This is a genomic window from Vibrio sp. TRT 17S01 (assembly GCF_050113695.1).
Classification (GTDB): Bacteria; Pseudomonadota; Gammaproteobacteria; order Enterobacterales; family Vibrionaceae; genus Vibrio.
The window spans coordinates 1-57,671 of sequence record NZ_JBNJOG010000020.1; the positions used below are offsets into that span (position 1 = coordinate 1).

The 57,671-nt window shown below is 43.8% G+C and carries 51 protein-coding genes and 6 tRNA genes (1 of these 57 running past the window's edge); 21 read left to right on the forward strand and 36 right to left on the reverse strand.

All coding sequences use genetic code 11. The features are described 5' to 3' along the window. Positions 1 to 2 precede the first annotated feature (2 nt). The 10 genes from ACQEXS_RS20195 to mutY all read right to left on the reverse strand — a co-directional run bounded on the left by ACQEXS_RS20195 (position 3) and on the right by mutY (position 5,507). Positions 3 to 75, reverse strand: a tRNA-Thr gene (locus tag ACQEXS_RS20195). A 52-nt stretch (positions 76 to 127) separates the two neighbouring features. Next, positions 128 to 203: transfer RNA gene (locus ACQEXS_RS20200), tRNA-Phe, on the reverse strand. Between the two features lie 220 nt (positions 204 to 423). Then, complete coding sequence (locus ACQEXS_RS20205; RefSeq protein ID WP_367987395.1) at positions 424 to 2,049, reverse strand: methyl-accepting chemotaxis protein; 1,626 nt, start codon at positions 2,047 to 2,049, stop codon at positions 424 to 426. 368 nt (positions 2,050 to 2,417) lie between these two features. Next, positions 2,418 to 2,493 (reverse strand) — tRNA-Asn (locus tag ACQEXS_RS20210). Positions 2,494 to 2,531: 38 nt separating this feature from the next. Continuing rightward, positions 2,532 to 2,607 (reverse strand) — tRNA-Phe (locus tag ACQEXS_RS20215). Between the two features lie 7 nt (positions 2,608 to 2,614). Then, positions 2,615 to 2,690, reverse strand: a tRNA-Thr gene (locus ACQEXS_RS20220). Between the two features lie 52 nt (positions 2,691 to 2,742). After that, positions 2,743 to 2,818: transfer RNA gene (locus tag ACQEXS_RS20225), tRNA-Phe, on the reverse strand. A 103-nt stretch (positions 2,819 to 2,921) separates the two neighbouring features. Continuing rightward, the gene (mltC, locus tag ACQEXS_RS20230) at positions 2,922 to 4,058 is read right to left on the reverse strand and encodes a membrane-bound lytic murein transglycosylase MltC (protein WP_367987394.1); all 1,137 of its coding nucleotides are present in this window, start codon (positions 4,056 to 4,058) and stop codon (positions 2,922 to 2,924) included. Between the two features lie 90 nt (positions 4,059 to 4,148). Further along, complete coding sequence (locus ACQEXS_RS20235; protein ID WP_427015000.1) at positions 4,149 to 4,421, reverse strand: oxidative damage protection protein; 273 nt, start codon at positions 4,419 to 4,421, stop codon at positions 4,149 to 4,151. A gap of 18 nt (positions 4,422 to 4,439) precedes the next feature. Continuing rightward, on the reverse strand, positions 4,440 to 5,507 hold the full coding sequence (gene mutY, locus ACQEXS_RS20240; RefSeq protein ID WP_427015001.1) for an A/G-specific adenine glycosylase: 1,068 nt from the start codon (positions 5,505 to 5,507) through the stop codon (positions 4,440 to 4,442). Positions 5,508 to 5,690: 183 nt separating this feature from the next. Here mutY and trmB point away from each other — a divergent pair, with 183 nt between their 5' ends. Both trmB and glsB read left to right on the forward strand, forming a co-directional pair. Then, positions 5,691 to 6,410: a tRNA (guanosine(46)-N7)-methyltransferase TrmB gene (gene trmB / locus ACQEXS_RS20245; RefSeq protein ID WP_367987391.1), complete on the forward strand. Its 720-nt coding sequence runs from the start codon at positions 5,691 to 5,693 to the stop codon at positions 6,408 to 6,410. A 117-nt stretch (positions 6,411 to 6,527) separates the two neighbouring features. Continuing rightward, positions 6,528 to 7,448, forward strand: coding sequence for a glutaminase B (glsB, locus tag ACQEXS_RS20250; protein ID WP_367987390.1), 921 nt, complete (start codon positions 6,528 to 6,530; stop codon positions 7,446 to 7,448). A gap of 36 nt (positions 7,449 to 7,484) precedes the next feature. Here glsB and ACQEXS_RS20255 read toward each other — a convergent pair whose 3' ends face one another. The 8 genes from ACQEXS_RS20255 to ACQEXS_RS20290 all read right to left on the reverse strand — a co-directional run bounded on the left by ACQEXS_RS20255 (position 7,485) and on the right by ACQEXS_RS20290 (position 13,026). Beyond that, positions 7,485 to 8,147 carry a hypothetical protein gene (locus ACQEXS_RS20255; RefSeq protein WP_427015002.1) on the reverse strand — a complete coding sequence of 221 codons (663 nt, stop codon included), beginning with the start codon at positions 8,145 to 8,147 and terminating at the stop codon, positions 7,485 to 7,487. Positions 8,148 to 8,301: 154 nt separating this feature from the next. Further along, positions 8,302 to 9,477 (reverse strand): radical SAM family heme chaperone HemW, encoded by a 1,176-nt coding sequence (hemW, locus tag ACQEXS_RS20260; RefSeq protein WP_427015003.1) that lies wholly within the window; start codon positions 9,475 to 9,477, stop codon positions 8,302 to 8,304. Next, positions 9,477 to 10,073: an XTP/dITP diphosphatase gene (locus ACQEXS_RS20265; protein ID WP_427015004.1), complete on the reverse strand. Its 597-nt coding sequence runs from the start codon at positions 10,071 to 10,073 to the stop codon at positions 9,477 to 9,479. The genes hemW and ACQEXS_RS20265 overlap by 1 nt, the downstream gene beginning before the upstream one ends. A gap of 29 nt (positions 10,074 to 10,102) precedes the next feature. Beyond that, on the reverse strand, positions 10,103 to 10,534 hold the full coding sequence (locus tag ACQEXS_RS20270; RefSeq protein ID WP_427015005.1) for a DUF4426 domain-containing protein: 432 nt from the start codon (positions 10,532 to 10,534) through the stop codon (positions 10,103 to 10,105). A 42-nt stretch (positions 10,535 to 10,576) separates the two neighbouring features. After that, positions 10,577 to 10,867 carry a DUF167 family protein YggU gene (yggU, locus tag ACQEXS_RS20275; protein WP_367987385.1) on the reverse strand — a complete coding sequence of 97 codons (291 nt, stop codon included), beginning with the start codon at positions 10,865 to 10,867 and terminating at the stop codon, positions 10,577 to 10,579. Then, a complete protein-coding gene (locus ACQEXS_RS20280) occupies positions 10,867 to 11,424 on the reverse strand; it encodes a YggT family protein (protein WP_427015006.1) in 558 nt (185 codons plus the stop codon). The genes yggU and ACQEXS_RS20280 overlap by 1 nt, the downstream gene beginning before the upstream one ends. Positions 11,425 to 11,468: 44 nt before the next feature. Beyond that, complete coding sequence (proC, locus tag ACQEXS_RS20285) at positions 11,469 to 12,287, reverse strand: pyrroline-5-carboxylate reductase (RefSeq protein WP_427015007.1); 819 nt, start codon at positions 12,285 to 12,287, stop codon at positions 11,469 to 11,471. Positions 12,288 to 12,309: 22 nt separating this feature from the next. Continuing rightward, a complete protein-coding gene (locus tag ACQEXS_RS20290) occupies positions 12,310 to 13,026 on the reverse strand; it encodes a YggS family pyridoxal phosphate-dependent enzyme (protein WP_427015008.1) in 717 nt (238 codons plus the stop codon). A 25-nt stretch (positions 13,027 to 13,051) separates the two neighbouring features. On the opposite strand from ACQEXS_RS20290, the gene ACQEXS_RS20295 reads away from it, so the two are divergent. After that, positions 13,052 to 14,089, forward strand: a complete 1,038-nt coding sequence (locus tag ACQEXS_RS20295; RefSeq protein ID WP_427015009.1) for a type IV pilus twitching motility protein PilT — start codon at positions 13,052 to 13,054, stop codon at positions 14,087 to 14,089. A gap of 12 nt (positions 14,090 to 14,101) precedes the next feature. Next, on the forward strand, positions 14,102 to 15,208 hold the full coding sequence (locus ACQEXS_RS20300) for a PilT/PilU family type 4a pilus ATPase (protein ID WP_427015010.1): 1,107 nt from the start codon (positions 14,102 to 14,104) through the stop codon (positions 15,206 to 15,208). 61 nt (positions 15,209 to 15,269) lie between these two features. Here ACQEXS_RS20300 and ruvX read toward each other — a convergent pair whose 3' ends face one another. From ruvX to metK, 8 genes are all read right to left on the reverse strand, one after another. Next, positions 15,270 to 15,695 carry a Holliday junction resolvase RuvX gene (gene ruvX / locus ACQEXS_RS20305; RefSeq protein WP_427015011.1) on the reverse strand — a complete coding sequence of 142 codons (426 nt, stop codon included), beginning with the start codon at positions 15,693 to 15,695 and terminating at the stop codon, positions 15,270 to 15,272. A gap of 16 nt (positions 15,696 to 15,711) precedes the next feature. Beyond that, positions 15,712 to 16,275, reverse strand: coding sequence for a YqgE/AlgH family protein (locus ACQEXS_RS20310; protein ID WP_367987378.1), 564 nt, complete (start codon positions 16,273 to 16,275; stop codon positions 15,712 to 15,714). A 41-nt stretch (positions 16,276 to 16,316) separates the two neighbouring features. Beyond that, positions 16,317 to 17,264, reverse strand: a complete 948-nt coding sequence (gene gshB / locus ACQEXS_RS20315) for a glutathione synthase (RefSeq protein ID WP_367987377.1) — start codon at positions 17,262 to 17,264, stop codon at positions 16,317 to 16,319. 13 nt (positions 17,265 to 17,277) lie between these two features. After that, positions 17,278 to 18,009, reverse strand: coding sequence for a 16S rRNA (uracil(1498)-N(3))-methyltransferase (gene rsmE, locus ACQEXS_RS20320; protein WP_427015012.1), 732 nt, complete (start codon positions 18,007 to 18,009; stop codon positions 17,278 to 17,280). A gap of 124 nt (positions 18,010 to 18,133) precedes the next feature. Beyond that, positions 18,134 to 18,835, reverse strand: a complete 702-nt coding sequence (gene endA / locus ACQEXS_RS20325) for a deoxyribonuclease I (protein ID WP_427015013.1) — start codon at positions 18,833 to 18,835, stop codon at positions 18,134 to 18,136. Between the two features lie 101 nt (positions 18,836 to 18,936). Then, positions 18,937 to 19,437, reverse strand: coding sequence for a SprT family zinc-dependent metalloprotease (locus ACQEXS_RS20330; protein WP_427015014.1), 501 nt, complete (start codon positions 19,435 to 19,437; stop codon positions 18,937 to 18,939). A gap of 64 nt (positions 19,438 to 19,501) precedes the next feature. After that, complete coding sequence (locus ACQEXS_RS20335; protein ID WP_427015015.1) at positions 19,502 to 20,299, reverse strand: DUF2189 domain-containing protein; 798 nt, start codon at positions 20,297 to 20,299, stop codon at positions 19,502 to 19,504. Positions 20,300 to 20,577: 278 nt separating this feature from the next. Beyond that, positions 20,578 to 21,732, reverse strand: coding sequence for a methionine adenosyltransferase (gene metK, locus ACQEXS_RS20340; protein WP_367987372.1), 1,155 nt, complete (start codon positions 21,730 to 21,732; stop codon positions 20,578 to 20,580). 323 nt (positions 21,733 to 22,055) lie between these two features. Here metK and tkt point away from each other — a divergent pair, with 323 nt between their 5' ends. Continuing rightward, positions 22,056 to 24,065: a transketolase gene (tkt, locus tag ACQEXS_RS20345; protein ID WP_427015016.1), complete on the forward strand. Its 2,010-nt coding sequence runs from the start codon at positions 22,056 to 22,058 to the stop codon at positions 24,063 to 24,065. 133 nt (positions 24,066 to 24,198) lie between these two features. Here tkt and ACQEXS_RS20350 read toward each other — a convergent pair whose 3' ends face one another. Then, the gene (locus tag ACQEXS_RS20350) at positions 24,199 to 24,435 is read right to left on the reverse strand and encodes a hypothetical protein (RefSeq protein ID WP_367987370.1); all 237 of its coding nucleotides are present in this window, start codon (positions 24,433 to 24,435) and stop codon (positions 24,199 to 24,201) included. Positions 24,436 to 24,636: 201 nt separating this feature from the next. Between ACQEXS_RS20350 and epd the strand changes: the two genes are divergently transcribed. From epd to mscS, 4 genes are all read left to right on the forward strand, one after another. Beyond that, positions 24,637 to 25,662, forward strand: coding sequence for an erythrose-4-phosphate dehydrogenase (epd, locus tag ACQEXS_RS20355; protein ID WP_427011853.1), 1,026 nt, complete (start codon positions 24,637 to 24,639; stop codon positions 25,660 to 25,662). 143 nt (positions 25,663 to 25,805) lie between these two features. Further along, entirely contained in the window at positions 25,806 to 26,966 is a 1,161-nt protein-coding gene (locus tag ACQEXS_RS20360; protein ID WP_427011854.1) for a phosphoglycerate kinase, read from the forward strand. A 158-nt stretch (positions 26,967 to 27,124) separates the two neighbouring features. After that, a complete protein-coding gene (gene fbaA, locus ACQEXS_RS20365; protein ID WP_427011855.1) occupies positions 27,125 to 28,201 on the forward strand; it encodes a class II fructose-bisphosphate aldolase in 1,077 nt (358 codons plus the stop codon). Between the two features lie 330 nt (positions 28,202 to 28,531). Further along, positions 28,532 to 29,395, forward strand: a complete 864-nt coding sequence (gene mscS / locus ACQEXS_RS20370; protein ID WP_367987366.1) for a small-conductance mechanosensitive channel MscS — start codon at positions 28,532 to 28,534, stop codon at positions 29,393 to 29,395. Between the two features lie 44 nt (positions 29,396 to 29,439). On the opposite strand, the gene ACQEXS_RS20375 is transcribed toward mscS, so the two are convergent. Together ACQEXS_RS20375 and ACQEXS_RS20380 are read right to left on the reverse strand one after the other, a co-directional pair. Continuing rightward, entirely contained in the window at positions 29,440 to 29,922 is a 483-nt protein-coding gene (locus ACQEXS_RS20375) for a YbaK/EbsC family protein (protein WP_427015017.1), read from the reverse strand. Positions 29,923 to 29,935: 13 nt separating this feature from the next. After that, positions 29,936 to 30,556 (reverse strand): LysE/ArgO family amino acid transporter, encoded by a 621-nt coding sequence (locus tag ACQEXS_RS20380; protein ID WP_427015018.1) that lies wholly within the window; start codon positions 30,554 to 30,556, stop codon positions 29,936 to 29,938. A gap of 114 nt (positions 30,557 to 30,670) precedes the next feature. Here ACQEXS_RS20380 and ACQEXS_RS20385 point away from each other — a divergent pair, with 114 nt between their 5' ends. From ACQEXS_RS20385 to ACQEXS_RS20395, 3 genes are all read left to right on the forward strand, one after another. Continuing rightward, positions 30,671 to 31,567: a LysR family transcriptional regulator ArgP gene (locus tag ACQEXS_RS20385; RefSeq protein WP_427015041.1), complete on the forward strand. Its 897-nt coding sequence runs from the start codon at positions 30,671 to 30,673 to the stop codon at positions 31,565 to 31,567. Positions 31,568 to 31,663: 96 nt separating this feature from the next. Further along, on the forward strand, positions 31,664 to 32,356 hold the full coding sequence (locus tag ACQEXS_RS20390; RefSeq protein WP_367987363.1) for an oxidative stress defense protein: 693 nt from the start codon (positions 31,664 to 31,666) through the stop codon (positions 32,354 to 32,356). 126 nt (positions 32,357 to 32,482) lie between these two features. Further along, positions 32,483 to 34,345: a sensor domain-containing diguanylate cyclase gene (locus ACQEXS_RS20395; protein WP_427015019.1), complete on the forward strand. Its 1,863-nt coding sequence runs from the start codon at positions 32,483 to 32,485 to the stop codon at positions 34,343 to 34,345. 3 nt (positions 34,346 to 34,348) lie between these two features. On the opposite strand, the gene ACQEXS_RS20400 is transcribed toward ACQEXS_RS20395, so the two are convergent. Continuing rightward, the gene (locus tag ACQEXS_RS20400) at positions 34,349 to 35,005 is read right to left on the reverse strand and encodes a GntR family transcriptional regulator (RefSeq protein ID WP_427015020.1); all 657 of its coding nucleotides are present in this window, start codon (positions 35,003 to 35,005) and stop codon (positions 34,349 to 34,351) included. Positions 35,006 to 35,168: 163 nt separating this feature from the next. Further along, positions 35,169 to 36,581: a pyruvate kinase PykF gene (pykF, locus tag ACQEXS_RS20405; protein ID WP_427015021.1), complete on the reverse strand. Its 1,413-nt coding sequence runs from the start codon at positions 36,579 to 36,581 to the stop codon at positions 35,169 to 35,171. Between the two features lie 429 nt (positions 36,582 to 37,010). Between pykF and ACQEXS_RS20410 the strand changes: the two genes are divergently transcribed. Further along, positions 37,011 to 37,772 carry a DeoR/GlpR family DNA-binding transcription regulator gene (locus ACQEXS_RS20410; protein ID WP_427015022.1) on the forward strand — a complete coding sequence of 254 codons (762 nt, stop codon included), beginning with the start codon at positions 37,011 to 37,013 and terminating at the stop codon, positions 37,770 to 37,772. Positions 37,773 to 37,849: 77 nt separating this feature from the next. Further along, on the forward strand, positions 37,850 to 39,682 hold the full coding sequence (gene glmS / locus ACQEXS_RS20415; RefSeq protein WP_427015023.1) for a glutamine--fructose-6-phosphate transaminase (isomerizing): 1,833 nt from the start codon (positions 37,850 to 37,852) through the stop codon (positions 39,680 to 39,682). A 107-nt stretch (positions 39,683 to 39,789) separates the two neighbouring features. On the opposite strand, the gene ACQEXS_RS20420 is transcribed toward glmS, so the two are convergent. From ACQEXS_RS20420 to ACQEXS_RS20430, 3 genes are all read right to left on the reverse strand, one after another. Further along, positions 39,790 to 40,320 carry an MltR family transcriptional regulator gene (locus ACQEXS_RS20420; protein ID WP_427015024.1) on the reverse strand — a complete coding sequence of 177 codons (531 nt, stop codon included), beginning with the start codon at positions 40,318 to 40,320 and terminating at the stop codon, positions 39,790 to 39,792. A 52-nt stretch (positions 40,321 to 40,372) separates the two neighbouring features. After that, positions 40,373 to 41,521 carry a mannitol-1-phosphate 5-dehydrogenase gene (locus ACQEXS_RS20425; protein WP_427015025.1) on the reverse strand — a complete coding sequence of 383 codons (1,149 nt, stop codon included), beginning with the start codon at positions 41,519 to 41,521 and terminating at the stop codon, positions 40,373 to 40,375. Positions 41,522 to 41,623: 102 nt separating this feature from the next. After that, positions 41,624 to 43,576 carry a PTS mannitol transporter subunit IICBA gene (locus ACQEXS_RS20430; RefSeq protein ID WP_427015026.1) on the reverse strand — a complete coding sequence of 651 codons (1,953 nt, stop codon included), beginning with the start codon at positions 43,574 to 43,576 and terminating at the stop codon, positions 41,624 to 41,626. A gap of 919 nt (positions 43,577 to 44,495) precedes the next feature. On the opposite strand from ACQEXS_RS20430, the gene ACQEXS_RS20435 reads away from it, so the two are divergent. Continuing rightward, positions 44,496 to 45,227 (forward strand): siderophore ferric iron reductase, encoded by a 732-nt coding sequence (locus ACQEXS_RS20435; RefSeq protein ID WP_427015027.1) that lies wholly within the window; start codon positions 44,496 to 44,498, stop codon positions 45,225 to 45,227. Here the strand turns inward: ACQEXS_RS20435 and ACQEXS_RS20440 are convergent. Further along, a complete protein-coding gene (locus ACQEXS_RS20440) occupies positions 45,224 to 46,429 on the reverse strand; it encodes an MFS transporter (protein ID WP_427015028.1) in 1,206 nt (401 codons plus the stop codon). The two genes, ACQEXS_RS20435 and ACQEXS_RS20440, sit on opposite strands and share 4 nt — an antisense overlap. A 153-nt stretch (positions 46,430 to 46,582) precedes the next feature. Here ACQEXS_RS20440 and ACQEXS_RS20445 point away from each other — a divergent pair, with 153 nt between their 5' ends. The 6 genes from ACQEXS_RS20445 (at position 46,583) to ACQEXS_RS20470 (ending at position 57,038) form a co-directional block, all read left to right on the forward strand. Next, positions 46,583 to 47,350 (forward strand): ABC transporter ATP-binding protein, encoded by a 768-nt coding sequence (locus ACQEXS_RS20445; protein WP_427015029.1) that lies wholly within the window; start codon positions 46,583 to 46,585, stop codon positions 47,348 to 47,350. Positions 47,351 to 47,366: 16 nt separating this feature from the next. Next, positions 47,367 to 48,260, forward strand: coding sequence for an iron-siderophore ABC transporter substrate-binding protein (locus ACQEXS_RS20450; RefSeq protein WP_427015030.1), 894 nt, complete (start codon positions 47,367 to 47,369; stop codon positions 48,258 to 48,260). After that, positions 48,260 to 50,257, forward strand: a complete 1,998-nt coding sequence (fhuB, locus tag ACQEXS_RS20455; protein ID WP_427015031.1) for a Fe(3+)-hydroxamate ABC transporter permease FhuB — start codon at positions 48,260 to 48,262, stop codon at positions 50,255 to 50,257. The genes ACQEXS_RS20450 and fhuB overlap by 1 nt, the downstream gene beginning before the upstream one ends. 202 nt (positions 50,258 to 50,459) lie before the next feature. After that, on the forward strand, positions 50,460 to 51,416 hold the full coding sequence (locus ACQEXS_RS20460; RefSeq protein ID WP_427015032.1) for an FCD domain-containing protein: 957 nt from the start codon (positions 50,460 to 50,462) through the stop codon (positions 51,414 to 51,416). Positions 51,417 to 51,706: 290 nt separating this feature from the next. Continuing rightward, positions 51,707 to 53,863, forward strand: a complete 2,157-nt coding sequence (locus ACQEXS_RS20465; RefSeq protein ID WP_427015033.1) for a TonB-dependent receptor — start codon at positions 51,707 to 51,709, stop codon at positions 53,861 to 53,863. 367 nt (positions 53,864 to 54,230) lie between these two features. Next, positions 54,231 to 57,038, forward strand: coding sequence for a methyl-accepting chemotaxis protein (locus ACQEXS_RS20470; protein ID WP_427015034.1), 2,808 nt, complete (start codon positions 54,231 to 54,233; stop codon positions 57,036 to 57,038). Between the two features lie 36 nt (positions 57,039 to 57,074). Here the strand turns inward: ACQEXS_RS20470 and ACQEXS_RS20475 are convergent, their stop codons facing one another. Next, on the reverse strand, positions 57,075 to 57,671 hold the 3' portion of the coding sequence (locus tag ACQEXS_RS20475; protein WP_427015035.1) for a TRAP transporter substrate-binding protein. It continues 483 nt past the right edge of the window; only the last 597 of its 1,080 coding nucleotides appear in the window; the start codon falls outside the window, past its right edge; it ends in the stop codon at positions 57,075 to 57,077.

A 57,671-nucleotide genomic window follows, 5' to 3' on the forward strand; every position in this document is an offset into this window, starting at 1 on the left:
GGTGCCGACTACCGGAATCGAACTGGTGACCTACTGATTACAAGTCAGTTGCTCTACCTACTGAGCTAAGTCGGCACACTTTATTCTTTTACATTGTTCGTGCTAAGCACCAACAACTAATAAATTGTGGTGCCCGGAGGCGGAATCGAACCACCGACACGAGGATTTTCAATCCTCTGCTCTACCGACTGAGCTATCCGGGCAACGAGACGTATTAAACGGCTTTTCGCGTTTGAGGTCAACATTAAATTGCAAAAAAAATATCGTTTGTTGCTTTTCTATACTTAATGGGCTGTTTTTGCCCATTTAGGAGAGGAAGTGCGCAAGCTAGCAGGATAAGTTAAGGGGCTGTAGTAGAAAAAAATAGCCTCAGTGAATAAAAAAGCACACAAAGATGCGTGCTTTTCTTCGTTTGATGAACGTTTATTGTTTAACAGTAAACTTGCTGACCCAGTTTTCTAGTTCATTCGCTAAGCCTGTCAGTGTTTGTGTACTGTTGTGACTCTCGGTAACGACTGCACTTAACTGATTACCACTCTCTTCGATCGTGTTAATACGTTGGGAAATATCATCACTCACTTGAGTTTGCTCGGCCGCTGCCGTAGCAATTTGGTGGCTCATTTGGCTGATTGATTCTAAGGCAACCACAATCTGCTGTAGTGCTTCTGAAGCACTTTGAGATTCAGTTACGGTGCTTTGACTGGTTTCAGCACAAATTTCCATGGTTTGAATCGCATTGCGAGAGCCTTCTTGCAGATTATTGATCATCTGTTGGATCTCTTTAGTGCTGTCTTGCGTGCGTCCTGCAAGATTACGAACTTCATCTGCTACCACTGCAAAACCACGGCCTTGTTCACCTGCTCGTGCTGCTTCAATCGCTGCGTTGAGGGCGAGTAGGTTAGTTTGCTCTGCGATATCACCAATCACATCTAGAACTTTTACGATGTTGTTTACATCGCTATCAAGATCTGAGACCGCTTGGCTAGCGGTATTAAGCTGAAGCGCCAAGCCTTGAATATTCTCTACCGTGTTGTGGATCAAATGTTGGGTATGCTGACTCTGTTTGTCGGCTTCATCAGTATTGCTTGCGGTATCACGCGCAGATTCTGCAACGTTATTGGCTGAAGAGGCCATCTCCGTCATTGCGGTTGCAATCATCTCAGTCGATTGCTGCTGTGAATCTGTTAGGTTAGCAATGCTACCGGCACGTTGCTCAACATGAGAAAGCTCATCACGCAGTGCGTGCATCGAACTATCTAAGTTTGTCACAAGCTGCGCTAGCGATTTACTCATGTTCTGTACTGCTTCATAGATACTGCCAGCAGGAGCTTGTTCTTGGAATGAGGCTTGGATTTGGCCTTTCGCAACCGCTTGAACAGCATTGCGTACTTCAACGGGTTCACCACCGAGCAGCGCTAACATTTTGCGAATGGAAATGATCAGTACGCCCAGAATACTACCTGCAATGACAAGACATAAGATCAACTGCCATTGTGCAGTAGACCAAAAACGTGCGTTCACTTCATTAAAGCCGATGCCCGTACCAACGACCCAACCCCAGTGAGGTGTTTTTTCTGCAATAGATAGTTTCTCTTCAATTGAGCCATCAGCTTGCTTTTGTGTCCACGTGTATTCAACCATCTGGCTGGTTTTGTTGCCCAGCACATCTAGAATTAGCTGGCCAACACTGTTGCCGTCACCATCTTTGAAATCATGGAAACTGGTACCATGTAGCTGAGGATCTAACGGCGTTGCGACAAACGTCATTTGATCATCTGCGACATAAACATATTCGTTGTCTTTGTAAATATTGTTGCGTAATAGGCGAGTGGCGAGTTCCTTTGCTTCCTCTTCACCTAATATGCCTTCGACGGACATCTTTTCGACTTCCGTAAGTATGCTGTAGGCACTGCGGAATAGTTCCGTTACGCGTGCTTTGTTGTCTAAGTTACTAGCAACACGCAGTGTCCATAGCCCCGTTGCTGTCAACGCTAATAGCGCAACCAAGATAATGGCTGACAGCAAATATGCTTGTGTTTTTAATTTCATATAGTCCTCTCTGGCTCAGGCAGCTTGGTGACCGGAGTTACGGTACTGCTACTCTAAATAGCTATATCGGCATGTTAATTAATAGCTAAAGGAGAGAATACAAACAAACTTTCAAACTATGACTGAGATTAAATTTTTAGTTCGAAAAAATTAGCAAAGGAGATGGTTACTGAAGTGATTTAATAAGAAAGCCATCAAAATATATAAGTGGGTTGCGCAGACTTCGAATTGGGTTTGAGGTAAGTATTTAGAGAAAGGACTTTAGCTTAAACGAAAAATGAGCTTTTGATCGAGAGTGATAAGTTTGGATTTTTTAGAGGGCTGTAGATACGAAAAAACCTCATCAAATGATGAGGTTTTCTCTAAAGTGGCTCCCCCTGCGGGACTCGAACCTGCGACATACGGATTAACAGTCCGCCGTTCTACCAACTGAACTAAGGGGGAATTATCTGTGTCATCTCATCGAGATAAGCACCAAATAATGGTGCCTCGAGGCGGAATCGAACCACCGACACGAGGATTTTCAATCCTCTGCTCTACCGACTGAGCTATCGAGGCAAAAGAATGGTGCCGACTACCGGAATCGAACTGGTGACCTACTGATTACAAGTCAGTTGCTCTACCTACTGAGCTAAGTCGGCACACTTTATTCTTTTACATTGTTCGTGCTAAGCACCAACAACTAATAAATTGTGGTGCCCGGAGGCGGAATCGAACCACCGACACGAGGATTTTCAATCCTCTGCTCTACCGACTGAGCTATCCGGGCAACGGAGCGCTATTAAACGGATTTTCGCTCTCGGCGTCAACTTGTTTTTAGAAAAAAATTCAAAAAAGTGGTTGAGTGCCGATAATTTAGGCATTTTTGTCGGTTAGGTTTTACCAGAGTTAAAATCCTTTTTGAATTTTGTAACTTTTTCCAGATAACGACGCGCTTCAGCATTTGGGTGCTTCTTGGTTAGTGCCCAATAAACTTGATTTGGCTGTAATGAGTTGAGATCGCGCATTGCCCGTTTTCTATCACCACGGTTAAAGGTGTTCAGTACGCCGCCGGTACCGCCGTTATAGGCAGATATCATGCTGTACTCGAGAGATGTAGGGTGGCGTACCTCTTTCAAATAACGGTTTTTCAGAATATAGAAATAAGCTGTGCCAGTATCAATATTGTTTTCCGGGTTAAATAAGTATTCAGGTGATGGCTGACCGGAGCGCTTTTTCACCAGTTTAAATACGTCTCTTCCAGCTGTTTTAGGAACCACTTGCATTAAGCCGTATGCATTGGCCCAACTTACCGCATAGGGGTTAAAGCTACTTTCGGTTTTGATGATGGCGTAGATCAGATCTTCAGGAATTCCATACTTACGTGATGCCCGCTGAACTATATCAGCATATTGGTAGCTTCGGATCTGGATTTGATCTTCCACCATTGGAATTTCAACATAGTATGCTTTCTTGAAATCAACGTTTTTTACTTTGAGTTGGTGAGCAATAAGGTAGTCAGCAAAGCGATTGGCTCGCCAAGACCATTGAATGGCTTTGTTTTCGTGGTCGACGACTTGTTGATACAAAAACGGACGGCCTTCAAGTTTGATGCTTTTTGAAGAAAACAGGTCAACATTTGCAGGATCATCTGGCGTGAGAAGGGTGGTGACTATCGCTTTTTTCAAGTGAGCTTTAGGATCCGTTGGTGAAACGGTTTCAATCGTGATGGTACCGGCAGAGAAATTGACTTCTGAGCGGCTAAGATAATTGTCGATGTATTTTACGTAGTTGCTTTTACCGGCAACTTTAATTTCTTTTCTACCCCAACGTTTTTCAATGTTGCCAGAAAAACTACTGATCAAAGCATCCAGTGCCGCGGTGTCTTTTTCAAATTGCCCTGGTAATTCGGCAAGATTTTTAGCAAAGCGGTTGGTTGGCTCGTAATTGATGTCATACATGCCTTCAATAAATTCACGGCTACAACCTGTTAATATGAGGGCTGCAAAGAAATAAGCCAGCTTTTTCATCTTGTTATTGGACTCTGAATAAACGTATAACTTGGGATAAAAAATGACATCAAAGCAAGGCTGTGATGTCATTTGTCATTGTGAAAGTGGTTACTCACTTGGCGGTGTATAGCCTTCGATATGAACCTCTTTCCCTTCAAATAAGAAGTTCACCATTTCTGTTTCAAGAAGCTTACGATGCTCAGGATCCATCATGTTGAGTTTCTTCTCGTTGATCAGCATGGTTTGTTTGTGTTGCCACTGCGTCCACGCTTCTTTAGAAATACTGTCAAAGATACGTTTGCCCAATTCTCCTGGGTATAGCTGAAAGTCCAATCCTTCAGCGTCTTTTTGTAGTCGAGCACAAAATACAGTGCGGCTCATAGTGACTCCTTGAAATCATTAGCTGTGAAGTTCGAAAGGTAAGCTTTCCAGTAATTGTTTTACTGGTGCAGCTAAACCTATCTCTTCCGGTTGCGATAAGTTATACCAAAGACCTTTGCTTCCTTCCATTATCACGTCAGGTTGCTTTGACAGATCAACCAGAATTGGTGTGATATCGAGATGATAATGGCTGAAAGTATGGCGGAAAGTAATCAGCGTCTGTTGTTTGTTAATTGCGTCAGCACGGATACCTCGTTGTTCTAACAGATGTTCTATATCATTCTCGATATCAGCATGCTCAGTTTGTGGGAAGCAAAATAATCCCCCCCAGATCCCGGTTTGTGGCCGCTGTTCTAACCAGACTTCATTGTTTTGATGAAGCATCACAAAGCGAGTTTGTTTGATGGGTTTGTCTTTTTTCGGCTTTTTCCCAGGGTAATCCAGTGGGTTTCCTTGTTTCTGAGCTTCACAAAATGATTCAACAGGACACAAGGTGCATTTTGGTTTGCTTCGAGTACAAACCATTGCGCCCATATCCATCATCGCCTGATTGTATTTATCAACATCGGTTTCTGGCGTGTGGGTTTCTGCAAGTTGCCATAACTGGTTTTCGACTTTCTTTTGCCCTGACCAGCCTGTGACAGCAAACGCGCGAGAAAGCGTGCGTTTGACATTGCCATCTAATATCGCATGTGGCTGTTTGTGTACGGAAGAGAGCACTGCTGCGGCGGTAGAGCGTCCAATACCAGGTAGCGCGTTCATCCGTTCAATATCTAACGGGAATTCACCTTGATATTGAGTCGCAACCATTTGCGCTGCTTTGTGAAGATTTCGCGCACGGGCGTAGTAACCGAGACCGGTCCATAGGTGTAGCACTTCATCTTGATCGGCATTCGCGAGATCAATCACAGTTGGAAAGCGCTGCAAAAAGCGTTGATAGTATGGAATTACGGTAGCAACTTGCGTTTGTTGCAGCATGATTTCAGACAGCCAAACACTGTAAGCAGTTTTGTTTTGTTGCCATGGCAGATCTTTTCGCCCGTAGGCGTCATACCATTGCAAAATAGCGGAGGCAAAAGGAGTCACGACTTGCTCTATGTTCTATTATTTGTGAGGTAAAATTGCACCACAGAAAGTGTATAAAGTACAACCGATAAAGAGTAAGGGTATATTCTGGTCGATTTCCGTTAAAAAACTTGCACCAGTGGCAATTCTTTGGATAATCACAATCCCTTTGTGACAAGAGCAATTTTTAGACAGGCAAAATCAATGAGTGAAGTGACCACGAATGAATACAACGAAGACGGCAAACTGATCCGCAAAGTACGTAGTTTTGTACGTCGTGAAGGCCGTTTGACCAAAGGTCAGGAAGCTGCAATGAAAGATTGCTGGCCAACAATGGGAATTGATTACCAAGAGAAGCTACTTGATTGGAAAGAAGTGTTTGGTAACGATAACCCAGTGGTTCTAGAAATTGGTTTTGGTATGGGCGCATCTTTGGTTGAAATGGCAAAGAACGCACCTGAGAAAAACTTTATTGGTATCGAAGTTCATAGCCCGGGTGTTGGCGCATGTCTATCTGATGCTCGTGATGCAGGCATTACTAACCTACGTGTTATGTGTCACGATGCGGTTGAAGTGTTTGCTAATATGATCCCAGATAGCAGCCTTGCAACACTGCAACTGTTCTTCCCTGACCCTTGGCATAAGAAGCGTCACCATAAGCGCCGTATCGTTCAGCTGGAGTTTGCTGAGATGGTACGCCAGAAGCTGACCGTTGGTGAAGGTATCTTCCATATGGCAACTGACTGGGAAAACTATGCAGAGCATATGATTGAAATCATGAATCAAGCGCCTGGCTATGAAAATATCGCCACAGAAGGGGATTTCATTCCTCGCCCAGAAGAGCGTCCTTTGACAAAATTTGAAGCGCGTGGCCACCGTTTAGGTCACGGTGTTTGGGATATTAAGTTTAAGCGCGTAAAATAGTGCGATATCGCTAAACAGCGCAACTTAGCGACAAGATACAAAAAAGCCAACATTGATGATGTTGGCTTTTTTGACCCTACAAGAAAAATAATAAGCCTTTGATTAAATAGGTGATAAATGAAACCTACACCACAAATTTTAGCTGAGATCCTGCACGAGGTCCGCCCCTATATTGGGCAAGGTAAAGTTGCAGACTACATTCCAGCCCTTGCTCGCGTTCCTGCTAACAAATTAGGTATTGCGGTATTTACCAATGAAGGTGAAGTGATCACAGCAGGAGATGCTGAGGAAACCTTTTCGATTCAATCGATCTCTAAGGCTCTGAGCCTAACTCTGGCAATGTGTCTATATAAGCCAGAAGAGATCTGGAAACGGGTGGGGAAAGAGCCTTCAGGTCAGGCATTTAACTCGCTAATCCAGCTGGAAATGGAGCAGGGGATCCCGCGTAACCCGTTTATCAATGCCGGTGCGATTGTTGTGGCTGATTTGCTCAACAGCCGCCTTTCTGCACCGCGTCAGCGCTTATTAGAGTTTGTGCGCCAGTTATCAGGCGATACCCACATCTGCTATGACAAAGTGGTCGCTGCTTCTGAAATGATGCACAGTGATCGCAATGCCGCGATTGCTTATCTGATGCGTTCATTTGGTAACTTTGAAAATGACGTGATCCCTGTACTTAACAATTACTTTCATGCCTGTGCATTAAAAATGAATTGTATCGACTTGGCTAAAACATTTAGTTACTTAGCAAATAAGGGCACGTCAGTTCACACAGGAAAACCTGTTATCACACCCATGCAGACTAAGCAGCTAAATGCGCTGTTAGCGACATGTGGTTTGTATGATGGTGCGGGTGAATTTGCCTATCGTGTTGGTATGCCGGGTAAATCCGGTGTAGGTGGTGGCATCATTGCCATTGTGCCGGGAGAGATGACGATTGCAGTTTGGTCGCCAGAGCTGGATCAATCAGGCAACTCTTTGGCCGGAACTAAAGCTCTGGAGCTGCTCTCTGAGCGAATAGGACGTTCGATTTTTTAATCAAAAAAAGCCGCATCATGCGGCTTTTTATATGGCTTACTTTTCCAGTGCGCCCTGAATTTCAGGGTCGGTTACGATCTCAACTAACTGGTCACGGTAGGCACGTAGTACGTTATTCTGTGGTGATTCATCAGCTTTCTCTTCGATAACATCTCGGCCTTTAAATTGCTTTTCTATTAATTTCCCTTCAGTTAACTCGTAGACTGTAACCAATGAATCAGTATCAAAATTAAATGCCGTTACCCAGTTTAAGTTAATGCTGAAATACCATTCCTTAATATTGATCACTAGAAGTTTGTCGGCTTGTTGAGATTCAAGCAGTGCTTTAGCTTCTTCTGGTGAATTGATTGATGTGACCCCTGCCTCTACAGCGTCCCATCCACTTTCTGTAAAACCTGTAACTAAGCGATGCTCAATAAATTGGGCAAGATTCTTGTCTTTATCACTATCTTGAGTTGCGAGTATTTGGGATACATGCCAATCCATTGGGATACCAAAGGTTCCATGAACGGTGCCAACATAAGTATTGGTTTTTTCATCCTCGATGAGGCGAGTTCGGTTATCAAGTACCGAAATGACGACCTTATCCTCATGAGAAATATTTGGGTTTGGAGTTTGTTCTTCAAGGGAAATAGGAGTTACGCACCCAGACAGGATGACGACAGAGAAGGCGGCAAGCCACAATTTGATGTTTTTCATGATACTTTCTATATGCTACAGCAGTTAAGGTGCTGATATTAATAAAGATTGAAAGATTTATGAAATGAATGAATTTAAAAGAACGAGAAGCATCACGTTTATAGGTTGAGCAGTAGAATCGCGTAGGCCAGACTACTGCTGCTCTCAAATTGTGTTATTCGTCTGCCATAAAGGCTTCTAACAAGTCATTTAGGAATAGTTTACCTTTTTCAGTAATTTGCCAGTGGCTATCACCGTCGTCGAGATAACCCATATCGACAGCCCAGTCGATGGTGTCTTGTATTGCTTCAAAACCAAGGCCAGTAGTGTCGATAAAGTCTTGCTTTGGACAGGCTTCCATCAAACGAAAGCGATTCATAAAGAACTCAAACGGGCGATCTTCTGCTGCCACTTGCGTTTCAGTGTGAAGGTATGGTTTGACCATATTTTGGTATGCAGCCAAATAACCTCTTGGATGCTTTACTTTAGTGGTTCGGATAATCCGACCGTCATGAAAGCTGAGTTTGCCATGTGAGCCGCAGCCAATTCCTAAATAATCGCCAAAGCGCCAGTAATTTAAGTTGTGTTGGCATTGATATCCCGGCTTGCTGTAGCCTGAAATCTCATACTGCACATAACCCGCCTCACTGAGCTTTTGATGTCCCAGTTCGAAAATGTCCCATAAATCGTCGTCATCTGGCAGTGTCGGCGTTTTATAGTAGAACATGGTATTCGGCTCAATCGTCAATTGATACCACGACAAATGCGGAGGTGCGAGCTCTATCGCTTTGTCTAGGTCAACCAATGCTTGCTTAATACTTTGATCGGGTAAGCCATGCATCAAGTCCAAATTGAAGCTGGTGAGGCCGATTTGATGGGCTAATTGCGCTGCGTTAATGGCTTCATCTTGCCCGTGAATCCGTCCAAGCCGTTCGAGCTTCTGTTGCTCAAAACTCTGCACTCCAATGGAAATTCGAGTCACGCCCGCTTGTTGGTAGCCTTTGAAGCGTTCTGCTTCGACGGTTCCGGGGTTAGCTTCCATCGTGATCTCGATGCCCTGTTTAAACGGAATTCGCGCTTCAATACCAGAAAGAAGGCGTGCAATACCTTGCGCTGAAATTAAGCTTGGTGTCCCGCCTCCAATAAAAATGGAATGCAGTGGCCGTGGTGCATCATTCAGATGGTATTTCTCAATGTCACAATCAAGATCTTCCAAGAGAGCATTTATATACTCATCTTCAGGAATGTCGGCTTTAAGTGCGTGAGAGTTAAAGTCGCAATATGGACATTTTTGTACACACCATGGGATGTGTACATAAAGACTCAGTGCCGGGGGAATTAAGCTGGCCATTACTGCTGTTCTGATAACGCAGCAAACAGTTTTTTCAGTGCCTTACCACGATGAGAAAGCTGCTTTTTACGTGTTGGTTCTAATTCCGCTGAAGCGCAATTATCTTCAGGCACAAAAAAGACAGGATCGTAACCAAAGCCATTTTCACCGTGTGCTTCTGTGAGGATGCGACCTTCCCATTGACCGTGGCATACCAGCGGTGTTGGGTCGTTTTCATGGCGCATCAGCACAAGAACACAGTGAAAGCGTGCACTACGTTTCTCTTCGGGAACGTCTTTCATCGCGTCGAGCAGTTTTTCTAGGTTCTGTTGGTCTGTTGCATCTTCACCTGCGTAGCGTGCTGAGTAAATGCCAGGTGCGCCTTTGAGATAATCGACTTCCAAACCTGAGTCGTCAGCGATTGCTGGCAGTCCGGTTTCCTTGGTAGCATGACGGGCTTTAATGATGGCATTTTCAATAAAGGTTGTTCCGGTTTCAGCAACTTCGGAGACGGCGAACTCACTTTGTGCCAATACATCAAAACCAAAGTCGGATAATAGGTCAGCCATTTCACGGACTTTACCTTGGTTTCCGGTCGCTAATACAATTTTGCTCATGATTAAATCTCAAATGGTGGGTGGGAAGATCATTCTTCCACATAGAATTTTTGACTGAATTTCATTTTGCCTGCTCCTTTGAGTCCCGCGTCAATATCGAGGTCAAAAGTCAGGTTTTCTTCGTTGGTAATAGGGAATTCGGCAAGGTAATAAATCGCTTCGCCTTCTTCCACTTTTCTGAAAGAGAGTTCGCGAAGTGTACCAATTAAGTTTTTCGCCGTTCCAGAAATTTGTGCATCAATTGCTGGTTTACCTACTTGGCTGTTATCAAGCACGCTAATGTTGAGAATGGCAGAATAACCACTGCGCTTTAGCTTGTAATTACGTGCTACTTGTGGGGTTAAGAAAGTGGAGTTGAATGCGGAATAGTGCACTTCAACATCTTTCAACGTTTTGTATTGTCCTGCCCAAGTGGGTAGGGCAAATAGGCAAACAAGTGCCAATGTGATCCATTTACTCATAATATACATCCCAGTTTAATTACACCGATAAACAAAAAGCCATCATAAGATGGCTTCAATTTCTGTGGGAATTTGTCCCGGAGAGTGAATTCGGACTTGCTTATGACGCCCCAACTCTCCTTTTTCAATGTCGACCAATCCTTTTGCTACTTTGAACTGCTTGGCGAGATACTTCGTCAAATGGCCATTTGCTTTACCATCGACGGGTGGTGCTGTGATAGCAATTTTTAGCTCTTCACCGTGCAAGCCTACGATTTTATCGCGGCTTGCTTTCGGTTGGATATAGAGCTTAAGCACAATGTCCTCGCCATCCTTCCAAGCGGCCAATGACATTATAGCTGATACCAGATAGGGCCAATAACATCACCCATCAAGAAGTTGGCAAACTGAAGCGCAATAAATAACACTAATACGCTTAAATCGAAGCCACCCATTGCTGGGATAACGCGTCGAATTGGTGCCAACATCGGTTCTGTTAGTTGGTGGAATACATACTCAATTGGGCTGCGACCTTGGCTAACCCAACTTAGGATCGCACGGATAAGCAGAACCCAGAATAGCAAGCCGCCAGCCGCTTTGATCAACGATAAGAAGCCCCAGAATAAGAATTCAGCGCTGAATGACATTGAGCCACCTGATGCAATCAAAAGTAGGGCGACAAATTTGAGTACACATAACACGTAGGCAAAGAGTACGGTTGAAAGATCAAGACTACCTATTGATGGGATCACTCGGCGTAGTGGGCCAATGACAGGTTGGGTCGCCTTGACGATAAATTGGGAGAATGGATTGTAGAAATCGGCGCGGGCTGCTTGGAGCCAAATGCGCAAGATCACCACCATAATGTAGAGATCAAATAGGGTGGAAATGAGAAAGCTCATTGAGTTCATAAATAACCCTTATCGGTAACAGATGGCACAGTGCCATGCTTTAGTTAAAACTGTTTTTCCATTTCTTCAGCACGCGCAACGGCGGCTTGCATTGCTTTAGAGACAATCTCTGTCAGCTGATGTTCATTAAAAGTGCGTAGCGCTTCTGCTGTCGTGCCACCTTTTGATGTCACTTGTTCGCGCAGCGTTGATAATTCGGTGTCTTGGTTGGCTACCACCATTTCGGCAGCGCCGAGTGCGGATTGCTCCACAAGCAGACGCGCGGTCGCTTGGTCAAATCCCTGTGCAATGGCTTCCGCTTGCATGGCTTCCATAAATAGGAAGAAGTAAGCAGGTGCACTCCCGGCTGCGGCAATTACGTTGTTGATCCCAGACTCTTGTTCAACCCAGCAGACTTTACCTACTGCCATCATCAGGTCAGCGGCAAACGATTTATCACTGTCGCTAACGTGCTGTGGTGCAAATAGGCCACTCATGCCCTTGCCAACAAGTGCCGGTGTGTTTGGCATGACTCGGACAATATTGAGCTGGCTGGCAAACATATCATTAAGGCGTGTTGCATTAATACCTGCCGCGATAGAAATCACTAACTTATTGGTATAGTCGATGTCTTGCATGCCTGACGCAACGACTTCCATTAATTGAGGCTTTACTGCTAACACAATAACATCCGCTTCTTTTGCTGCTGCTCGGTTATCGGCATCGGTACAAATACCATACTGCTTGGCAAGAAAATCACGTTGCTCTTGATTTGGGTCGGTCGCAGTAATCAATTTTGCTGGATAGCCACTACTGGTTAATCCTGCAATGATAGAGCGCGCCATATTGCCAGCGCCGATAAATGTGATTTTCTTGTGTTCCATGGTGTTAACTTCCTCAATCTAATTATTTTTTACTGCTGTAGTCTCGTGCGCCAAATATTGCAGTTCCGATGCGTACCATTGTGCTTCCTGCTTCAATGGCGGCTTCCATATCACCACTCATTCCCATGGATAGCGTATCCAACGTGAGCTCAGGGAAGCGTTCAACAAGCGCTTGTTTTACTGCCGCCAGTTGCTTGAAAGCGGCCAGTTGTGATGAGTAATCAGTGACATTGGCCGGAATTGACATCAATCCTCTTAAAGTGAGGTTTGGCAGTGAAGAAATCAACTCTGCTAAGGCAAAGATTTCACTTTCGTTGATGCCAGATTTAGAGTCTTCAGCACTCGTATTTACTTGGATTAACACCTGAATGGGTGGCATGCCATCCGGTCTTTGATCGTTTAGCCGCTGGGCGATCTTACCGCGATCCACGGTATGGACCCAGGCAAAGTTTTCCGCAACGTGGCGAGATTTATTGGATTGAATTGGGCCAATAAAGTGCCATTCAAGCGTGAGTTCCGGGTGATTTTCTTGGAAAAAAGCCACCTTATCAGCGCCTTCTTGCACGTAATTCTCACCAAAGGCAACTTGACCAGCTTGTGCTGCTTCTAGAATGGCAGTGGCAGGCTTTGTTTTGCTGACCGCCAAAAGTTGCACAGAGCCTCGAGCGCGTCCACACTTTTGTTGTGCGCTTTCTATCTGTGAGGTGATATGTTCAATGTTTTGTTGAATACTACTCATAGCGAACTTTACTTAAGGATTTTAAATGGATATCGCGGAATTACTGGATTTTAGTGTAAAGCATAAAGCTTCAGATCTACACCTTTCTGCTGGCGTATCTCCAATGGTACGTATAGATGGTGAAGTAAGAAAGCTTGGTGTGCCCGCTTTTAGCCATGCTGATGTACATAAATTGGTTTTTGAGATCATGAATGACGCTCAGCGTAGTGAATTTGAAGAGAAACTGGAAGTCGATTTTTCGTTTGAGTTACCCAATGTTGGCCGTTTTCGTGTTAATGCGTTCAACCAATCGCGTGGTTGTGCAGCGGTGTTTCGTACCATTCCAACCGATATTCCCACGCTAGAGCAGCTTGAAACCCCGCCTGTATTTGAAAAGATTGCCAATATGGAAAAAGGGTTGGTGTTGGTCACCGGACCGACTGGCTCTGGTAAGTCGACCACGCTTGCCGCCATGGTGGATTACATTAACCGTAATCACAACAAGCACATTCTGACCATCGAAGACCCGATTGAATTTGTGCATACCAATAACAAATGCTTGATTAACCAAAGGGAAGTACATCGAGATACTTACAGCTTTAAAAATGCACTGCGTAGCGCGTTGCGTGAAGATCCAGACGTGATTTTAGTCGGCGAGCTGCGTGACCAAGAAACCATCAGCCTGGCGTTAACGGCAGCAGAAACCGGCCACTTAGTTTTTGGTACCTTGCACACCAGCTCGGCAGCAAAAACCATTGACCGTATTATTGATGTGTTCCCTGGCAGTGATAAAGACATGGTACGTTCAATGTTGTCAGAGTCATTGCGTGCGGTTATTGCTCAGAAACTATTAAAACGCTTAGGCGGAGGGCGAGTAGCGTGTCATGAGATCATGATGGCAACCCCTGCTATTCGAAACTTGATTCGTGAAGATAAAGTGGCCCAGATGTATTCCATTATTCAAACGGGTGCCGCACATGGCATGCAGACCATGGAGCAAAATGCCAAGCAACTACTGGTACAAGGCACGGTGGACCCGGAAGAAATATCGAAAAAAATTGAAACTGACTCTGGCCTATTTTAGGGATCATCACTGATGGACATAAATGCTTTTTTACAGGGAATGATCAGCCAGAAGGCGTCGGATCTTTATATTACAGTTGGTGCGCCAGTACTGTTTAGGGTCGATGGTGAGCTAAAAGCTCATGGGGAGAAATTATCTGAGTCTGATGTGTCGATTTTGCTGAACTCAATGATGGATGATGAACGTAGTAAAGAGTTTCATCAGACGCGAGAAGCGAACTTCGCCATCGTTAGAGACATTGGCCGTTTTCGTGTGAGTGCGTTCTATCAGCGTGAGCTGCCGGGCGCGGTGATTCGCCGTATTGAGTCTAATATCCCGACCTTTGAACAACTGAGACTGCCAGATGTGCTGCAGAATTTAGCGATTGCCAAGCGTGGTTTAGTGCTGGTGGTTGGTGCCACGGGGTCTGGTAAGTCGACCACAATGGCTGCGATGACGGGTTATCGTAATACGCACCGAACCGGTCATATTCTTACGGTGGAAGATCCGATTGAATTTGTACATGAGCATAAGCGCTGCATCGTGACTCAGCGTGAAGTCGGGTTGGATACTGAAAGCTACGAAGTTGCATTGAAAAACTCATTACGCCAAGCTCCAGATATGATCTTAATTGGTGAGATCCGTAGTCGAGAAACGATGGAATATGCCATGAACTTTGCCGAAACAGGGCACTTGTGTATGGCTACATTGCACGCAAATAATGCGAACCAAGCGTTAGAGCGTATTTTGCATCTGGTACCTAAGGAGCAAAAAGAGCAATTCTTATTTGATTTATCGATGAACCTGAAAGGGGTGGTTGGTCAGCAGTTGATCCGCGATAAACATGGTAAAGGTCGACATGGGGTGTTTGAGATTCTGCTCAATAGTCCGCGTGTTTCTGATTTGATCCGTAAGGGCGATTTGCACGAGTTGAAGTCGACGATGTCGAAGTCCAATGAAATTGGTATGCAGACGTTTGATCAAGCGCTTTATCAGTTGGTGGTTGATGGGAAGATTAATGAAGAAGATGCATTGCACAGTGCTGATTCTGCAAACGATCTTCGTTTGATGCTCAAAACTAAACGTGGTGACAGCTATTCGTCAGGGACATTGGCGAATGTGAAGATCGACATGGATTAGTTAGGATAACAAACATAAAAAAGGTTGCGATATCACAACCTTTTTTAGCTCTTTTGCTAGGTTAGCCCCACTGAGCTTCAAACCAGCTTTCTAAAATAACAACGGCTGATTGGCAGTCGACGTTACCTTTACTCAATGCTTTATAGCCACCCATTTCAAATAGCTCGGCACGCGCCTCGGTGGTCGAAAGCCGTTCATCGTGTAGCTCAACGGGTAAGCCGAAGCGCCCATGCAGGCGATTGGCAAATTTTTTCGCTCTTGGGGTAATGGTTTCAAGAGCTTGTCCATACAGATCAGTTGGTAACCCAACGACTAATAGTTGTGGTTGCCACTCTTTTATCTGCTTTTCGATATCATCCCAATTTGGAATGCCATCATTCGCTTTGAACGCTTTCAGCGGGGAAGCGGTTCCGGTGATTTCTTGTCCGATGGCACTGCCAATACTCTTGGTACCAAAATCGAACGCCATAATAGTTCTAGATGTCATGTGTCTAATTTGTCTGTTATGCGTGGCCAATGTCGCTGGATAGCTGAGCGACATCTATACCGAGCATTTGTACGGCTTTTTGCCAGCGCTGAGCGATTGGTGTATTGAAGATCACATCGGGGTCAGCTTCAATCGTCAGCCATGAGTTTTCTGCCAATTCAGATTCCAGTTGACCCGCTTCCCAGCCTGAATAGCCAAGCGCCACCAAGTAATGGTTGGGCTCTGCTTCAGTACCGAGGACCGTTAAAATATCTTTCGATGTAGTCACGGAAATTTGTTCAGTCATCTGAATGCTTGATTCATAGCGATCTTTTGGCTGGTGGAGAATGAAGCCGCGATCTTCTGAAACTGGCCCGCCATTGAGAACCGGCTTTTCAAGGCTATGAGTATTTAGCTGTGGGTGAACGGGATCAACATCAACCTGCTCAAGCATTTTTCCAATGGTAATATCGATCGGGGCATTGATCATTAACCCCATTGCACCTTCGTCATTATGTTCGCAAACATAAATCACGCTATGTTTAAAATAAGGATCTTTCATCCCCGGCATAGCAACGAGAAAATGATTAGTAAGGTTCATAGCAGCTCCAACTTAATCAAAGAGGGCATTACGCCCTGCTTTTAAGCCTTCAGGCGACGTTCTATTGCATCCATCAGTTTACCTGTAATTGAGATATCAAATGCTGACTCAATTTCACGAATACAGGTTGGGCTGGTGACATTAATTTCAGTCAGTTTATCGCCAATAACGTCTAGGCCAACAAAGATCAGGCCTTTTTCTTTTAATGTAGGAGCAACCGCTTCTGCGATTTGCTTATCTGTTTCACTCAGTGGGCGAGCTTCACCTGTGCCACCTGCGGCTAAGTTACCACGAGTTTCGCCTTTAGCTGGGATACGTGCCAAGCAGTATGGCATAGGTTCCCCATCAACGACCAAGATGCGCTTGTCGCCGTTGCTGATATCGGGAACAAACGTTTGTGCCATTGCGTAGTTTTGGCCGTGGTTGGTCAGCGTTTCGATAATCACAGAGACGTTAGGATCATTTTCCTTCACTCGGAAAATCGAAGCACCACCCATTCCATCTAATGGCTTAAGGATCACGTCGCCATGTTGTTCACGGAATGCTTTGATCTTGTCTGCTTTACGCGTCACGATAGTGGTTGGTGTTAGTTCTGGGAACCAAGCTGTAAACAGTTTCTCATTGCAATCACGCAGGCTCTGAGGTTTGTTTACGATCAGTGTTCCTTGTTCTTCTGCTCGTTCAAGAATGTAAGTTGCGTAGATGTACTCAGTATCAAAAGGAGGATCTTTACGCATCAGTACCGCATCCAGTTCAGACAGTTGAATGGTCTGTTCTGATTTGAATTCATACCATCCGTTTGGATCTTCTTTCAGCTCAACAACTTTTGTGTCCGCTATCGCTACGCCTTGATCTAAGTGTAGATCATTCATTTCCATGTAGTGGATTTCGTAGCCACGACGCTGAGCTTCCAGCATCATGGCAAAGCTGGAGTCTTTTTTTATGTTGATAGACGCGATAGGGTCCATCACGATGCCAAGTTTGATCATTGAGCTTCTCCGTTTAACCAAGATCGCCAAAGCGAACTTGTAAGGCTGTAATTGCGGTCAATGCTGCGGTCTCTGTTCTTAATACACGAGGACCTAGCAATGTTTCTTCGAATTGATGTTCTCTTGTCATGCTGATTTCTTCAGCAGACAACCCACCTTCTGGGCCAATGAGTAGGCGCACTTTTGTGACGGGAGTCGGTAGCGTATTGATTGAATACGTTGCTCTTGGGTGCAAATTGAGTTTTAGCCCGTCATATTGTTCACTGCACCATTCTTCAAGCGACATAATTGGTCTGATTTCAGGCACCGTATTGCGGCCACATTGTTCACAGGCACTGATAGCAATTTTCTGCCATTGCGCGAGCTTTTTCTCGAAACGTTTCTGATCGAGTTTAACGCCACAACGTTCAGAAATTAGAGGTGTGATGGTATTTACGCCCAGCTCGACGGATTTTTGAATGGTGAACTCCATTTTGTCGCCACGGGAGATCACCTGTCCAAGGTGTAGATCCAACGGAGATTCGGAGCTCCGTTCAATACGTTCTGAAATGGTGACTTCAACATTTTTCTTGCTGATCGAGCTGATCACCGCCGGAAACTCTGCACCGCTACCATCGAAAAGGAGTACTTCTTGGTCTTCTTTCATTCGAAGTACACGACCTATATGGCCTGCCGCGTCTTCACTAAGCGCCAGATTACCCAGTTGTTGGATCGGTTCTGGGTGATAAATTCGAGGGATACGCATGGGGTTCAGTTTCCTGCACAAGAGGTGGATATAGAGAGTAACATGGATGCGAGATGACGAAAAAACAAGGGGAAAAGAAGCGTTTCCATTATTGATGTAGAAAACGCTTCATGAATGAGTCGATTTAGAGCGCTTTGCAGGCTTGTTCCACAAATGGGTTGTGGTTGCCTTGAATTTTGGCAATACGCTTATCACGCTCGCATTCCCAATCATTCACGGGGTACATTTTGTTCCAAGCCGTCATGAGGTTGCGTTGCTGTTTTGAAAGGCGGAAGCCGTATTCTTTGCTCATGTACAAATAAGTGCGTGCGATGGATCCCTTTGCACGATCGGGTGGCATCACTTTACGTTGTTTGAAGTTAACTTGCATCTCGCAGCGGCCATAGCTGACACCGTCGATACCATTCCATTGGCTGAAGTTGTAGTTTGAACGATCACCGTTCACTTCACCGATTGCAGGGGTTAGGTTATGCAGGTCGGCTTCCATTTGTCGGAAGGCTTTATCATTGCGTGAGCAGTTTTTACGCCCACCGCTTTGCCAGCACTGGCGTTGGTGGCCAAATTGCCATGCCGGTACAACATGTTCCCATTCAATTCGAGAGGCGCGTTTTTGTTGTTTGCGGACTTGATAGCCGCAAGAGGCTAGGTCTGGTGTTCCTTTTTTTCCTTGCCAGTTGATATCACAGCCACAGTAAAAACTGATGGGGTGATCTTGATAAATTTTAACCGCAGTTTTTTTTGCGCTGGAGAAGGACGTCGGTGGTGCTGCGATAGCAACCGAAGAAACAACCGCCAGCAAGCTAATCGTGATTATTTTTAATGTCATGATAATAAGTCTTATAAAAGTATGACTTTTTATAGTCTATCACGCATTTTTACTGCTAAAAAATCCATCGTTAATCAATAATAAAGATGGTTATATTAGGACTAGGTGAGTCTGTTACCCGTAAATTGAAGTGATGTTTGGCATTGCTGGCAACGGTAGGTTGCTTGCTGGCGCTGAACTTTATTGTGTCTGCGAATAGACAGCGGATACACCGTGCATTGGCAACGGTATTCAAATGTTTTGCCCTGAACGGAAGCGATTTCAAAATTATGGGTAGTTTTGGCAGTGACGCCAAATACAGACTCCATGGTATGACGCCACTCTTTACCGTGTGGAGGGACTCGGCCGTAGACTTGATAGGTGATCAGATGAGCAATTTCGTGAGGAATCACCTCTTCAAGAAAAGCGAGCTTGTTTTCAGAAAAAAGAATGGGGTTAAGGCGTATTTCATTCAATTGCAGATAGGCTTTTCCTGCGGCTTTACCACGCAATTTAAAACTTAATATTGGTATAGAAAATGGGCGTTGAAAGGCTTGTTCAGCTAGGCGGATACAGTGTGTGATCTTGCGTTTTGCTGCGTATGTGTACTCTATATCTAACATTATGACCTTGAAATAAAAAACGCCCCAGTTAGGTTCCGGGGCGAATAATAACATCTTGCAAGGTTTAGGGATGATGTTTTTTCTTAATGGCCGCGTGGTAGGCATGCCAAGTTCCGTAGCCAAGAATTGGCATGGTAAACAGCATACCAATTCCATAAGTTGCGAAACCGATCAGAATGCCACCGCAGATGATGGCGGCCCAGACGATCATTGCTGGGATATTAGACTTCACTGCATTAAAGCTGGTGAAGACCGCCGTCATCATATCTACTCGGCGCTCCATCATCAGTGGAATTGAAAAAGCGGAGATGCTGAAAATGACGCTCGCGATAACAAAACCAACCAATGAGCCAATGACAAGGAAGGGCAGAAATTCAGTCAATGGCGCTCCCTGAACAGAAGGGTAGAGAGCATGTAACAGCGCCGCAATGCGCATCCAGAAAATCATGGCCACGGCAAGCAATACGGCGAACGCCCACTGTGATGAGGAGTTGCGCCCAATCGCTTTCATAGAATGAAGTAAACTGGCGTGATGGCCTTTTTCTCGCTCCCAGCTAGCATCATACAATCCAAGCGCCAAAAATGGGCCGATCAACATATACACCACCAGACTGGGCATGACGACAAGGTGGGTACCTTGCCATTGAACTAGCAATACAATACCAATGGCGGCGCCCATAAAGCACAAGCCATAGAAAGCACTGATTAAGGGCATGCGAATAAAATCATGCAGCCCTAAAGCTAACCAATGGAATGGTGCAGAAACACTTAATTGGTTGCAAGGAACTGTCCTTGCGTATTCATGGTCCGGTACGTCTTTTTGTTTGTTGTGTAAGTCTGAGGGATTTACCGTGCGAGGCATATAATCCTCCTTGATCGATTCTCGTTTTATACCCACTTATAACAATGGGTATGTGGGATTCGATGCTCTGCTTACAACTGTTTGGCTGAGTAAAGCTGTGCATCAATACTGTTAGGCAATATTCGCTGCCCACAAGCACAGAGATATGCTTGTTAATATATTGTTAACTATTGATGCGATGACAAGAAAATACAAATTTATTGTGTGATTTTTGTGCTACTAATAAAAAGCCCTCGTAGATACGAGGGCTTATTTAAAATGCTAACAAATTGATTTAATTATTTTAAACCAGCAAAGTCACGCAGTAGCTCAGCTTTGTCTGTTGCTTCCCAAGGGAATTCTTCACGACCGAAGTGGCCGTATGCTGCTGTCTTCTTGTAGATAGGCTGAAGCAGGTTCAGCATTTCTTGTAGTCCGTAAGGGCGCAGATCGAAGTTCTGACGAACCGCTTCAACGATAATATCGTGAGAGACTTTTTCCGTACCGAAGGTTTCAACCATGATAGACGTTGGATCAGCAACACCGATTGCGTAAGACAGTTGGATCTCACAACGGTCAGCCATGCCAGCGGCAACGATGTTTTTCGCTACGTAACGTGCAGCGTATGCAGCAGAGCGGTCTACTTTCGATGGATCTTTACCAGAGAATGCACCGCCACCGTGACGCGCAGCACCGCCGTATGTATCTACGATGATCTTACGACCTGTTAGACCACAGTCACCCATTGGACCACCGATAACGAAACGACCAGTTGGGTTGATGAAGAAGTTAGTGTCTGTGTTGATCCACTCAGAAGGTAGTACCGGCTTGATGATCTCTTCCATTACTGCTTCACGTAGGTCAGGTGTCGAGATTGAATCACAGTGCTGTGTTGAAAGAACAACCGCGTCGATACCAACAATTTTGCCTTGGTCGTACTGGAAAGTTACCTGAGATTTCGCGTCTGGACGCAACCAAGGTAGTGTGCCGTTTTTACGTACTTCTGCTTGCTTTTGAACAAGACGGTGAGAGTAAGTAATTGGTGCTGGCATTAGGATTTCAGTTTCGTTAGTTGCATAACCGAACATGATGCCTTGGTCACCTGCGCCTTGCTCTTTAGGATCAGATTTATCAACACCTTGGTTGATGTCTGGAGACTGCTTACCGATGGTGTTTAGTACAGCACACGAGTTTGCATCAAAGCCCATATCTGAATGAACGTAGCCGATTTCACGTACTGTTTCACGAGTTAACTCTTCGATATCAACCCAAGCTGAAGTTGTGATCTCACCACCGACCATAACCATGCCGGTTTTTACGTAAGTTTCACAAGCAACACGTGCTTTTGGGTCTTGTTCTAGGATGGCATCAAGAACAGCATCAGAGATTTGGTCTGCAATTTTATCTGGATGGCCTTCTGAAACAGACTCAGAAGTAAACAGGTGCTTAGCCATGAGAGCTCCACTTTAAGTTTTGGTTATAACGACTGATTGAATGGCTCAATCGTTTAAAAGACATTTAAATTGTAGGTGTTTCTACATCTAGACGTCTATTCTAGTTTTCAATGCTCGAATTACAAGCTCTTTTTTACTGTGGGTTATAACCAAACGTTTGCTTATTGGTGGCCAAATTATGAATAAATTCAATAATTGTGGGTAAAAGTGCAGAAATGGAAGGTATTGAGTCAGGTAAATCGTTTGCAGTGGATGAATTGCTTTGAGACAATACCGCGCGCAATATTTCCGACTAATTTCGCTTTCGCAATTTAGGAGCAGGCATGTCTTCTCGTAACGTTCTTTCTAATAAAGAGCTCGCTAATGCGATTCGTGCTCTAAGCATGGATGGTGTTCAACAAGCAAACTCTGGCCACCCAGGTGCCCCTATGGGCATGGCAGATATCGCTGAGGTTCTTTGGCGTTCTCATTTAAACCATAATCCAGCAAACCCAGAGTGGGCGGATCGCGACCGTTTTGTTTTATCAAATGGCCATGGTTCAATGCTGATTTACTCTCTACTTCACTTAAGTGGTTATGAGTTGTCTATCGACGATCTGAAAAACTTCCGTCAGCTGCACTCTAAGACGCCTGGTCACCCAGAGTATGGCTACGCACCTGGTGTTGAAACAACAACAGGCCCACTAGGTCAAGGTATCACTAACGCTGTGGGCATGGCGTTAGCAGAAAAAGCGTTAGCGGCACAGTTTAATAAAGAAGGTCACGACATCATTGACCATCACACCTACGCCTTTATGGGTGATGGCTGTCTGATGGAAGGTATCTCACACGAAGCATGTTCTCTAGCGGGTACACTCGGTCTAGGCAAACTAATCGCATTTTGGGATGACAATGGCATTTCTATCGATGGTCACGTTGAAGGTTGGTTCTCTGACGATACGCCTAAGCGTTTTGAAGCTTATGGCTGGCATGTAATTCCTGCTGTAGATGGCCACGATGCTGAAGCGATCAATGCTGCCATTATCGCTGCGAAAGCAGATCCGCGTCCTACGCTGATCTGTACTAAAACGATCATCGGTTTTGGCTCGCCAAACAAATCAGGTTCACACGACTGTCACGGTGCACCATTAGGTGCGGAAGAAATCGCAGCAGCGCGTGAATTCCTAGGTTGGAAACATCCAGCATTTGAAATCCCAGCAGACGTATACGCAGAGTGGGATGCAAAAGCAGCGGGCGCTGAAAAAGAAGCGGTTTGGAACGCTAAATTCGATGCATACGCAGCAGCTTACCCAACAGAAGCGGCTGAGCTTAAGCGTCGTCTAAACGGTGAGCTGCCTGCTGAATGGGAAGAAAAAGCAACCCAAATCATTGCTGATCTTCAGGCAAATCCAGCAAACATTGCATCACGCAAAGCTTCTCAAAATGCATTAGAAGCGTTTGGTCAAATGTTGCCAGAATTCATGGGCGGTTCTGCTGACCTAGCACCTTCGAACCTAACCATGTGGTCTGGCTCGAAGTCTCTAGAAGCAAGCGATTTCTCTGGTAACTACATCCACTACGGTGTACGTGAATTCGGTATGACCGCGATCATGAACGGTATTGCACTACACGGTGGTTTCGTACCATACGGTGCAACTTTCCTAATGTTTATGGAATACGCTCGTAACGCAATGCGTATGGCGGCTCTGATGAAAGTTCAGAACATCCAAGTTTACACTCACGACTCTATCGGTCTTGGCGAAGATGGCCCAACTCACCAGCCTGTTGAGCAAATGGCGTCATTACGTCTAACGCCAAACATGAGCACATGGCGTCCATGTGACCAAGTTGAGTCAGCAGTGGCTTGGAAACTTGCAATTGAGCGTAAAGATGGCCCGACATCCCTTATCTTCTCTCGTCAGAACCTTGCGCAGCAAGAGCGTGATGCTGAGCAAGTAGCGAATATCGCGAAAGGTGCTTACGTCTTGAAAGATTGTGCAGGTAAGCCAGAGCTTATCCTTATCGCAACAGGTTCTGAAGTTGAACTAGCGGTAGAAGCAGCCGCTCAGCTAACCGCTGAAGGTAAACAAGTACGCGTTGTTTCAATGCCATCAACAGATGCATTCGACAAGCAAGACGCAGCTTATCGTGAAGCAGTATTGCCATCAGACGTTACAGCGCGTATCGCTATCGAGGCGGGGATTGCTGACTTCTGGTATAAGTACGTTGGCTTTGGTGGCAAGATCATTGGCATGACGACATTCGGTGAGTCTGCTCCAGCGGGCGAACTGTTCAAGATGTTCGGCTTCACTACTGAAAACGTCGTGAGCACAGCTAAAGATCTTCTAGCTTAATACTCTTCATACTTGAAGCTGCAGCGTTGTTAACTGCGTAGCTGTAACTCCAATTATTTTGAGGATTAGGAAATGAAAAAACCGAGCCAAGTGGCTCGGTTTTTTGTGCCTTCAAGCAGAGAGTAACCGGTGATTACTCAAACTCATTGCCCCAGTTTTCTTTCTCTTTGTGACCACACACTTTACAGGTGACGTATCTGTCCATGTCATAGTAGTGGCCGCCATTAATAAAGGTATGAGCCATTAATTTGATTCTACCTAAAAGAGAAGTATCCGTGTCGTAGCTGCTGGTCTTTCTTACAAGCACTTCACTATGAGGCGTTTCTTGATTGCATTGTTTACAAAAGTGAGTCGCTGGGAATCCAGACATGGTCATTTCCTTTGGTTGATAAAACTAATGAGATAAACAGCCAACAAGAAACACACTCACCACATTGTTATTATGCATTGATTTTTCATTAGTTATTAATGGTATAAATTTATAAATTGGGGAGAGATCACTAACTGGATGCGATTTGGTCAGCTATCGGGTAGTATTTGTGACACGAAAATCATGTAAGGCGATGGAATCATGCTAAAAGTTGCAATCAACGGATTTGGACGTATTGGTCGCAATGTTCTCCGAGCAGTTTACGAAAGTGGTAAGCATCAGCAAATTAAGGTTGTTGCAGTCAATGAACTAGCGCAGCCTGATGCAATGGCACACTTATTACAATATGACACCAGTCATGGACGATTTGGCAAGAAGATCTCCAATGATCAGGAGCATATCTACGTACACCACGAAAGCGGTGAGTTTGATTCAATTCGAATTCTGCACTTAGCCGAAATTAATTTACTGCCATGGCGTGATTTAGATGTTGATTTAGTGCTTGATTGCACCGGGGTATATGGTTCTCAAGCTGATGGGCAAGAACACATTGATGCCGGTGCAAAGAAAGTGCTGTTCTCACACCCTGGTGCGAATGATCTTGATAACACCATTATTTACGGTGTTAACCATGACACCTTGAAAGGTGAACACCGTGTTGTGTCAAACGGTTCATGCACCACCAACTGTATTGTCCCGATAATCAAAGCACTTGATGATGCGTTTGGTATCGAATCTGGGACTATCACAACAATCCACTCTTCGATGAATGATCAGCAAGTGATCGATGCGTATCATAGCGACCTTAGACGGACGCGTGCAGCCAGTCAGTCGATTATTCCCGTAGACACGAAATTGCATAAGGGTATTGAAAGAATTTTCCCGAAATTTTCCAACAAATTTGAAGCTATTTCGGTGAGAGTTCCCACAGTAAATGTTACTGCGATGGATTTAAGTGTCACAATTAGTACAAATGTGAAAGTTAATGACGTAAATCAAACCATTGTTAACGCATCTCAGTGTACATTACAGGGCATTGTTGACTATACTGAAGCGCCGCTTGTTTCTATCGATTTTAATCATGATCCACATAGTGCGATTGTCGATGGAACACAAACCCGAGTGAGCAACGGACAGCTGGTTAAAATGCTAGTTTGGTGCGATAACGAATGGGGTTTTGCAAATCGAATGCTGGATACAGCGTTGGCCATGCAAGCTGCGGAGTAAGTGGGACTTGGAAAATGTTTATTTTAAACCTTGAAATAAATATTCTTTCCCCCATATCTAAACTCAGTTGAATGAATTTAAAGGCTTGGCAGGGTTGCCGGGCTGTTCAAAACTTTATTTTTTAATATTTGAGAGGACAAATCATGTCTGTAATCAAGATGACTGACCTGGATCTAGCAGGTAAACGTGTATTCATCCGTGCTGACCTAAACGTACCAGTAAAAGAAGGCAAAGTGACTTCTGATGCACGTATCTTAGCATCTCTACCAACTATCAAGCACTGTCTAGAAGCAGGCGCTAAAGTTATGGTTACTTCTCACCTAGGCCGTCCAACTGAAGGTGAATACGCAGAAGAGTTCTCTCTACAACCTGTAGTTAACTACCTAAACGACGCACTAGATTGCGAAGTTAAGCTAGCAAAAGATTACCTAAATGGCCTAGAGCTAAACACTGGTGAGCTAGTTGTTCTTGAAAACGTTCGCTTCAACAAAGGCGAGAAGAAGAACGAAGAAGAGCTATCTAAGAAATACGCTGCACTGTGTGACATCTTCGTAATGGATGCATTCGGTACAGCTCACCGTGCACAAGCGTCTACTCACGGTGTTGGTATGAACGCACCTGTAGCATGTGCTGGCCCTCTACTAGCTGCTGAACTTGAAGCACTAGGTAAAGCAATGGATAACCCAGAGCGTCCACTAGTTGCTATCGTTGGTGGTTCTAAAGTTTCTACTAAACTAACTGTTCTAGAGTCTCTATCTAAAGTTGCTGACCAGCTTGTTGTTGGTGGTGGTATCGCAAACACGTTCATTGCAGCTGAAGGCCACAATGTAGGTAAGTCTCTATACGAAGCAGACCTAGTTGAAACTGCTCAGAAGCTAATGAAAGAGTGTTCTATCCCAGTTGCGACTGATGTTGCATGTGCGAAAGCATTTGATGAGAACGCAGAAGCTGAAATCAAGCACGTTTCTGAAGTTGCTGACGACGACATGATTTTCGACCTAGGTCCTGATTCAACTGCGGCACTAGCTGAAATCATTGGCAACGCAAAAACTATCCTATGGAACGGTCCTGTAGGTGTATTCGAATTCAAGAACTTCGAAGCAGGTACTAAAGGTATCTCTGAAGCAATCGCTCAGTCTGCAGGTTTCTCTGTAGCAGGTGGTGGTGACACGCTAGCGGCTATCGACAAGTTCGGTATTAAAGCTGACGTTTCTTACATCTCTACTGGCGGCGGTGCATTCCTTGAATTCGTTGAAGGTAAAGTACTACCAGCAGTTGCAATGCTTGAAGAGCGTGCTAAGTAATTAAACGAAAAGCGGGCGAAGTGATTCACCCGCTTTCTTGTTTGCTGCACATCACACTTTTTTTTTGCTAGAATAGCGCGAGTTGTGAGCAAACGTTTGCAAGAATTTAAACTTAACAAGTTTTATTTTTAAAACGACAGATAAATAGGATTACATCCATGTCTAAGATCTTCGATTTCGTAAAACCAGGTGTTATCTCTGGTGATGACGTACAGAAAGTTTTTGAAGTTGCTAAAGAAAACAGCTTCGCACTTCCAGCAGTAAACTGTGTAGGTACTGATTCAGTAAACGCAGTACTTGAAGCAGCTGCAAAAGTTAAAGCGCCAGTTATCGTTCAGTTCTCTAACGGCGGTGCTGCTTTCTTCGCTGGTAAAGGTCTAAAACTTGAAGGTCAAGAAAATCAAATCCTTGGTGCTGTAGCTGGTGCTAAATACGTTCACGCTGTAGCAGAAGCTTACGGTGTGCCTGTAATCCTACACACAGACCACGCTGCTAAGAAACTTCTACCATGGATTGACGGTCTACTAGACGCTGGCGAAGAGTTCTTCGCGCAAACTGGTAAACCACTATTCTCTTCTCACATGATCGACCTTTCTGAAGAGTCTCTAGAAGAGAACATCGAAATTTCTGCTAAGTACCTAGAGCGCATGGCTAAAATGAACATGACTCTAGAAATCGAACTAGGTTGTACTGGTGGTGAAGAAGATGGCGTAGATAACTCTGATATGGACGCGTCTGAGCTTTACACTTCTCCAGAAGACGTTGCATACGCTTACGAGAAACTAAACGCTATCAGCCCACGTTTCACTATCGCAGCTTCTTTCGGTAACGTACACGGTGTATACAAGCCAGGTAACGTTGTTCTGACTCCAACAATCCTACGTGACTCTCAAGCTTACTGTGCAGAGAAATTTGGTATTGCACCAAACGCTCTAAACTTCGTTTTCCACGGCGGTTCTGGTTCTAGCCTTGAAGAAATCCGTGAGTCTATCGGCTACGGCGTTATCAAGATGAACATCGATACAGATACACAGTGGGCAACTTGGGACGGTATCCGTCAGTTCGAAGCTGAAAACCACGATTACCTACAAGGTCAAATCGGTAACCCAACTGGTGAAGATGCACCAAACAAGAAGTACTACGATCCACGCGTATGGCTACGTGCAGCTCAGTCTTCAATGGTTACTCGCCTTGAGCAAGCATTTGCTGACCTTAACGCAATCGACGTACTATAATTCGTCTGAATTGAGTTTTGAAAACCCGCTCTTAGGAGCGGGTTTTTTTGTATCTAGAGTCTGTTTAGAAATTCAGACATACCCACGAATGCGCAGAAAACGCTAGCGAAATGTAAGGACTTTGCGTAATCTTGTAACGATTTTTTTCGCTTCTGAAGCTAACTATTTGTTTTATATAGTTTGCGAAATTCTGACTTTGCAAATTATGTAAAATAAGATATTGTGCCAAAAAACTGGCGTATGTTCAGAAAACCAATAAGGCAGTAAGCCTAAATCAGGCAGAAAATGCATTTTGATTCATAGAATCGTTTATATTTGAGGATACTAATTATGGCAGCAGAATCTGGTGTGGATACCACATTAGTTGATGGTCTAGCTAAAGCAGAAACTTGGCTTACCAACAATTCAGATCTACTTATTCAGTACGGTGTAAATATCATCTCAGCAATTGTTATTCTGTTTATCGGTAACATCATTGTGAAGATGGTAGCGAATAGCGTTTCAAAAATGCTTGAAAAGAAAAAAATGGACAAAGCCGTTGTTGAGTTTATTCATGGTTTAGTTCGCTATCTTCTATTTGTTATCGTACTTATCGCGGCACTAGGCCGTGTGGGTGTTCAAACTGCATCTGTTGTTGCTGTAATCGGTGCGGCAGGTTTAGCAGTTGGTCTTGCGCTACAAGGCTCACTATCTAACTTTGCAGCGGGCGTTCTAATCGTTGCTTTCCGTCCATTTAAGTCTGGCGACTATGTTGAAATTGGTGGCGTCGCAGGTTCTGTTGATGCAATCCAAATTTTCCAAACGATTCTAAAAACACCAGATAACAAAATGGTAGTTGTGCCTAACGCTTCCGTTATTGGTGGCCCAATTACTAACTATTCTCGCCATGAGACTCGTCGTGTTGATCTAGTGATTGGTGTTTCTTACGGTGCTGACCTTAAGCAAACTAAAGAAGTAATTCGTGAAGCGCTAGAGAAAGATACTCGTATTTTGCAAGAGCCTGGTATCCAAATCGGCGTACTGGCACTGGCAGACTCTTCTGTAAACTTTGTTGTGCGCCCTTGGTGTAAAACTGCGGATTACTGGGATGTTTACTTCGATTCAACTCAAGCGATCAAAGAAGCGCTTGATGCAGCAGGTATCGAAATCCCATTCCCACAAATGGATGTTCACCTAAATAAAGTTGAAGCTTAATTAGGTAGAGTAAAAGGAAAAGCGAGGCCAAGAGCCTCGCTTTTTTATATCTCAAAGATAGGGTTGGTGAGCCGAGTTAAGATTTGTTGTAGTGCGGTTCCTGATATTCCAATTGTTGCTTGGGGATCTCCAGGCGTGTAAAGCAGCTCTCTGTGCTGGTACAAGCGTTTATCGACAATAAGTGGGATCTCTTCAGGTAGCCCAAAAGGACACACAGCGCCAGGTAAGCAACCGATAACCTCTGTCATTTCGTTGTTCCCACATACCTCAGGCTTCTTACCAAGAAGTTGTTTAATGGTTTTACTTGCTAAGCGAGAATCTTTATCCGTGAGAAACAATGCATAACCACTTCCTTTCAACTTAAGAAATAAGCTTTTACTGTGCGTTCCCGTCCATCCCAATTGTGCAGCCACTCGTTCATCAGTGGCGAAGTCAAGAATTGGTTCGTGTCGCCATTCTTTAAATTCGATACCAATACCTTGTAGTAATTTCAGGTTGAATTGGTATATGTCATTAACCTTTTCCATGTGTTTTCCTGAGCTAGTGAAACAACTGTGTGATTAACATTGTGGCGATGATAAACATCATAATACCAACAGCAATGTCGATAGTTTTCTTTACGATAGGTTGAGACAGCTTAGGTGCGAGTTTAGCGGCACCAATAGATAAGGTATAAAACCACACAAAAGACGCCATGATTGTGCCTATCGCAAAAGCAATACGATCAGCACCTTGGTATTGCCCTCCAATAGAGCCAAGGATCACGACAGTATCTAAATAAAGATGTGGGTTTAATACGGTGACCGCTAATGCACCCAGTATGACAACCTTACGTCCTTTAACGCTATCTGTGTTGTGTTGTTCTGAATCAGTGTGTGGTTGAAGTGCACTATAAAATGACAGTACGCCATAGCCACTAAGAAATGCAATACCACCGATAGTGACAAAGGTCAGCAGGGTTTCATTTTGAGATAAAAGTGCTCCGCCCCCGAACACCCCAAGAGAAATAAAGAGTACATCAAGGACACTACAAACCGTTGCTGTTGTCAGGTGGTGGTTTTGTTTGATCCCCTGATTAAGCACGTAGGCATTTTGTGCTCCAATTGGAATGATCATACTGGCACCTAAACCAAATCCTTGTAATAAAACCCACCAACTCATGCTGCTTTTTCCTCAATGTCATGACTATTTGCATCAAGATAATGAGAAATTCTTGATAAGTATAATTAATGATATTTATGCTATATAAGATGTTCTAATGTGCAGGAGAGAATGATGAGAGGATTAGATTACAAGTGGATAGAAGCACTTGATGCGGTTGTTGAACAAGGTGGATTTGAGCGTGGTGCGGAAGCATTGTTCGTGTCGCAATCGGCTATCTCTCAACGGATAAAACAATTAGAGAAATTTTTAGCTCAGCCTGTTTTAGTGCGAGAGCAGCCTCCGCAACCAACACACATTGGAAAGAAGTTACTTGGCTTATATCGTCAGATCAAACTGTTAGAATATGAGCTCCTGCCAGAGTTAAACAACTTAGATACAACAAAGCCTGTGCAGGTTTCAATTGCAACAAATGCCGACAGCTTAGCTACGTGGTTGTTGCCTGCAATCGAACCTGTGCTGCAACATCATCAAATAGAGATTGCATTAAAGGTCTATGACGAAAATCGTACCATCGATAAGCTAAAAAGTGGTGAAGTTGCAGGAGCAATTAGTTTGCAAGCAACGCCTTTTTCCGGTTGTGATGCAGAATATTTGGGAACAATGAATTACGTTTGTGTTGCTAGCCCGAGTTTTGTCGAACATTACTTTCCTAATGGCATGAATAGAGAGGCAGTCAAACGTGCGCCTGCGGTATCGTTTGATCAGTATGATCTCATGCACACCCAATTTCTCCACGAACGTTTTGGTATTCAAAGAAATAGTGTCATCAACCACACTGTGGGGAGTTCTGAGGCATTTGTAAAATTGGCCGTCGCGGGATTGGCTTACTGTTTAATCCCGGAAATACAGATTGGTAGTGAGCTTGAAGGTGGCGAATTGGTCAATATCGCTCCGGATTACTGTATCTCGCATAAAATGTACTGGCATCACTGGCAATTAGAAACTGGTATTTTATCCGAGATCACAGATGCTATTTTGAGTTATGCGCGTGCGACCATGGCAAAGTAAACTCAGTCAAAATTGTGTTAGTTTGCCAACCTATGGCTAGTCAAGCGACAGAGCAGGCCTATTATGTAACTAAGTGAATTGTATAAGGTGATAGTAATGAAATTTGCATCTATGCTTGCCGTTGTATTATCCGGCATTGTTAGTTGGAACGTGATGGCTGAATCACCCAACTTTCCCCATTTAGTGACAACGGGTTATGGTGAGGTAACGGCAACCCCAGACATGGCCGAATTCTCGGTGAAAGTTGTAGAATCAACAATGACGGCGGAACAAGCAAAGCAGGCAGTTGATAAAGTTGTGGAGGGCTTTTTGTCTCGCCTGAAAGAGTCAGGAATTGCGAATGACAACATCTCTAGCTCTAACTTATATATCGCACCTCAGTATCATTACCCTAAAAAAGGTAAGCCAGAATTAGTTGGCTACCGCGCTTCACGTAGTGTCACCGTTAAGGTGGACGACTTAGCTAAGCTCAATAAGTACTTGGACATGGCTTTGAATGAAGGCATTAATCAAGTCGACAACATCCAGCTCAAAGTGCGCGATCAGGCGAAGTATCAAGAGCAAGCACGCATGTCTGCTATCAAAGATGCAAACATGAAAGCGAAATCCTTAGCCCAAGGTTTTGAGAAGAAGCTTGGAGATGTTTGGCGCGTTGATTACAACATGCCAAGTGCTCAGCCTATGTTAATGCGTTCAATGGCGATGGATGCGAAAATGGAGTCCAATAGTTACCAAGATTCGACAATTGTGATTCGAGACCGAGTGGATGTGATCTACAAGTTAGACTAAAAACATTAGGTATGAATAAGCATCAAGATCGCAGTTTGAAACTTAACTCACTGCGATTTTGCTATTTATACTTTAGTCATTTATAGATGGTGCTATAATCCCTGATTCTATTAGGGAGTTAGTGTAGTGCTAAGGCGTCAGAGTATTTTTTCATATCTCGTTATTACTACGCTCTCTTTTCTCCTCTTGGTTAGTGCTTACTTCTATCCTAAATACCTAAATATAAAGAAAGACTCTATAGAGAATGCTGGCCTGCAATCCTTGCAGCAATTGGCTTTTTCGGAGCGAGAGTTAAAAAACTTACAACGGCAGTTTATCTCGATTGCTGAGCTATTATCTCACAGTAGTGCTCTATACGATTACATCATCTTTCCAAGTGAATCTCGCCGGATCATTGTTGAACAGAGTTGGGCCTCGGTTGCTCATTACCAGAAGTGGTATCGTCAAATTCAGTTCATTGATACTGAAGGGCAAGAGCGCGCACGTATTGATTATTCCTATCGTCGTAAACAAGTCGTTGCGCGTGGTGCTCTTCGTGACGAGTCGCAGAGCCCTTATTTCAAATTTGCCCAAACACTTACTGATGAAAACATCGGTGTCTGGCTTTCTTCTTCAGCGAAACAAGTGGATGCAGCGCCGGTTATACGTTTGATTGAGCCTGTGAATGTGATTGGAAAAGAAGAAGGCTATCTCATCGTGAGTGTCGATGTCGGTTACTTATCTGCTCGCCTTAATCAATCAATAGAAGACAATTTCCATATCCGGCTCTACGACCAAAATGGCTTGCCTCTGATCCGCCAGCAATTGGTTTACCAAGAAGGCAGTGTCACTGCAGCCAATGTTTCATTGCCAACTTTGTCTCAAGACTTATGGCAACTTATCCAGAGCCAAAAATCAGGTTCATTACAGGTTAATGGCACTATTGTGGCGTTTAACACCATTACTATTTCTGATACTTTGCGGCTTCATCAAGTGATCATGCTGGATAAGCAGACTTTACTTAACGGAGCGGCGAGAGACTATTATGATCTCTATCAACAGATAAGTATGGTGCTTCTCATGGGGTTGGTATTTCTGCTGCCAACTTCTTCCGCTTTTGTTTATTACCGTAAGCGAAGTGTGGAAAGTCAACTGGCAAGGGCGGCATTAAGCGGCATGTCAGCTGTGATGATCTCCGATAAGCTTCATCGAGCTGTGTTGGTTAATGATGAATTTGTTCGCTTGACGGGTTTTACTTCTGAACAGATTGAGTCCCAGAATGCTTTGCAACGCCTCCTTAATGAAGAGCAAGCAAACGATTTGTTAGCTATCTTTGATCAGCTTTCTCAGGAGCAAAGCTGGGAAGGGGAAATCTCAATTACAACGGCTGATGGCCAGGATGCAACGGCTATTATGCGAGTGCAAAGCGTTTGTTCCTCTAGAGGGAAAGTCAGTTACTACATTACTTCACTGGTCGACATTTCGGATCGTAAAGTGCTAGAAGAGCAACTGAGAATGTTGAGTGAGAAAGATGAACTAACACAACTCTGGAACCGACGAAAATTTGAAGCTGAATTGTCTTGTCACACTAAGCGTATTGAGCGCTATCCTGATTCGGAGCCTGTATGTTTAGGGCTGATAGACATCGATCATTTTAAGCGTATCAATGATCAGAAAGGGCATGATGAAGGGGATAGAGTAATTCGGCTAGTGGCGGATATTTTGAAAATCACATTGCGTGAAACGGATTTTCTTGCTCGCATTGGGGGAGAGGAATTTGCTGTTATTATGCCCAATACCTCATTGGTTGAGGCGGATGCGGCGTTAAATCGGCTCCGAGAGGCGGTTGAACAAGAAATGAAGCTTCCCATCACGATCAGTATTGGTTATACCACACTCTCATCGGATCGTACGAAAAGCTATAAATGCGCTGATATCGCCCTCTATGATTCTAAGTCGATGGGGCGAAATCAGGTTCAGTTTTGCAGTACTGATGAGAGTGTGTTGTAACGGCTAAGAGGTCACTGGAACTAAGGGTTTGAGTACCTTTGCCGTTTGAATTAAGTAATGATCAAAAGCGGCGACTGCTGCTTTGGCATCTTTCGCTAATGCTAGCTTCATGATTTTCTCATACTGTTCAATATTACACAGAGAGTAATCAGTACGAAATGCCGATGCATAGTAGCGGTAGCGACGTATCTGATTAATTAATTGTGTAGAAAATTGATACATATTCTGAGGCTTAGCACCATCAAATAAAGCGAGATAAAACTGATGCAGGCGCTCTTCCCACTCATGCCAATCCGTTTGTTCATTGACTTGAATGCGTGACAACTTATGAAATGCCGTAAGAACGGACAGTTCCCAGTTTTCATCCGCAGAAGAAATTGCATCTTTGAGTAAGATAGCACTGATCACTCGTAGGCTTTCATAGAGATCACCTAACTCTTGACCACAAATTGGTGCCACGCGGCATCCTTTTTGGGGTTCAAGAATGACATACTTATCCCACGAAAGTTGAACTAAGGCTTCACGAATAGGGGAGGCTCCTAACTGATACTTATCCTTAAGTTCAGCTACAACCAATTTTTGCCCTGGTGTGAGATTACCGATTAAAATATCCTGACATATGAGTTTAGCTACCTTGTCAGTTAAAGTAGGGCTAGACACGACTTGCTCCTCAATCAATCCATTTGACGTAATGAGTTATACAGTTCACTGTTTTGTATTTTAAATGGGATGGTATTCCGTTCTAATACAAAAGACAAGTCGTAGATATAAAAAAAGAGGGCAATGCCCTCTTTTTATGAATTTTACATCTTAAGTTGCAAAATTATAAAACGTGTACAGAAGCAGTATTCGTTGTGCCTGAAGCAACTAGTGCACCAGAAACCATAACAACGATGTCGCCTTTGTTGCCTAGACCAGATTCTAACGCAAGCTCTTTACCTGCTACGTAGAATGCGTCAGTGCTTTCGATAGCTTCAACAACAACTGGAGTAACACCTTTAGTTAGAACTAGCTGTGCAGCAGTCTTAGTGTTAGTTGTTAGAGCGATGATGTTCGCTGTTGGGAAGTACTTACGTACTGAACGAGCAGATTTACCGCCTTCAGTTGCAACAATGATTAGTGGAGCGGCTAGTTTTTCAGCTGTGTCTACAGCGCCTTTACATACTGCTTCAGTGATGCGTAGACGTGGGCTGTCTAGACGAGAACCTAGCTCAGCTTTAAGTGCTGAATCAGTACGGTTCGCGATTTGCGCCATGATAGTTACTGCTTCAACAGGGTATTTACCTTTCGCTGTTTCACCAGAAAGCATCACTGCATCTGTACCGTCCATTACTGCGTTAGCAACGTCGCCAGCTTCCGCACGAGTAGGACGTGGGTTGTTGATCATAGAGTCAAGCATTTGAGTTGCTGTGATAACCATCTTACGTGCACGGTTACACTTCTCGATCATCATCTTCTGAGCGAAGATTACTTCTTCAGCTGGAATTTCAACACCTAGGTCACCACGAGCAACCATGATGCCATCAGAAAGCTCTAGGATTTCGTCGAAGTTATCAACACCTTCTTGGTTTTCGATCTTAGAAATGATGTGGATGTTCTCGCCGCCGTTTGCAGTCAGAACTTCACGGATTTCTTGAACGTCAGATGCTTTACGGATGAAAGATGCAGCAACGAAGTCAACGCCTTGCTCACAACCAAATTTAAGGTCGTTCTTATCTTTTTCAGATAGTGCAGGTAGGTTTACAGAAACGCCAGGTAGGTTAACACCTTTGTTTTCGCCTAGAGCGCCGTTGTTAAGAACTTTACACTTAACTTCAGTTTCAGTTGTTGCGATAACTTCCATCTCGATTAGACCGTCGTCTACTAGGATTGTGTTACCAGCGTTTAGGTCAGCTGCGAAACCTGCGTAAGTTACCGCTACTTTGTCTTTGTTACCGACAACTGAGATGTCAGTTGTGAAAGTGAACTCTTGACCAGCTACTAGATCAACGTCGTTGCCGCCTTCTAGTTTGATCGTACGGATTTCTGGACCTTTAGTGTCTAGAAGGATAGCAAGCTGCTTACCAGACTCTTCCATTACTTTACGGAAGTTCGCGATACGAGTGCCGTGCTCTTCGTAGTCACCGTGTGAGAAGTTCAGGCGCATTACGTTCATGCCTGCATTTACAAGTTCAGTTAGCTTCTCTACAGATTCAGTTTTAGGGCCAATCGTACATACGATTTTGGTCTTTTTCATGGAAGATATTCTCCGGTAAATATTGTTACAAATTGAAACTCGGTTTTAGCTTTGACGCACTGCCTCAATGTCCTGCATTTTGTGCCTGCAATGGAATCTTTACGAGGTTAAGTTTGTGCACCAAAGACTGAAAGTCTTTCACAATGTTTAGTCATTTTATGACTAAGTTGTGGGCAATTTATCCACTATTTTTGTGATTAACACCCGTTTAAAGGGGGGTGTTGCAAAAAAAAAACAGTCAATTATGTAATTTTTTTTCTTTTAGGGTGCGAATTCTACCATTGAATCATTTCAAATTCACTGTTTAAGAATTGTCTTAGGACAAGGTTTTTACGCTAAATATTAATTTTTTGGTTCAAAATAAATGGACTAAAAAGTTTCACTTTGACTATAATAAGTTTCATATCGAAATTTAATTTTAAAATATACATGTCGAAACGAAACACTCAGCTCAGAAGACACGCGATTTCTAACTTGGTTAATGAAAAGGGAGAGGTCAGTGTTGAAGCTCTCTCCCTTCAGTTTGAAACCTCAGAAGTCACGATAAGAAAAGATTTGGCGTCATTAGAGAAAAATGGCCAGCTTCTTCGACGTTATGGTGGTGCGATTGCATTACCAAAAGAAGTTGTGCATGAAGAATTACATGGAAAAGTTTCGGTTCGTAAGAATGAGTTGGCGGAAACCGCCGCAAAACTGATTCGAGATCATAACCGTGTTGTCATTGATAGTGGCAGTACGACAGCAGCATTAATCCAGCAACTTAATCACAAAAGAGGATTGGTTGTGATGACCAATTCTTTGAACGTCGCAAATGCTCTGAATGAGCTTGAAAGTGAGCCAACACTGCTGATGACGGGGGGCACATGGGATGCTCATTCGGAGTCGTTTCAAGGACAAGTTGCGGAATCTGTTCTACGTTCTTATGACTTTGACCAACTCTTCATTGGTGCAGATGGTGTCGATCTTGCGCGAGGAACAACTACATTTAATGAGTTAGTTGGGCTTAGCAAGGTCATGGCTGATGTCTCGAGAGAAGTGGTTGTGATGGTTGAATCTGAAAAGATTGGTCGAAAAATTCCTAATCTTGAATTGAGCTGGGATGCGGTTGATGTGCTAGTGACCAATCGCGATATCACGGATGAAGATAAACAGACCATTGAGTCTCAAGGCGTCAAAGTGATTTGCGCTTAAATAAAATTCTCCCAAATATCTGGCCTTTGCTTGCTGCCAATTGGGAATACAAACAATAAAAATTTGGAGTCGTTATTATGTGTGGAATCGTAGGTGCAGTTGCACAACGAGATGTCGCAGAAATATTAGTAGAAGGTTTACGTCGCCTTGAATACCGGGGATATGACTCTGCAGGGGTTGCGATTGTAAATGCAGAGAGTGAGCTGACACGTTTACGCCGTTTAGGCAAAGTTCAAGAGCTCGCAGAAGCTGTGTCAAAAGGTCAGGTTTCTGGCGGAACCGGGATTGCGCATACGCGTTGGGCTACTCACGGTGAGCCATCTGAAGTGAATGCTCATCCACATATGTCTGGGGATATTGCCGTTGTTCACAACGGTATTATCGAAAACTATGAAGAGTTACGAGAAATCCTGCGTGAACGTGGTTATGTTTTTGAATCTCAGACGGATACGGAAGTTATCGCACACCTTATGGAATGGGAGTTAAAAACCTCAGACTCCCTTGTTGAAGCGCTGCAAAAAACGGTGAAGCAGTTAGAAGGTGCTTACGGCACTGTAATTTTCGACAAAAAAGATCCAAGTCGCGTTGTAGTTGCACGTTCTGGTAGCCCATTAGTGATCGGCTTTGGGATGGGGGAGCATTTCATCGCTTCAGATCAACTGGCGTTGTTACCGGTTACCCGTCGTTTTGCCTTTCTTGAAGAAGGTGATGTTGCGGAAGTGACGCGTTTTGAGGTCAATATTTTTGATGCGAATGGACAAGCAGTAGAGCGTGAGGTTATGGAATCTAACGCAGAGCATGATGCGGGTGATAAGGGTCAGTACCGCCACTTTATGCAAAAAGAAATCTACGAGCAGCCAACGGCACTTATCAATACAATGGAAGGGCGTTTGACCGCTGATTCGGTTGTGACGGAATCAATTGGTGTGAACGCCGTTGAGATTCTAAATAAAGTCGAACACGTACAAATTGTGGCATGTGGTACGTCATACAACGCAGGCATGACAGCACGTTACTGGTTTGAAGATATTGCTGGTATAAGTTGTGATGTCGAAATCGCGTCAGAGTTCCGCTATCGTAAATTCGTAACTCGCGCAAACTCTCTCCTTGTAACACTATCTCAATCTGGTGAAACGGCTGATACTCTGGCTGCACTTCGCCTTGCCAAAGAGAAAGGTTACATGGCAGCGATGACCATTTGTAATGTGGCTGGATCTTCTTTGGTTCGTGAATCAGATTTTGCCTTCATGACTCGTGCTGGTGTTGAAATTGGTGTCGCTTCTACGAAAGCGTTCACCACACAGCTATCTGCATTGTTAATGCTAGTAACAGCGTTGGGTAAGCAGCAAAATCGAGTGAGTAAAGAGAAAGAAAAAGAGATTGTTGAGGCACTTCATGCCTTGCCTCAACAAATTAATGCAGCCTTATCTTTAGAAAAAGAGATCGAAGCATTAGCACCAGATTTTGCTGATAAACACCACACACTATTTCTAGGTCGTGGCGAATTTTATCCAATAGCAATGGAAGCTTCATTGAAACTAAAAGAGATCTCTTATATCCATGCTGAAGCGTACGCCGCTGGTGAATTAAAACATGGTCCATTAGCTCTTATTGACGCAGATATGCCCGTTGTAGTGGTTGCACCAAGCAACGATCTTTTAGAGAAGTTGAAGTCTAATGTTGAAGAGGTTCGTGCTCGTGGTGGTTTGCTGTATGTATTTGCAGATGAAGATGCGGGCTTTGAAGGTGATGAGACGATGAAGATCATTACTATGCCGCATGTGAGTGAAATTACCGCAGCCATTTACTACACCATACCAATGCAGTTGTTGTCTTATTATGTTGCATTGATCAAAGGAACTGACGTTGATCAACCACGTAATTTGGCTAAGGCGGTAACAGTAGAATAAGCACCAGTATTAGAATAAATAAAAAAGCCGAGAATTATCTCGGCTTTCTTATTTGTGACTTTACTTATTTTTCAATAAGATATGACCAATTTAATGACGCTGTAGTATTAAAAAGGACTCTCTTTGCCGAGTTCATTGCAGATTTCGACAATGGCTAATGAGAGTCCAGATTTGATGATTTGTTGTTGTCTTTGAAGTTGCAGTTGATAAAACTCTAAGTCGATATCGTCATCCGGTTCTGAGACTTCTAGTTGAACCATTCCCATTTTTTTCACTAAATTGAGTTTTTTAATGGGCTCTAGAATATTTGGGTCAGTGAATTCATAATCAGAAGCGTCGTTGTTTAATACATTCTTGATTTTAATTATGTCTTCAATGTCATGATACACATGGTCGGGAAGCACACCTAAGCCAAAAAGTAGTTTTAGTCGGACTGATAAATTGCCTAGTGGGCCTGAATCATGGAGTAGGGGCCCAACAACGGATTGTACGGCAAAATTATCTTTTTGAAAGATTCGTTGCATAAGCGCATCGATGGAGTCATTAAATACGTCTACGGCAGCAATGAAAAAACCGCGCACCGAAGGGGCACTATTCAATCGCTCTATAATTTCACTTTCATTTATCTTGTCTGCCATATATTGAACTAAATAATCTGTTAATAAGGGGAGTTACCACTCCCCTTGATGGTTATAGTGTTTCGAAAATAGCTTTAATTTTCATGACTTCTTTACTGCTTTCACTTAATCCGGTGTATTGGGCAAGTGTTTTATTAACCCCTTGGTTGCTGAGAGAGTTCTGCAGTTCGATTGCCTGAGGATCATCGTTGCTTTGGTATTTAAGCGCGGCGGCAATACCTTTTAAAAGTGTTTGATTTTCAGTGCCATATTCAATTGTACCCAGTAATGGCTTAACTAATCTATCATTGGCACCTAATTTTCGAATTGGTTGGCGTCCCACACGGTCAACTTCATCGACTAAATAGGGGTTAGCGAATCGAGTCAAAATTTTATCAATGTAAGCATTGTGTAATTCACGATCAAACTGATAGCGACGAATCAATACCTCACCACTTTCAATCATGGCCTGTTTTACTTCGGCGTAGATTGAAGGATCTCCAATGGCTTCACGAATGGTTTTATGACCTTTTAGGCAACCTAAATACGCAGTAATACAATGTCCTGTATTGAGAGTGAACAGTTTACGTTCGACAAATGCCATTAAGTTATTGGTCTTTTCCATTCCTGAAATATCAGGGATCTCACCTTTAAACTGTTGTTCATCAACAATCCATTCACTAAAGCTTTCAACGGTCACTTCTAAAGGATCATCGTTAGCTGCTTTTGCTGGTGGTACAATACGATCGACCGCAGAATCCACAAAACCGATCAGCGTATTCGCTTTCTCATGCAGGGATTTATCCAGATGTTTATAAACTTCGCCCTTTAAGTGGGTTGTGCCGCGGACCATATTCTCACATGCAATGATATTCAATGGTGCGTTGTTGCCAGCTTCAAAGCGTTTGCTAATACCGATTGCTATGGTTTTAGCGATAATATCTAGTACATTTGGGCCAACGGCAGTGGTGACTAAATCTGTGCGTATGAGGCGATCAATGACATCATTAGTGGCTGAATTGACAGCCGTAACATGAGTTACGGTATCTATTTGGCACTTGTTGCCGACTACTTTTACTTTATATTCTTGTTTGTGACTGAGTTGGTCGACTAAAGGTTCGTCTACGTCGGCAAATGTAACTTCAATCTCTGCATCAGCTAAGAGTTTGCCAATGAAGCCTCGACCAATATTCCCTGCGCCAAAGTGAACTGCATTTTTCATATATTACCTACCAAGTAATTAAAAATAACGACTCTAGGGTGAGGTCAACTGCATAGGGGGGGACAGTTGACCTCGTTGCTCTCAGGAGCAAAGTAAGTGAGCTTAAGCTGCTTGTGGGCTGCCTAGGATGTTGAGAATCTCAGAGACATCTTTAGTGCTAGTTAGCTTTTCAATTGCATCTGGCTCATCGAGTGCGTTAGTGATAGTGGTAATCACCTGAATGTGTTCATCATTCTTAGCAGCAATACCAATAACTAGCTTTGCTACATCATTTTGGTCATCAGTGAATTGAATGCCTGAAGGGTACTGACAAATTACAATGCCGGTTTTCTTTACCTTGTCTTTCGCTTCAACGGTACCATGTGGTACGGCGATAGATTCACCTAAATAGGTTGGAACAAGCTTCTCTCGCTCAAACATAGCATCAACGTATTCAGCTTCTGCGTATCCCATCTCAACTAGCTTATTGCCAGCAAAGCGGATTGCTTCTTCCTTATTATTTGCCTTTAAATCAAGGTAAATATTCTCCGCAGCAATTTGGAATACTGAGGGTTGTTGTGCTTCGTAATAATCGTCATTGGCGGCTAAAACAGAAACTTTGACTGCATGGCTATCATTTGCAGCTTGACTTCTTTGTGCGGCAAGCAATTGAGTGACTAGCTTGTTATACATCTCACTGTCCAGGAAATTTGTAAGTGAAATGTGCTGCGCATTTGGAGCATGCTTGCGTGCTCGGTCTGTTAGATCTTTATGAGTAATCACGATATCGGCACTTTCATTTAAGTTGTTAATTGCCAGATTATTCACATCAATGTTTAGGCCTGCGCTTTGTACTTTTTTACGTAGCATACTTGCACCCATAGCGCTTGAGCCCATGCCAGCATCGCAAGCAACAATAATGTTTTTGATATTGGCTAATTCAACCTTGCCTTTGTTTTGACTATCTACAGTTGTCTTGGGTTTTGATGTCGACTTCAAATCTTTCATTTGCGATGTGGCTTTTTCAAGTGCAGATTCATCACCGTCTTCTTCTGTTGAAGTTTGAGTCTTCATTAACAGTGCCGCAACTGTAAAAGAAACGCCCGTTGCCGCTGCAATCGAAGTAAGTACACCAACAATTGAACTTTTCTGAGTCATCAACAAAATAGCGAAGATTGAGCCGGGTGATGCTGGAGAGACAAGTCCAGCATTGAACATTACAAGCACGAAAACCCCTGTCATTCCGCCTGCAATGGCCGCTAAAATTAAGCGTGGGTTCATTAAGATGTATGGGAAGTAAATTTCGTGGATACCACCAAAGAAGTGAATTATTGATGCACCACCTGCGGTTTGACGAGCTGTACCTTTACCAAACACCATATAAGCGAGGAGGATACCTAAACCAGGACCAGGATTAGCCTCAATCAAGAAGAAGATAGATTGTCCCGCTTCAGAAGCTTGTTGGATCCCAAGTGGAGAGAAAATGCCATGGTTTATCGCGTTATTTAGGAATAGGATCTTTGCAGGTTCAACAAAAATAGACGTTAAAGGAAGAAGATGGGCCGATACGAGGAAGTTAACTCCCGCCGCCAAACCACTTGATAAGACTTTGACAAATGGTCCAATAAATAGGAAGGCGAGAATGGCACATAACATACCAATAATGCCTGCAGAGAAGTTATTGACTAACATCTCAAAGCCACTTTTAACCTTACCATCGATATAGCTATCGAACTTTTTGATAGCCCAACCGCCAAGTGGCCCTACCATCATTGCGCCCATGAACATTGGTATGTCGGTACCGACAATAACACCCATGGTAGTAATCGCGCCCACGACAGCTCCGCGCTCTCCGCCGACTAATTTACCACCAGTATAGCCAATCAGTAATGGTAAAAGATAAGTGATCATAGGCCCAACCATAGAAGCTAGCGTTTCATTTGGTAGCCAGCCTGTTGGGATGAAGAGTGCTGTGATAAAGCCCCATGCGATAAACGCACCTATATTTGGCATTACCATGTTAGACAGAAAACGACCAAAATTTTGTATCTTGATCTTCGCATCTGGTGATATCATAAGAATTCCCCGTTTGATGTTCTGATGAATATTGTAGTAGTGCGGTTCGCCAAAACCGCTTGATTGTTTAGTTCATAATCAATTTACCACACAATTTTTACTTAGAACTGATAACGGGATTTTTGAGATCTAAGTCTTAATAAATTGTCTTTCTGATCTTTTTTATGTGATTAATAACACTTCTTGACATTGTAATTTAGCTACAAATTGCAATTTACTTCCTTGTCAATTGTTTTCTATTGCTCTATATCTAATTTTTGATTATTCCAAAGTTGATCTTATTGTGATTTATATCACTAAAATACACTACTTAGTCACGAGGATTATAATTTATGTGATGTTAATCAAATCTAATGTCTGGTTGAAAAATGCTCAATTGATGATTTGTGTCACAATTGGATTCGCATTGAAAGAAACCTACGGTTTTGAATTGGGTTATCGTTTAGATACAGGTGTCGTTACCAGTTAGCCGTCGTTTCGCCTTTCTTGAAGAAAGTTAACATTCATGCCGAAGCATAAACTGCTGGTGAATTGAAGCACGGCCCGCTTGCTCTGATCGATGCAGAAATGCCAGTGATTGTGGTTGCACCTAATAATTAGCTGTTAGAGAAGTTGAAATCGAACGTTGAAGAAGAGCGTGACCGTGGAATAATTAAGCTAAGACCAGAAAGTGTAAGTATCGAAAGACAATAACTTTTAATCAATCACTGCAATATCTGGTTTTGACCTCCGACTAAGTTGATCTTGGTTGGAGGTTTTTTATGTCAGATGCAGATAAATCATTTAATCAAACAGGCCATAGCGCCGAATTGACCTAAGCCATTAATTATCAGTTTTTTGTTGTAATGAGAATCAATTGTAATAAAAGAGTGGTTTATTTATCCTTGCCTTATTCAGTTAACAGAGTAAGTACAACACTATGAGTGGCCATTCGTTCTTTGAGCATCTTTTCGAGCACTCTCAACAAGTCACCCCTTATCTGCATGGCACGATAAAGCCTCTATCAGAAGTCGGTGTAGAGTCTACGCTTATTCATATTGACCGCTCTAGCTCAGAGAGCATCCGCGAGCTATACGAGAGCCTCAAGCTAGCTCATCCTGAAGCTGGATCCGCTTATTGGTTAACTCGTACTTGGACGTTACTCTGTTGGCAACCGATTTATGTCGCTTTTGTTGCTATTTACTCTTGCCAAGGTTTACCTAAGTTATCTTTGATTGGTCAGCACGTTCAGCCAAATTTTATCAGTGGTTATCAGTTTGACTCGGAAGATTATTTTAAGGGCACTGAACAAGAACTCGTCACGCTTGCGGGAAAAGAGCTTAATGTTCTATTTGATTATTTTCGCCAAGAAATGAGCCTTTGGACTCGTATCCGACCTGGCTTTACCAATTACTTGTTTGCTGATGGGGTGTTAGGTTGTTTGGTGAAGCTAAGTCACTTTGCTCCTGATCTCTCGGCAGAGTATTTAATGGCTCAGGCTCAACGGTGGTTAGTAGCCTGCAATCTTCCCGAGAAGCTGGTGGGCTCTCTTCGTTATGATGAAGCATCTCAACAACTTGTCTTGGTACGAACCAGTTGTTGTTTGGTCTATAAATGCCAAGGGCGAGAGCTATGCACTGACTGTCCTAGGCATCCAGACAATAAGCGCTAAATTAACTCAGCGCTTTTTTGAGGCTCTTTTACGGCTAAATAGGCTATCGCAGTAATCAAGACCGAGAACACGATGCACAAATAGATAGGGTATAAAGGGCTCACGGTTGCGGTAAATGCCAGCAATGACGCAGATCCATAGCCAATGGTATGCGACATAGCAATGTAACCGGCAACGGCTCCAGGCTCATCACTTTGTTTTTCTGTTGCCTCAGAGGTGTAAGCCGGTACAAGTAGCGCTGCACCACTTGCGACAATTGCCATTGCTACACCATAAAGCCAAACATTGGGAACTAAGAAAAGCACGAAACCACACACTAAACCAACAGCCCCCAACCGATACATTTTCAATGGCGTAATGTTTTGTTTTTTGATGACAATAACTTGGATTAAAAATGTACATGTCGCACTAATCGTCAAGAGTACGCCAATACCATCACCGACTTCAGCCGCCGACCAACTCGTTATTGTGCTCATCAGGGGAGTAAAGTTGTACTGCAAAAGTGCAACCGCCGCACAAAGCAACAAACCACTGAACAGATAAGGCAAAAAGACTTTACTTGGTAGCCAAGATAACGGCTTCACAACTTTATTCTTCTTTTCACAAAGTTGAGGTGAAGGCAGTAAGGCTACAGTGGTAAATACGACGACTGGAAGCGCGATCATTAACATCAATGGAGCATAAGGAGAGAACTTTAAGGCGATGATCGCAATCAAAGGACCAATAAGCCTACCGGTACTCAAACCAATACTGATACCAGTAATTGCTTGCAATCGGTTCTCTTTTCCACATAAAAGGATCGCCCAGTGTTGGCAAGCAGGAACCATTCCCGCTACGGTGCAACCATAAACAATCCGAGCGAGTAACAAGCCAAATAGACAGACTTCGGTCATAACGAGCCGATCATCACTCCAGATAGTAAACAGAAGCAACAGCATGAAACTAAATGCCATACCGAGTAGAGCTTGCAGTACCACGTTTCTCGGTCCCCATCGGTCGCTGTATCTACCCCAGCAAGGGGCTGCGGGCAAAAAAAGAAAACTGCCAATGGCGATAAGAATGGACCAAGTAGGCAAATTAAATGCCGAGCGTTCAATCAAGAATGGTAGAGATACGAGCAAGCCATTTTGGCCAATACCCATGAGTGCTGCTGCTGAACTGATTGCCCACAGTTGAGTCTTTTTGCTGTGTAAAACTGACATGTTTTTAATTCATTGTAATTATTATAGAAATCATCAATAAGCTAGTTGTGTTAATAATGAATATGCTATTGATTGTGAAAATAATTCTCACTTCGATGTTTGCGTGGTAAAGTTACTGGCTTAAAGCCAATAACTCAACTTCATATTTCACTTATGTATCAACTGGTCGATGCGTCGTTCGAAATCGACGGTAAGAGTATTCTTTCTCCCACTAGCATCACATTTTCACCGGGAAAAGTGACGACGCTTCTTGGTCACAATGGGTGTGGAAAGTCGACCTTGGTAAAGCTTCTTAGCCGTCAAAATTCTCCCACACATGGACAAGTTTTGTTTAACCAACAATCCGTCTCTTCATTTTCAAGTTTAGAGTTTGCCCATCAGGTGGCGTATCTTCCTCAGCACCCTCCGATAACAGATGGTGTCACAGTTCGTGAGTTAGTGTGCTTTGGACGCTATCCGTGGAAAGGGGCATTTGGTCGTTATGGCAAAGAAGATTATGCCATTGTTGATGAAGCCATCGGGAAAGTCGGCTTAACCCTATTTTCTGAGCGGTTTGTTGCAACCTTATCTGGTGGTGAAAGACAAAGAGCTTGGGTTGCCATGCTACTTGCTCAACAAAGCCAGTGTATTTTGCTTGATGAGCCGACATCGGCTTTAGATGTGGCACATCAGCATGAATTACTGGTTTTAATCCGAGAGCTAAACCAATCCATGGGCTTAACAGTGATCATGGTATTGCATGATGTCAACATGGCAGCAAAATTCAGTGATCACCTCATTGCTCTCCATTCTGGAAAGGTGATTGCCGAAGGTTCTCCTCAAGAGTTAATGACTCCAGAAATACTAATGAAAATATATGGAATGGAACTCGCGTTATTCGAGCACCCTAAAACTGGAAAGCCAATCAGTTACATCCCCTAAACAAAAGGAACCTGTTGTGAAAAAACTCATAGTGATTCTTTCTGCGGCATTTGCATTCAATAGCTATGCACTCGATATTACCCATGAAATGGGGACCACTTCCTTTGACTCGACTCCTAAGAAAGTTGTGGCATTAGACTGGGTACTGACAGAAACCGTTCTTAGCCTAGGCGTTGAACTTGAAGGTGTTGCAGATACAAACGGTTATCAGCAGTGGGTGGTGGAGCCAAGTCTAGACGCTGATGTCATTGATGTCGGTTCGAGACGTGAACCCAACTTAGAGTTACTGACCGACATCAAACCCGATGTCATCTTGATCAGCAAACATATGGCTGCTGCGTATGAGCAATTGAATAAGATTGCGCCAGTGCTGGTTTACAGCGTTTACAGTGAAGAAAAACAACCATTGAAGTCAGCAAAGTCCATTACCACTTCTTTAGGTAAACTTTTCAATAAAGAGATACGTGCTGAGCAAGTTATTGAGCAGACAGATAAACGTTTTGCGGCCAACGGAGAAAAAATTATTTCGGCAGGAAAAGCGGACAAGCCGCTTCTGTTTGCTCGATTTATTAATGACAAAACGCTGCGTATTCACAGTCAAGGTTCTTTAGCGCAAGACACCATCAGTGCGATGGGACTCAAGAATGACTGGCAGGAACAAACAAATCTTTGGGGCTTCACTACAACGGGAACTGAAAAGTTAGCTGAACATCAAAAGGCGAATGTGATGATTTTTGGTCCTTTAAAACAAGAAGAGCGTCAGCAACTTACTCAATCCCCTCTTTGGCAAGCTATGGAGTTTACTCGTACTGACTCCGTTTACGAGCTTCCAGCCATTTGGACTTTTGGTGGACTGATCGCTGCGCAAAGATTTAGCGACCACATTACCGAGCAACTTACCCAGCCATAATGAATACCTTAAAGATCGCAAATCAAGCCAATGGGCGATTGAACTTTAAAGCAGCAGCGTTATTCAGCGCTGCTGCTTTGATTATTGGTTCACTGCTCCAACTAACCGCACCTTATTCACAAGGCTTTGGGCTGATTTGGGATACTATATTTCATTTTGATGCGGCCAATTACCAGCATCTCATTACTTATTTAACATATTTGCCGAGACTGACGGTTGCGATTATCTGTGGATTTGCTCTCGCCGTTGCAGGGTGTGTGATGCAGTTTGTATTGCGTAATCCTATCGCTTCACCAACCACTTTAGGAGTAGCCGCTGGTGCAGAATTGGGAATGGTGCTTGGTATTTTATTGATTCCTGCCAATGTCGTGCTCCCAAGTTTTGTTCCCGCATTTGTAGGTGGCTGCCTAGCAACTGGATTAGTCTTCATCTTGAGCTCTGCAAGAGGGTATTCGCCATTACATATGGTGTTAGCTGGTATGGTGGTGAGTCTATTTCTAGGCTCACTCAACACCATGTTATTGATGCTCCATGAGCAGCGACTCACCAGTATCTTTGTTTGGGGGGCTGGCGTACTTAATCAAAATGACTGGTCAAGTACGCAAATGCTATTGCCTTTGGTTCTTATGCCCACGAGCTTGCTGCTGGTGTTACAGCGCCCATTATCCGCACTACAGTTTGGTGATAATGTTGCCACTTCGTTGGGCGTCAACATTAAACAGATCAAACTGCTCTGCTTATCTTTAGCCATTTTCATTACTGCCGCAGTGGTCAGTGAAGTCGGCTTGATTGGCTTTGTCGGCATTGTTGCGCCTGCCATCGCGAGAATGCTTGGGGCAAGAACCCTGACAAAACAAATTTTAATGAGTGGCCTCGTTGGCAGTGTCATCCTGCTTATCGTTGACCTAGTCATCCAGCCGTTCTCTGGCGTCGGGGGAGAGCTTTTACCAACAGGTGCAATGACCGCATTAATTGGCGCGCCGTTCTTGTTATGGTTACTGCAACGAACCAAACTACAATCCGACCTTAAAGCACGCTCTGAACATGTCGAACATTACAAACAGGTCAACACACACAAGATTTTGGCTACATTGCTATTGGTGCTCATGGCAGTGTCTCTTTTCGCCATCATGGTGGGTAAAAATCAGTTTGGTTGGAGCTTTGGTTTCAATCAGTCCATTTTCGAATTGCGCGCGCCACGTGTACTTGTTGCACTAGTTGCAGGGATAGGATTGGCCTTTGCAGGGACGATCATTCAACGCATCTCTAATAACCCTATGGCTAGCCCAGAAGTCTTAGGCATCAGTTCTGGTGCTGCGCTAGCCTTGGTTCTTGGTTCTTTATTTGGTGTTGCTGTCGATAGAGAACAGCAAATGTTTTTAGGTACGCTTGGTGCTGTCTCAGTTACAACGGTGGTTTGGTTAATAGGTAGGAAGCATCATTTTGCTCCGACACAAACCTTACTGACGGGGATTGCTTTGAGTGCGGGTTTAGATGCCTTACTGAGAATTGCGATGAGCTCGGGTCATGATAACGCATCAGCGCTACTGACATGGTTATCGGGCTCAACTTACCTGGTTGCCAGCAATGATGTTCTGCTGCTTGCTGTTGGTGTCGCTTTCATCGGTGGTATCGCGTTATCACTGAGCCGCTGGATAGCAATAATCGGCCTCGGGGAAATCACGGCTAACAGCATTGGTATGAATGTCACTGTGGTGAGATTGGCACTGTTGTTACTTATTGCAGCATTGACGACGCTGTGCACGATCGTTATTGGCCCACTTAGCTTTATCGGTTTGTTGGCTCCGCACATGGCGCGCTCACTTCACCAGTACCGTGCAACACCACAAATGCTTACTGCTGCATTGCTGGGGGCGATCATTATGGTATTGGCTGACTGGATAGGGCGAACACTTTGGTTCCCTTGGCAGTTTCCTGCTGGTTTATTAGCTTCTTTGATTGGTGGCGGCTACTTCCTCTATCTAATGAGACGTTAATCGACCGCTTACCTAACTTGGCGACCAGATAAGGTGAATGCTTGCATGATGGAAAAATACATCGTTGTCCTTAAACCTTTGCGTTTAATCCGTTGTTTTTGGCAAATGTATTGATTGTGTTTCTGATGCGAAAAGGCAGTTCGTGGTAATGAAATAAATTTGTGTTTACCATATGAGTAAACGTCATAAGAAATTGTAACTCATGGAAAAGGCGACCATTACTAAACTTCAGCAAGATTTGTTCAATAAAGTTGTTAGTAAACTCAAAGCCGAACAGGCAAAAATGGGTGATAGCCTTAACGAATCATCGTTAGCACAACAGTTCGAAGTTTCTAGAACTCCGATGCGTGCCGTGCTCACTTACATGTCGGTCTTAGGTATCACCAAAGCGGTTCCTTATAAGGGATTTGTTTTACAGCTCGATGCGCAATCAATCAAAACCCAAGATAAATCCAGCAGTGAAGAGTCTCGTCAGGAAAAACTTTACCTAAGAGTATTAATGGATTTGTTCTTTGGTGAAATTGAGGCTGCGTTTTCAGAGAAGGAGCTTCAAGAAGGTTACAACGCGACCCGGGGCGAGGTGCAAAATGTGCTGCGTCTGTTAGAAAGTGATGGCATTTTGCGCCGTAGTCCCGGATATAAGTGGCATCTAGAGGGGGTACTCAACACGCTTGAAAGACATACTGAAAGCTACCGATGTCGGCTGATTTTTGAGCCTGCAGCTTTGCTTGAGCCTAGTTGGTCACTCGATCTCAATGCACTAGAGGGGTGTCGTGAACACCATCTCCAAGCAATTGATAACCCTAAAGCGGTTAGTGCTAGTGATTTATTTAACTTAAGTGCAGAGTTTCATGAGCTGCTTGCGGCCTGTTCTGGAAACCGTTTTCTACTTAGCTACATGCAGCAACATAACCGTATGCGTAAAGCCACGGATCTCGTGTCTATGCATATCCAATCTTCTGTGAGTAAGTCTTGTCAGCGCCGCCTAGATATTATCGAGCTTGTACTAGAAGGCAAAAACCAAGATGCATCGAAAAAGCTAACCCAACTATTGGAAAATGATATTCGGGTCATGCAACGCACCTATAGCAATGTGGTAAGTCTATCGCTACCAGAGCGAGAAAAACTCATAAACCGTATTACTGACACCAGTGTTTAAAGGCAGGCAAAAGCTGCCTTTCTTGTATTCCACGCTATAACCAACGTTTTCATTCACTCAAGAAAGTGGTGTTACTGCTCTCATTTCAACACTGCCACCTTCATTCCTCCTTGTTCACACGAATATCCATTTATCTTTATTGACCTAAAAGAAAATAATTCTCACTTGCATATTGCACTTTCGCAGCAGAAAAACAATAATAATGATTCTTATTTGTAATTAATAAAGACAGCCTTGTCGCTCAAGTATTTTATTTGGGCAGCTTTTAATTGATAAACATAGAGAAAATAATGAATGCGAGTAAAGGGAAGTTCCCTCTATCTACTGTTGCGCTAGCGATTGCCGCTGCAAGCACAGTGTTTACAGCCCAAGCAAAAGAGTACACAACGGAAGACAAAATCGTAGTTGTCTCCAGTCGTACTCCGAAAGCGATTAGTGATATTCCTGGCACAGTTTGGTATATCGAATCAGAGAAAATTGAACAGGAATTCCGCGGTGGTAAGACGCTTGGCGATATTCTGTCTTCGGCAATCCCCTCTTTAGATGTCAGTAGTGGTGCTCGTACCAATTTAGGACAAAATCTTCGTGGGCGTAAAATGCTAGTGATGATAGATGGTGTATCACTGCAATCTTCGCGCTCTATCAGTCGTCATCTAGACTCAATCGACCCATTTAATATTGATCGTATTGAAGTTCTTTCTGGCTCCACATCAATATATGGCGCTGGTGCCTCTGGTGGTGTCATCAATATCATCACTAAAAAAGCACAAAGTGAAGAGTTAGAGTTTGAAACGTATCTAGGTGGGACCTCTGGCCTAAATTCTAGCGAAGATTTTGATTACAAACTTGCGCAGTCGATTTCAGGTGGCAATGAAAAAGTAAAAGCACGTACATCGGTCGTTTATACAGAAACACGGGGATTCTTTGACGCCAATGGTACCATCGCTACTCCAGATATATCGCAAGGCTCTCTGCAGTTCAATCAAACGGTAGATTTTTTAACGACAGTGGGCGTGAATGTTTCAGAAACCCAAAAGTTAAACCTGCTTGCACAATACTATGATAGCCAACAAGACTCGCCTTATGGCTTGTACATTGTCGGTCGTGATTTTGTCGATGTGCGTAAGGGGTTTGATTCGGACCGTGAGCACGGTACAGAACGCATCATGCTTAGCGCCTCTTATGTTGACGATCAGTTGTTTGGTCATCAGCTCATTGCAGAAGCGTCATACCGCAAAGAAGACCAGACTTACACTCCTTACTACCAATCTTCTGGTCAGCAGATTACAGAGGTAATCTCACTAAAAGCGGCGCTGGCAAAGAGCTTTGATAAAGTGAACATTGTTTATGGTATTGATGCTTATCAAGACAAACTAGACAGTAATCAAGCGCTTTACGATCCAAATATTGCTAATAACTCTGGCAACTTGATTAACAAGACTTATGCTCAAGTTGGACGTTATGCCGGTGTTGAAGTCAGTTCAATTGCCGCCTTTGCCCAAGCCGATTATTCGATCACCGAAGATTGGACGGTAGAAGGGGGAGTTCGTTACCAACATATGTCGAACAAAATTGATGACTTCGTTGGCTACAAGCAACAGAAACAAATTGCGACAGGTAATGGCACTTCGGCAGATGTAGTTCCTGGTGGAGAAACGGATTACGGTGTCGCTCTTTTCAACTTGGGAACGATTTATGATCTAAACAGCAACTCCCAAGTTTGGGCTAATTTCTCTCAAGGTTTTGATCTTGCTGATCCTGCTAAATACTATGGTCAAGGTAATTACACGCTTGTTGGCGAACATTGGCAACTTGACGACAGTATTAACGTAAATGAATCGAAAATGTCAGGCATTAAGACCAACAGTTTTGAGTTAGGTTATCGCTTAGATACTGGCGATTTCAACTTACAAACAGCGGCTTACTATTCTCAATCAGACAAGAACGTTAAGTACAACAAGGCCACATTGCTTATTGAAGAAATTGAAGACAAAAAACGTGTCTATGGTCTAGAAACGATGGCGTCTTATTGGATTCATGACAACATCCAACTTGGCGCTTCTGGCCATTATGTGGTGTCTGAAGTGAAAGGGGAAAATGGCTGGGAAGATTATGATGCAGGCTATGCGAGTACCTCTAAGGCGAATGCTTGGGCTGGTTGGTACGATACAGATCTCGCCATTAAACTGCAAAGCCAAACGATGTTTGGCTATGAAGATGCGTCGAACAACAAGCTAGATGGTTACACCTTATTTGATCTCGTTGGTAGTTATCAGCTTCCAGTCGGTAGTTTGGGTTTTGGCATTCAGAACTTGTTTAATGAAGACTACACCACCGCTTGGGGTCAACGTGCGCAGCTCATTTACTCAGCGCATTATGATTCAGCAGCTTATGACTACAAAGGCCGTGGTCGTACCTATACACTAAACTACCAAGTTAATTTTTAGTAACACTATCTAAACTAGAATCGTCAATCCTGATTGAATACCGTTCACTGACTGTGAACGGTATTTTTTTATGTCGTATCTAAGTGCGTATGCTCAGGCTTGCCTGATATATCGAGAGTCGTGGCTCTTTCTACTTTATATATTCAGATCTTCTGCCATAAAATCTCGTGTTTAATTGATAATTCTATCTGTACTCTGGTGTTTACAATTAAATACTGAAAAGGTGTTTCATAATATTTCAAGCTATTGAATTAGACTCATAATCATTGTCATCTAGGCATCTCTAATATTGGCGTAGTTCTTTCGTTCATATGCCAAACAATAACAACAATGTAATTCAGATTGAGTGTAAACAAAGGATATCTATATGAGTCAGTGGCTTGGGCGACTAAAGCTGTCCCAATTGATTATTGGGGCACTGCTGTTTATTGGTGTTGTGCCTGCTTTAATACTAGGGTTGAACGCGGTATTTCTTGCACAAGGTGCGTTAACAGAACGGTCTTATAACCAACTTGATACGGTAAGAACGATTAAATCGTCACAGATCCGTTCTTTTTTCAACGAACGAGAAGGGGATATGGATGTTCTCGTCGAAGTGGCCAGTACGCTTCAACTAGAAGGGTTTCGGAAACTGGAAGCGATTAACCAATCACAAGCTAACCAAGTACAAGAATATCTCAAACAATTGAAATCAGGGCTACGATTATTTGCCGATGCTTATACGACCCAAATGGTGCTCGAAGAGTTTGATCGTGCTTTCAAAGCTCAAGGGAATCAGATAAGTGGCCGAACTTGGGATGCGCTTGCCAATCAATATGGTGCAGAGATCGATCAGTTCCAACGGCATTTTGGTTGGTATGATGCGTTTTTGATCAATAAAGATGGTGACATCATCTACAGCGCAACTCGAGAGGCGGATCTTGGTCGTAATGTTCGCTCCGAGAATATTGCTGGTAGCGGGTTAGCAAAGGCTTTTCATCAAGCGATGAAAAGTGGAGAGGTAGATGAAGTTTTCTTTGGCGACTTTTCACTGTATCACTACTCGAATGATCTTCCTGCTGGATTCTTTGTCACTCCAGTAACCAATAATACCAATCAAGTCATTGGTTATGCGGCCATGCAATTTCCCATCGATAAGATCAATAGGATCACGATGCAAACACAAGGCATGGGGAAAACCGGAGAAACGTATTTAGTGGGGCCAGATAAGCTGATGCGTTCAGATTCTCGACTGGATCCAGAAGGTTACTCGGTGGCGGCATCTTTTGCTCGGAATCATGCTGTTGAAACCAAAGCAACACAAGCCGCGTTTGTGCAGGGCGCAGGTTCGGGGATCATTAAAGATTACAACGGCAACTTAGTGCTTTCTGTATGGCAAACCGTTGAGCTGGACCAACATCACCACTGGGCGATCATCAGTGAAAAAGACGTAAAGGAAGCGTTTGTGCCTAAAGATCGTGGTGGTGTTGAGTTATACAGTAAGTACATAGAGAAGTATGGCTACTACGACTTGTTCTTGATCGATCCAAGTGGTGAAGCGTTCTATACCGTGACGAAAGAAGCGGATTATCAAACCAATCTGCTTAATGGAGTTTATGCCAATAGCAATCTTGGTCAGCTGGTTCGCAGTGTTATTGATACCAAATCATATGGTGTGATTGATTTTGCCCCCTATGCGCCATCCAATGACGCGCCTGCGGCCTTTATTGCAAAGCCAATACTAAATGAACGTGGAGACGTGGTGATGGTGGTTGCTTTGCAGCTTTCTCTAGAGGCCATTAACGCTGTCATGCAGCTTCGCGAAGGTATGGGAGAGAGCGGAGAGTCTTATTTGGTTGGTTCGGACTACCGGATGCGCTCAGATTCCTATCTAAGCCCTGATAACCATTCAGTCGCGGCATCGTTTGCTGGTTCTGTTGAACGCAATGGTGTTAAAACTGATGCGACGATTGCGGCTTTAGCGGGTCAAAGTGGTGCAGATATCATTGTCGATTATAATGGCAATCCCGTTTTATCGTCCTATTCCCCATTGAATATTGGTGATATTCGTTGGGCGCTAGTGGCTGAGATCGACCAAGCTGAAGCGTTCTCGTCAGTCTATCAAATCCGCAATATTATTATTTTTATGATGGTCGTGACGTTATTTATCACCATCGTTTTAGCTCTGTATATGGCGTCTATCATTAAAAAGCCATTGGGAGGAGAGCCTAGAGATATGATGTTGTTGGCCAAACAAGTCGCGCAAGGCGATCTCACTCATGAGTTTGATCGTAAGGTTTCTTCTGACAGTTTATATGGCGCATTGCGAGATATGTCGGACAATCTTAAACAACTGATTGCGCATATTCTTGAAGCTAGCCATAGCCTTGCGTCTACCGCGGAAGAAACGTCAGTGGCTAGCGAACAGACCACAACGGCCGTCACCACCCAGCATCGTGAAACGGAGTCAGTCGCTTCAGCAATTGAACAAATGACAGCAACCATTCAAGAGGTGGCGAAAAACACCGCAGATGTTGCTCAGGCTTCTCAGTTGGCATTTGATAAGAGCTCGACAGGTCAACAAACCTTAGATAAAGGCAGTGTTGCACTGGCGAACTTGGTGGAAGGTGTCGCTTCAACGAATGAAAATATGCAGACTCTGCAACTCAAGAGTAATGAAATTGGACATGTGCTGGTGGTAATACAAGAAATCGCTGAGCAGACCAATTTACTTGCTCTCAATGCTGCTATTGAAGCGGCCCGTGCAGGAGAAGCCGGTAGGGGTTTTGCCGTTGTTGCCGATGAAGTGCGAACCTTAGCACAGAGAACGCAAGCTTCGGCTTCTGAAATTCAGACCATGATATCGTCGGTGCAGCAAGCGGCCGGATCGGCAACTCAGAACATGGCAAGGTGTGAAGAGCAAGTGACATTAACGGCGGAGTTGTCAGGCCAGACTCAACAAAATTTTGTGGCGATCATTGAGTCTATTAATGTCATTAATACGATGATGGAACGAGTTTCGATTGCCGCAGAAGAACAAGCTCAGGTGACTGATGCTGTGAGCCAGAGCATTGCTTCAATCAGTGAAATGTCAATCCAGACTTCTGCGAGTGCAGAACAGTTAGCGGGTGCCAGTCAAGAAGTTGCTCAGTCTGCTGAAGAGCTCAGTGCATACACACATCAATTTAAGGTGTAATTATCAAAGCCCCCATTAATGAATGGGGGCTTTCTGTTATTGGACGCCGTCTAGGTAAGCTTTCGAAGAAATATCTGTCCACGCACGTACTTTTGTGAGGTACTGGCGCTGTGATTCAATGATCTCTTTGGCTAAAGCATCCTTACTTGCGAGCTCAGTGAGTAGCTCATTGGTGGCAGCTTGCATTGCTTTGAGTACTTCTGGTGGAAAGTCTCTCACTTTGATCTCAGGATACTCCGCGCTCATGGTTGCCCAGCTATTTGCATTAGCATCTAGAGCTTGGGTATACATATCAAACGCAGAAACACGAAACGCCGTCTCAAGGATGATTTGCAGATCTTTAGGCAGTTTGTCCCATGTTTTCTTGTTCACAAGAAATTGAGTTTCTGATCCTGGCTCATGCCATGCGGTGTAATAATATGGTGCGATTTTCTGAAATCCCATGCGCAGATCAAATGCCGGGCCTACCCACTCCAAAGCATCAATGGTTCCGCGCTCTAACGAGGTATAAAGTTCGCCAGGTGCTATGTTAGTGGGTTTTGCTCCAACTCGGGCCATCACTTCACCAGCAAAACCGGGTATACGGATTTTTAACCCTTGTAGATCCTCAACAGTGTTGATTTCTTTCTTAAA

What these genes read in the sequence shown, in the direction of transcription:
- ACQEXS_RS20255 (WP_427015002.1), bottom strand. Translation starts at nt 8,147, where the DNA reads ATGAAAAACATCAAATTGTGGCTTGCCGCCTTCTCTGTCGTCATCCTG.
- ACQEXS_RS20375 (WP_427015017.1), bottom strand. Translation starts at nt 29,922, where the DNA reads ATGGAAAAGGTTAATGACATATACCAATTCAACCTGAAATTACTACAA.
- pykF (WP_427015021.1), bottom strand. Translation starts at nt 36,581, where the DNA reads ATGAAAAAGACCAAAATCGTATGTACGATTGGCCCTAAAACTGAATCT.
- mscS (WP_367987366.1), top strand. Translation starts at nt 28,532, where the DNA reads ATGGCAGCAGAATCTGGTGTGGATACCACATTAGTTGATGGTCTAGCT.
- ACQEXS_RS20205 (WP_367987395.1), bottom strand. Translation starts at nt 2,049, where the DNA reads ATGAAATTAAAAACACAAGCATATTTGCTGTCAGCCATTATCTTGGTT.
- ACQEXS_RS20280 (WP_427015006.1), bottom strand. Translation starts at nt 11,424, where the DNA reads ATGAACTCAATGAGCTTTCTCATTTCCACCCTATTTGATCTCTACATT.
- proC (WP_427015007.1), bottom strand. Translation starts at nt 12,287, where the DNA reads ATGGAACACAAGAAAATCACATTTATCGGCGCTGGCAATATGGCGCGC.
- endA (WP_427015013.1), bottom strand. Translation starts at nt 18,835, where the DNA reads ATGACATTAAAAATAATCACGATTAGCTTGCTGGCGGTTGTTTCTTCG.
- epd (WP_427011853.1), top strand. Translation starts at nt 24,637, where the DNA reads ATGCTAAAAGTTGCAATCAACGGATTTGGACGTATTGGTCGCAATGTT.
- glsB (WP_367987390.1), top strand. Translation starts at nt 6,528, where the DNA reads ATGAAACCTACACCACAAATTTTAGCTGAGATCCTGCACGAGGTCCGC.
- ACQEXS_RS20265 (WP_427015004.1), bottom strand. Translation starts at nt 10,073, where the DNA reads ATGAGCAAAATTGTATTAGCGACCGGAAACCAAGGTAAAGTCCGTGAA.
- ACQEXS_RS20465 (WP_427015033.1), top strand. Translation starts at nt 51,707, where the DNA reads ATGAATGCGAGTAAAGGGAAGTTCCCTCTATCTACTGTTGCGCTAGCG.
- metK (WP_367987372.1), bottom strand. Translation starts at nt 21,732, where the DNA reads ATGGCTAAGCACCTGTTTACTTCTGAGTCTGTTTCAGAAGGCCATCCA.
- ACQEXS_RS20420 (WP_427015024.1), bottom strand. Translation starts at nt 40,320, where the DNA reads ATGGCAGACAAGATAAATGAAAGTGAAATTATAGAGCGATTGAATAGT.
- trmB (WP_367987391.1), top strand. Translation starts at nt 5,691, where the DNA reads ATGAGTGAAGTGACCACGAATGAATACAACGAAGACGGCAAACTGATC.
- mltC (WP_367987394.1), bottom strand. Translation starts at nt 4,058, where the DNA reads ATGAAAAAGCTGGCTTATTTCTTTGCAGCCCTCATATTAACAGGTTGT.
- fhuB (WP_427015031.1), top strand. Translation starts at nt 48,260, where the DNA reads ATGAATACCTTAAAGATCGCAAATCAAGCCAATGGGCGATTGAACTTT.
- ACQEXS_RS20330 (WP_427015014.1), bottom strand. Translation starts at nt 19,437, where the DNA reads ATGTTAGATATAGAGTACACATACGCAGCAAAACGCAAGATCACACAC.
- ACQEXS_RS20360 (WP_427011854.1), top strand. Translation starts at nt 25,806, where the DNA reads ATGTCTGTAATCAAGATGACTGACCTGGATCTAGCAGGTAAACGTGTA.
- glmS (WP_427015023.1), top strand. Translation starts at nt 37,850, where the DNA reads ATGTGTGGAATCGTAGGTGCAGTTGCACAACGAGATGTCGCAGAAATA.
- ruvX (WP_427015011.1), bottom strand. Translation starts at nt 15,695, where the DNA reads ATGACATCTAGAACTATTATGGCGTTCGATTTTGGTACCAAGAGTATT.
- ACQEXS_RS20460 (WP_427015032.1), top strand. Translation starts at nt 50,460, where the DNA reads ATGGAAAAGGCGACCATTACTAAACTTCAGCAAGATTTGTTCAATAAA.
- ACQEXS_RS20295 (WP_427015009.1), top strand. Translation starts at nt 13,052, where the DNA reads ATGGATATCGCGGAATTACTGGATTTTAGTGTAAAGCATAAAGCTTCA.
- ACQEXS_RS20350 (WP_367987370.1), bottom strand. Translation starts at nt 24,435, where the DNA reads ATGTCTGGATTCCCAGCGACTCACTTTTGTAAACAATGCAATCAAGAA.
- tkt (WP_427015016.1), top strand. Translation starts at nt 22,056, where the DNA reads ATGTCTTCTCGTAACGTTCTTTCTAATAAAGAGCTCGCTAATGCGATT.
- ACQEXS_RS20435 (WP_427015027.1), top strand. Translation starts at nt 44,496, where the DNA reads ATGAGTGGCCATTCGTTCTTTGAGCATCTTTTCGAGCACTCTCAACAA.
- hemW (WP_427015003.1), bottom strand. Translation starts at nt 9,477, where the DNA reads ATGGCCAGCTTAATTCCCCCGGCACTGAGTCTTTATGTACACATCCCA.
- ACQEXS_RS20300 (WP_427015010.1), top strand. Translation starts at nt 14,102, where the DNA reads ATGGACATAAATGCTTTTTTACAGGGAATGATCAGCCAGAAGGCGTCG.
- fbaA (WP_427011855.1), top strand. Translation starts at nt 27,125, where the DNA reads ATGTCTAAGATCTTCGATTTCGTAAAACCAGGTGTTATCTCTGGTGAT.
- ACQEXS_RS20235 (WP_427015000.1), bottom strand. Translation starts at nt 4,421, where the DNA reads ATGAGCCGCACTGTATTTTGTGCTCGACTACAAAAAGACGCTGAAGGA.
- ACQEXS_RS20380 (WP_427015018.1), bottom strand. Translation starts at nt 30,556, where the DNA reads ATGAGTTGGTGGGTTTTATTACAAGGATTTGGTTTAGGTGCCAGTATG.
- ACQEXS_RS20425 (WP_427015025.1), bottom strand. Translation starts at nt 41,521, where the DNA reads ATGAAAAATGCAGTTCACTTTGGCGCAGGGAATATTGGTCGAGGCTTC.
- ACQEXS_RS20270 (WP_427015005.1), bottom strand. Translation starts at nt 10,534, where the DNA reads ATGAGTAAATGGATCACATTGGCACTTGTTTGCCTATTTGCCCTACCC.
- ACQEXS_RS20440 (WP_427015028.1), bottom strand. Translation starts at nt 46,429, where the DNA reads ATGTCAGTTTTACACAGCAAAAAGACTCAACTGTGGGCAATCAGTTCA.
- ACQEXS_RS20335 (WP_427015015.1), bottom strand. Translation starts at nt 20,299, where the DNA reads ATGCCTCGCACGGTAAATCCCTCAGACTTACACAACAAACAAAAAGAC.
- ACQEXS_RS20410 (WP_427015022.1), top strand. Translation starts at nt 37,011, where the DNA reads ATGTCGAAACGAAACACTCAGCTCAGAAGACACGCGATTTCTAACTTG.
- ACQEXS_RS20430 (WP_427015026.1), bottom strand. Translation starts at nt 43,576, where the DNA reads ATGATATCACCAGATGCGAAGATCAAGATACAAAATTTTGGTCGTTTT.
- ACQEXS_RS20390 (WP_367987363.1), top strand. Translation starts at nt 31,664, where the DNA reads ATGAAATTTGCATCTATGCTTGCCGTTGTATTATCCGGCATTGTTAGT.
- ACQEXS_RS20445 (WP_427015029.1), top strand. Translation starts at nt 46,583, where the DNA reads ATGTATCAACTGGTCGATGCGTCGTTCGAAATCGACGGTAAGAGTATT.
- yggU (WP_367987385.1), bottom strand. Translation starts at nt 10,867, where the DNA reads ATGTCATTGGCCGCTTGGAAGGATGGCGAGGACATTGTGCTTAAGCTC.
- ACQEXS_RS20310 (WP_367987378.1), bottom strand. Translation starts at nt 16,275, where the DNA reads ATGAACCTTACTAATCATTTTCTCGTTGCTATGCCGGGGATGAAAGAT.
- ACQEXS_RS20290 (WP_427015008.1), bottom strand. Translation starts at nt 13,026, where the DNA reads ATGAGTAGTATTCAACAAAACATTGAACATATCACCTCACAGATAGAA.
- rsmE (WP_427015012.1), bottom strand. Translation starts at nt 18,009, where the DNA reads ATGCGTATCCCTCGAATTTATCACCCAGAACCGATCCAACAACTGGGT.
- gshB (WP_367987377.1), bottom strand. Translation starts at nt 17,264, where the DNA reads ATGATCAAACTTGGCATCGTGATGGACCCTATCGCGTCTATCAACATA.
- ACQEXS_RS20385 (WP_427015041.1), top strand. Translation starts at nt 30,671, where the DNA reads ATGAGAGGATTAGATTACAAGTGGATAGAAGCACTTGATGCGGTTGTT.
- ACQEXS_RS20470 (WP_427015034.1), top strand. Translation starts at nt 54,231, where the DNA reads ATGAGTCAGTGGCTTGGGCGACTAAAGCTGTCCCAATTGATTATTGGG.